Source organism: Pseudomonas sp. JR33AA (assembly GCF_021378985.1).
Classification (GTDB): Bacteria; Pseudomonadota; Gammaproteobacteria; order Pseudomonadales; family Pseudomonadaceae; genus Aquipseudomonas; species Aquipseudomonas alloputida.
The window spans coordinates 1-57,671 of record NZ_JAJSAW010000024.1 but is presented as its reverse complement, the minus strand read 5'-3'; the positions used below and the strand labels follow the sequence as shown (position 1 = coordinate 57,671).

39 protein-coding genes, 5 tRNA genes and 1 pseudogene (1 of these 45 running past the window's edge) are annotated in these 57,671 nt (G+C 60.1%); 31 read left to right on the top strand and 14 right to left on the bottom strand.

Annotated elements, in window-relative coordinates; all coding sequences use genetic code 11:
• Positions 1 to 1,040 carry the 5' portion of a class II 3-deoxy-7-phosphoheptulonate synthase gene (locus LVS58_RS23655; protein WP_003247094.1) on the bottom strand. It extends 307 nt beyond the left edge of the window, so 1,040 of the gene's 1,347 nt are visible here — the first part of the coding sequence; the start codon lies at positions 1,038 to 1,040; its stop codon lies off the left edge, out of view.
• A gap of 116 nt (positions 1,041 to 1,156) precedes the next feature.
• Between LVS58_RS23655 and LVS58_RS23650 the strand changes: the two genes are divergently transcribed.
• Positions 1,157 to 1,912, top strand: coding sequence for a spermidine synthase (locus LVS58_RS23650; protein WP_233693061.1), 756 nt, complete (start codon positions 1,157 to 1,159; stop codon positions 1,910 to 1,912).
• A gap of 317 nt (positions 1,913 to 2,229) precedes the next feature.
• Positions 2,230 to 3,943 (top strand): annotated as a pseudogene (locus tag LVS58_RS23645) (DEAD/DEAH box helicase).
• A gap of 89 nt (positions 3,944 to 4,032) precedes the next feature.
• Here the strand turns inward: LVS58_RS23645 and LVS58_RS23640 are convergent.
• A complete protein-coding gene (locus LVS58_RS23640; protein ID WP_233693060.1) occupies positions 4,033 to 4,800 on the bottom strand; it encodes a DODA-type extradiol aromatic ring-opening family dioxygenase in 768 nt (255 codons plus the stop codon).
• 101 nt (positions 4,801 to 4,901) lie between these two features.
• On the opposite strand from LVS58_RS23640, the gene LVS58_RS23635 reads away from it, so the two are divergent.
• Positions 4,902 to 5,552 (top strand): thiopurine S-methyltransferase, encoded by a 651-nt coding sequence (locus LVS58_RS23635; RefSeq protein WP_233693059.1) that lies wholly within the window; start codon positions 4,902 to 4,904, stop codon positions 5,550 to 5,552.
• A 91-nt stretch (positions 5,553 to 5,643) separates the two neighbouring features.
• On the opposite strand, the gene htpX is transcribed toward LVS58_RS23635, so the two are convergent.
• The gene (gene htpX / locus LVS58_RS23630; RefSeq protein ID WP_233693058.1) at positions 5,644 to 6,531 is read right to left on the bottom strand and encodes a protease HtpX; all 888 of its coding nucleotides are present in this window, start codon (positions 6,529 to 6,531) and stop codon (positions 5,644 to 5,646) included.
• 543 nt (positions 6,532 to 7,074) lie between these two features.
• Positions 7,075 to 8,286 carry a pyridoxal phosphate-dependent aminotransferase gene (locus LVS58_RS23625; protein WP_003247100.1) on the bottom strand — a complete coding sequence of 404 codons (1,212 nt, stop codon included), beginning with the start codon at positions 8,284 to 8,286 and terminating at the stop codon, positions 7,075 to 7,077.
• Between the two features lie 167 nt (positions 8,287 to 8,453).
• On the opposite strand from LVS58_RS23625, the gene msrB reads away from it, so the two are divergent.
• Together msrB and LVS58_RS23615 are read left to right on the top strand one after the other, a co-directional pair.
• Positions 8,454 to 8,849 carry a peptide-methionine (R)-S-oxide reductase MsrB gene (msrB, locus tag LVS58_RS23620; protein ID WP_233693057.1) on the top strand — a complete coding sequence of 132 codons (396 nt, stop codon included), beginning with the start codon at positions 8,454 to 8,456 and terminating at the stop codon, positions 8,847 to 8,849.
• 13 nt (positions 8,850 to 8,862) lie between these two features.
• The gene (locus LVS58_RS23615; RefSeq protein WP_233693056.1) at positions 8,863 to 9,351 is read left to right on the top strand and encodes a glutathione peroxidase; all 489 of its coding nucleotides are present in this window, start codon (positions 8,863 to 8,865) and stop codon (positions 9,349 to 9,351) included.
• On the opposite strand, the gene LVS58_RS23610 is transcribed toward LVS58_RS23615, so the two are convergent.
• A complete protein-coding gene (locus LVS58_RS23610; RefSeq protein WP_233693055.1) occupies positions 9,341 to 11,698 on the bottom strand; it encodes a hybrid sensor histidine kinase/response regulator in 2,358 nt (785 codons plus the stop codon). The two genes, LVS58_RS23615 and LVS58_RS23610, sit on opposite strands and share 11 nt — an antisense overlap.
• A gap of 91 nt (positions 11,699 to 11,789) precedes the next feature.
• On the opposite strand from LVS58_RS23610, the gene LVS58_RS23605 reads away from it, so the two are divergent.
• Entirely contained in the window at positions 11,790 to 12,677 is an 888-nt protein-coding gene (locus LVS58_RS23605; protein ID WP_233693054.1) for an ATP-binding protein, read from the top strand.
• A complete protein-coding gene (locus LVS58_RS23600; RefSeq protein ID WP_233693053.1) occupies positions 12,678 to 13,160 on the top strand; it encodes a GAF domain-containing protein in 483 nt (160 codons plus the stop codon). It abuts the gene before it with no gap.
• 164 nt (positions 13,161 to 13,324) lie between these two features.
• Here the strand turns inward: LVS58_RS23600 and LVS58_RS23595 are convergent, their stop codons facing one another.
• Entirely contained in the window at positions 13,325 to 14,092 is a 768-nt protein-coding gene (locus LVS58_RS23595; protein WP_233693052.1) for a hypothetical protein, read from the bottom strand.
• A gap of 333 nt (positions 14,093 to 14,425) precedes the next feature.
• Between LVS58_RS23595 and LVS58_RS23590 the strand changes: the two genes are divergently transcribed.
• The 5 genes from LVS58_RS23590 (at position 14,426) to LVS58_RS23570 (ending at position 14,989) form a co-directional block, all read left to right on the top strand.
• A tRNA-Glu gene (locus LVS58_RS23590) sits at positions 14,426 to 14,501 on the top strand.
• A 4-nt stretch (positions 14,502 to 14,505) separates the two neighbouring features.
• Positions 14,506 to 14,581, top strand: a tRNA-Gly gene (locus LVS58_RS23585).
• A 92-nt stretch (positions 14,582 to 14,673) separates the two neighbouring features.
• Positions 14,674 to 14,749, top strand: a tRNA-Glu gene (locus LVS58_RS23580).
• Positions 14,750 to 14,752: 3 nt separating this feature from the next.
• Positions 14,753 to 14,828 (top strand) — tRNA-Gly (locus LVS58_RS23575).
• A gap of 85 nt (positions 14,829 to 14,913) precedes the next feature.
• Positions 14,914 to 14,989 (top strand) — tRNA-Gly (locus tag LVS58_RS23570).
• Between the two features lie 138 nt (positions 14,990 to 15,127).
• Here the strand turns inward: LVS58_RS23570 and LVS58_RS23565 are convergent.
• From LVS58_RS23565 to LVS58_RS23555, 3 genes are all read right to left on the bottom strand, one after another.
• Complete coding sequence (locus tag LVS58_RS23565) at positions 15,128 to 16,210, bottom strand: fimbrial protein (protein WP_233693051.1); 1,083 nt, start codon at positions 16,208 to 16,210, stop codon at positions 15,128 to 15,130.
• Positions 16,210 to 18,783, bottom strand: coding sequence for a fimbria/pilus outer membrane usher protein (locus LVS58_RS23560; RefSeq protein WP_233693050.1), 2,574 nt, complete (start codon positions 18,781 to 18,783; stop codon positions 16,210 to 16,212). Before LVS58_RS23560 ends, LVS58_RS23565 begins: the two co-directional genes overlap by 1 nt.
• Positions 18,784 to 19,038: 255 nt before the next feature.
• The gene (locus LVS58_RS23555) at positions 19,039 to 24,093 is read right to left on the bottom strand and encodes an RHS repeat-associated core domain-containing protein (protein WP_233693049.1); all 5,055 of its coding nucleotides are present in this window, start codon (positions 24,091 to 24,093) and stop codon (positions 19,039 to 19,041) included.
• A 412-nt stretch (positions 24,094 to 24,505) separates the two neighbouring features.
• Here LVS58_RS23555 and LVS58_RS23550 point away from each other — a divergent pair, with 412 nt between their 5' ends.
• The 7 genes from LVS58_RS23550 to LVS58_RS23520 all read left to right on the top strand — a co-directional run bounded on the left by LVS58_RS23550 (position 24,506) and on the right by LVS58_RS23520 (position 41,820).
• Positions 24,506 to 26,317 (top strand): hypothetical protein, encoded by a 1,812-nt coding sequence (locus LVS58_RS23550; RefSeq protein ID WP_233693048.1) that lies wholly within the window; start codon positions 24,506 to 24,508, stop codon positions 26,315 to 26,317.
• Positions 26,318 to 26,394: 77 nt separating this feature from the next.
• A complete protein-coding gene (locus LVS58_RS23545; RefSeq protein WP_233693047.1) occupies positions 26,395 to 28,890 on the top strand; it encodes a hypothetical protein in 2,496 nt (831 codons plus the stop codon).
• A 2-nt stretch (positions 28,891 to 28,892) separates the two neighbouring features.
• Positions 28,893 to 31,844, top strand: a complete 2,952-nt coding sequence (locus tag LVS58_RS23540; RefSeq protein WP_233693046.1) for a hypothetical protein — start codon at positions 28,893 to 28,895, stop codon at positions 31,842 to 31,844.
• Positions 31,845 to 31,902: 58 nt separating this feature from the next.
• A complete protein-coding gene (locus LVS58_RS23535) occupies positions 31,903 to 35,748 on the top strand; it encodes an RHS repeat domain-containing protein (RefSeq protein ID WP_233693045.1) in 3,846 nt (1,281 codons plus the stop codon).
• Positions 35,749 to 35,938: 190 nt separating this feature from the next.
• The gene (locus tag LVS58_RS23530; RefSeq protein WP_233693044.1) at positions 35,939 to 37,936 is read left to right on the top strand and encodes a hypothetical protein; all 1,998 of its coding nucleotides are present in this window, start codon (positions 35,939 to 35,941) and stop codon (positions 37,934 to 37,936) included.
• A gap of 147 nt (positions 37,937 to 38,083) precedes the next feature.
• Positions 38,084 to 40,273, top strand: a complete 2,190-nt coding sequence (locus LVS58_RS23525) for an autotransporter outer membrane beta-barrel domain-containing protein (protein WP_233693062.1) — start codon at positions 38,084 to 38,086, stop codon at positions 40,271 to 40,273.
• A 65-nt stretch (positions 40,274 to 40,338) separates the two neighbouring features.
• Positions 40,339 to 41,820 (top strand): hypothetical protein, encoded by a 1,482-nt coding sequence (locus LVS58_RS23520; RefSeq protein WP_233693043.1) that lies wholly within the window; start codon positions 40,339 to 40,341, stop codon positions 41,818 to 41,820.
• A gap of 7 nt (positions 41,821 to 41,827) precedes the next feature.
• On the opposite strand, the gene LVS58_RS23515 is transcribed toward LVS58_RS23520, so the two are convergent.
• From LVS58_RS23515 to LVS58_RS23505, 3 genes are all read right to left on the bottom strand, one after another.
• Entirely contained in the window at positions 41,828 to 42,568 is a 741-nt protein-coding gene (locus LVS58_RS23515; RefSeq protein WP_233693042.1) for a fimbrial biogenesis chaperone, read from the bottom strand.
• 71 nt (positions 42,569 to 42,639) lie between these two features.
• Entirely contained in the window at positions 42,640 to 43,176 is a 537-nt protein-coding gene (locus LVS58_RS23510) for a fimbrial protein (protein ID WP_233693041.1), read from the bottom strand.
• 165 nt (positions 43,177 to 43,341) lie between these two features.
• Positions 43,342 to 43,752 (bottom strand): PA2817 family protein, encoded by a 411-nt coding sequence (locus tag LVS58_RS23505; RefSeq protein WP_233693040.1) that lies wholly within the window; start codon positions 43,750 to 43,752, stop codon positions 43,342 to 43,344.
• A gap of 225 nt (positions 43,753 to 43,977) precedes the next feature.
• Here LVS58_RS23505 and LVS58_RS23500 point away from each other — a divergent pair, with 225 nt between their 5' ends.
• Entirely contained in the window at positions 43,978 to 44,412 is a 435-nt protein-coding gene (locus LVS58_RS23500) for a hypothetical protein (RefSeq protein ID WP_233693039.1), read from the top strand.
• Between the two features lie 118 nt (positions 44,413 to 44,530).
• On the opposite strand, the gene LVS58_RS23495 is transcribed toward LVS58_RS23500, so the two are convergent.
• The gene (locus tag LVS58_RS23495) at positions 44,531 to 46,978 is read right to left on the bottom strand and encodes an acyl-CoA dehydrogenase (RefSeq protein ID WP_233693038.1); all 2,448 of its coding nucleotides are present in this window, start codon (positions 46,976 to 46,978) and stop codon (positions 44,531 to 44,533) included.
• Between the two features lie 491 nt (positions 46,979 to 47,469).
• On the opposite strand from LVS58_RS23495, the gene LVS58_RS23490 reads away from it, so the two are divergent.
• The 3 genes from LVS58_RS23490 (at position 47,470) to LVS58_RS23480 (ending at position 49,935) form a co-directional block, all read left to right on the top strand.
• Positions 47,470 to 48,093: a glutathione S-transferase gene (locus LVS58_RS23490; RefSeq protein ID WP_233693037.1), complete on the top strand. Its 624-nt coding sequence runs from the start codon at positions 47,470 to 47,472 to the stop codon at positions 48,091 to 48,093.
• A gap of 133 nt (positions 48,094 to 48,226) precedes the next feature.
• Complete coding sequence (locus tag LVS58_RS23485; protein ID WP_233693036.1) at positions 48,227 to 49,159, top strand: ABC transporter ATP-binding protein; 933 nt, start codon at positions 48,227 to 48,229, stop codon at positions 49,157 to 49,159.
• Positions 49,156 to 49,935: an ABC transporter permease gene (locus LVS58_RS23480; protein ID WP_003247128.1), complete on the top strand. Its 780-nt coding sequence runs from the start codon at positions 49,156 to 49,158 to the stop codon at positions 49,933 to 49,935. The genes LVS58_RS23485 and LVS58_RS23480 overlap by 4 nt, the downstream gene beginning before the upstream one ends.
• On the opposite strand, the gene LVS58_RS23475 is transcribed toward LVS58_RS23480, so the two are convergent.
• Entirely contained in the window at positions 49,819 to 50,451 is a 633-nt protein-coding gene (locus LVS58_RS23475) for a DUF2062 domain-containing protein (RefSeq protein WP_233693035.1), read from the bottom strand. The two genes, LVS58_RS23480 and LVS58_RS23475, sit on opposite strands and share 117 nt — an antisense overlap.
• A 142-nt stretch (positions 50,452 to 50,593) precedes the next feature.
• Between LVS58_RS23475 and LVS58_RS23470 the strand changes: the two genes are divergently transcribed.
• The 8 genes from LVS58_RS23470 to murB all read left to right on the top strand — a co-directional run bounded on the left by LVS58_RS23470 (position 50,594) and on the right by murB (position 57,503).
• Entirely contained in the window at positions 50,594 to 52,810 is a 2,217-nt protein-coding gene (locus LVS58_RS23470; protein ID WP_233693034.1) for a DNA internalization-related competence protein ComEC/Rec2, read from the top strand.
• A 154-nt stretch (positions 52,811 to 52,964) separates the two neighbouring features.
• Positions 52,965 to 53,600, top strand: a complete 636-nt coding sequence (locus tag LVS58_RS23465; RefSeq protein ID WP_233693033.1) for a MotA/TolQ/ExbB proton channel family protein — start codon at positions 52,965 to 52,967, stop codon at positions 53,598 to 53,600.
• Positions 53,597 to 54,031: an ExbD/TolR family protein gene (locus LVS58_RS23460; protein WP_233693032.1), complete on the top strand. Its 435-nt coding sequence runs from the start codon at positions 53,597 to 53,599 to the stop codon at positions 54,029 to 54,031. Before LVS58_RS23465 ends, LVS58_RS23460 begins: the two co-directional genes overlap by 4 nt.
• Positions 54,031 to 55,032: a tetraacyldisaccharide 4'-kinase gene (lpxK, locus tag LVS58_RS23455; RefSeq protein WP_233693031.1), complete on the top strand. Its 1,002-nt coding sequence runs from the start codon at positions 54,031 to 54,033 to the stop codon at positions 55,030 to 55,032. The genes LVS58_RS23460 and lpxK overlap by 1 nt, the downstream gene beginning before the upstream one ends.
• 44 nt (positions 55,033 to 55,076) lie before the next feature.
• Entirely contained in the window at positions 55,077 to 55,262 is a 186-nt protein-coding gene (locus LVS58_RS23450) for a Trm112 family protein (protein WP_003247142.1), read from the top strand.
• Positions 55,259 to 56,023, top strand: a complete 765-nt coding sequence (gene kdsB / locus LVS58_RS23445) for a 3-deoxy-manno-octulosonate cytidylyltransferase (RefSeq protein ID WP_233693030.1) — start codon at positions 55,259 to 55,261, stop codon at positions 56,021 to 56,023. Before LVS58_RS23450 ends, kdsB begins: the two co-directional genes overlap by 4 nt.
• Positions 56,023 to 56,487 carry a low molecular weight protein-tyrosine-phosphatase gene (locus LVS58_RS23440; protein WP_004575950.1) on the top strand — a complete coding sequence of 155 codons (465 nt, stop codon included), beginning with the start codon at positions 56,023 to 56,025 and terminating at the stop codon, positions 56,485 to 56,487. Before kdsB ends, LVS58_RS23440 begins: the two co-directional genes overlap by 1 nt.
• Positions 56,484 to 57,503, top strand: a complete 1,020-nt coding sequence (murB, locus tag LVS58_RS23435; RefSeq protein ID WP_233693029.1) for a UDP-N-acetylmuramate dehydrogenase — start codon at positions 56,484 to 56,486, stop codon at positions 57,501 to 57,503. The genes LVS58_RS23440 and murB overlap by 4 nt, the downstream gene beginning before the upstream one ends.
• Positions 57,504 to 57,671 lie beyond the last annotated feature (168 nt).

The window sequence follows — 57,671 nt, the reverse complement described above, 5'->3', positions numbered from 1 at the left end:
CTCCACAGCACCTTGCGCCCCTCGCGCTCGACTGTGCGGATCAGCCCCGGCAAGTGGTCGCCAACCTTGCCCGCGCCCATGCGCACGATCAGGTTCAGGCGCCCCGGGTCGTTGGCCGGGTTGAGCGTGTCGATCAGGCGGATCAGCTCTTCGGGGTTCATGCTCGGGCCGACCTTGACCCCGATCGGGTTGTGCACGCCCCGCAGGAACTCGACATGGGCCCCATCGAGCTGGCGGGTACGGTCGCCGATCCACAGCATGTGCGCCGAGCAGTCGTAGTAGTCGCCGGTCAGGCTGTCCTGGCGCACGAAGGCTTCTTCATAGTTCAGCAGCAATGCTTCGTGGGCCGTGAAGAAGCTGGTTTCGCGCAGTTGCGGCGCACTGTCCAGGCCACAGGCACGCATGAACGCCAGGGTTTCATCGATGCGATTGGCCAGCTGGTGGTACTTGTCGGCCAGCGCCGAGTTGGCGATGAAATCCAGGTTCCACTTGTGCACCTGGTGCAGGTCGGCAAACCCGCCCTGGGCGAACGCGCGCAGCAGGTTGAGGCTGGCGGTGGCCTGGTGGTAGGCCTGCAGCAGGCGCTCTGGGTCCGGAATCCGGCTTTTGGCGTCGAAACCGATGCCGTTGACGATGTCGCCGCGGTAGGCGGGGAGGGTGATGTCGCCGATCGTTTCGTCGCCAGATGAGCGCGGTTTGGCGAACTGCCCGGCCATACGCCCCACTTTCACCACCGGGCAGCCGGCGGCAAAGGTCATGACAATGGCCATTTGCAGCAGCACCTTGAAGGTGTCGCGGATTTTTGCAGCCGAAAACTCGGCGAAGCTCTCGGCGCAATCGCCGCCCTGAAGCAGGAAGGCACGGCCTTCGGTGACTTCGGCGAACTGCCGGCGCAGCTCGCGCGCCTCTCCCGCGAACACCAGCGGCGGGTAGCTGGCCAGGGTCTGTTCAACCTTCAGCAGGTGCGCGGCATCGGGGTAGGTCGGTTGCTGCTGGATCGGCAGGGCACGCCAGCTGTCAGGGCTCCACGGTTGGTTCATCTTGGGCTCGGTCTTGTCGGTTGTAGGCTATGGGCCATGGTAACAGTTGGCGCTGCGCTTGTTGCATCAAGGGTGTTGGCGGACAATGCGCGTTTTTGCGCAGGTGGGTGGTGGACATGACGGCGGAACGGCAAGAGCGGCTGCTGGCACGGGTGGAGGATGCTTTTGGCGTCATCAGCGTGTACGAAGTAGACGACTACCGCTTTCTGGAATTCGGCGATGCGATCGAGCAGAGCTGCGTGTTCACCGCCGACCCCAGCTGGCTGGAGTACGACTACACCCGCGCCATGCTGGTGGGGGCGCTGTGCCACGAACTGCCGGAGAGTGCTTTGTTTCTGGGCCTGGGCGCCGGCACGCTGACCCAGGCCTGCATGAAGTTCCTGCCGCTGGAAGACATCGAGGCCATCGAGCTGCGCCCGGATGTGCCGCGCCTGGCCATGGATTACCTGGGCCTGGACGACGACCCGCGGCTGTATGTGCGCATCGGCGATGCCCTGGAGCTGCTGCCCACGGCAGAGAAGGCCGACCTGCTGTTCGTTGACTTGTACACCGACCACGGTCCCGGGGTCGGGCACCTGGCGTGGAACTTTCTGGAGAACTGCCAGCAACACCTGAACCCGGGTGGCTGGCTGGTGATCAACCAGTGGGCCACCGACGATGGCAGGCCGCTGGGCGCGGCGTTGTTGCGCGGGTTGTACCACCGGCATTACTGGGAACTGCCCGTGAAGGAGGGCAACGTGATTCTGCTGGTGCCGGCAGACCTGGAGCAGTCATTGGACATGGACGGTTTGAGCGCCCGGGCCGAGGCGTTGGCGCCGCGTCTGGGGTACAGCCTCGATGGGCTGATCCGCGCAATTCGGCCGGCTACTTGAACGGTTGGCGCGCTCTAGTACCGAGCGCGCCGGGCTTCAGGGGATTATCGATTCAGCCTGTCGTGCTTGATGGCCCGATACTGGCCCCGCCTCCGTGAAAATTTTCCTCACGTACGCGACTATTTCAGGTATAGTACGCGCCGGTCTTTTAGCGGACCTCAAAATCAGGTGGTGCAAATCCTCCGAGTCCAGCTTCGGCTGCGCGTCCGCTAGGCGGACCTTCCCAAGTTTTCTTTTTCAATCGTTTTCGCAAATCCCCGCCGCCAAAGCTGCCTGGGTGACCTGACGGTCTTTCAAGGCATGTGCAGCTTTGGAGCATGGGTCTTTGCGGATGCACCTAGAGGCAGACCCATGACCCAGGAAACCGGCGGCTTCGCCGCTCTCGATCTTAACCCGAACATTGTTGCTGCCGTTGTGGCTACCGGCTACGAAGAGCCGTCCGCCATTCAGCAACAATCGATCCCGATCATCCTCGCCGGTCACGACATGATCGGCCAGGCGCAGACTGGCACCGGCAAAACCGCTGCCTTCGCCCTGCCGATCCTGAACAAGATCGATGTGAGCAAGCGCGAACCGCAAGCCCTGATCCTGGCGCCAACCCGTGAGTTGGCGCTGCAAGTTGCTACCGCTTTCGAAACCTACGCCAAGCAGATGCCGGGCGTGAACGTTGTCGCCGTCTACGGTGGTGCCCCGATGGGCCCACAGCTGCGTGCGATCCGCAATGGCGCACAAATCGTCGTGGCCACCCCGGGCCGTCTGTGCGACCACCTGCGTCGTGACGAAAAAGTCTTGTCGACCGTACAGTACCTGGTACTGGACGAAGCCGACGAGATGCTGAAGCTGGGCTTCATGGACGACCTCGAAGTGATCTTCGACGCAATCCCGGCTACCCGTCAGACCGTACTGTTCTCCGCAACCCTGCCGTCGTCGATCCGTTCGATCGCCGAACGTCACCTGCGTGAACCCAAGCACGTCAAGATCCAGACCAAGACCCAGACCGTAACCGCGATCGACCAGGCCCACCTGATGGTCCATGCCGACCAGAAGATCCCGGCTGTGCTGCGTCTGCTGGAAGTGGAAGAGTTCGATGCGCTGATCGCCTTCGTGCGTACCAAGCAAGCCACCCTGGACCTGGCCGCCGCGCTGGAAGCCAAGGGCTACAAGGCTGCTGCACTGAACGGCGATATCGCCCAGAACCAGCGTGAGCGCGTGATCGACTCGCTCAAGGATGGCCGCCTGGACATCGTCGTCGCCACCGACGTCGCTGCCCGTGGCCTGGACGTACCGCGCATCACTCACGTATTCAACGTTGACATGCCGTACGACCCGGAGTCCTACGTACACCGTATCGGCCGTACTGGCCGTGCCGGTCGCGATGGCCGTGCACTGTTGCTGGTTACCCCGCGCGAGCGCCGCATGCTGCAGGTGATCGAGCGTGTTACCGGGCAGAAGGTTGCCGAAGCGCGCCTGCCGAATGCCCAGGCCGTGCTGGACGCCCGCATCAAGAAGCTGACCTCGAGCCTGGCGCCGCTGGTAGCCGAAGCAGAAGCCACCCACGGCGAGCTGTTCGACCGTCTGACCACTGACCTGGGTTGCAGCGCGCGTGCCCTGGCTTCGGCCCTGCTGCGCAAGGCCACCAATGGCCAGGCGTTGGACCTGGCAGCGGTAGAGCGTGAACAGCCGCTGGTGCCGAGCTTTGCCCCGCGTGGTGAGCGTACCGAGCGCGGTGAGCGTAGCGAGCGTCCGGACCGTGGTGATCGTGAGCGCCGTGCGCCGCTGCCGTTGGCCGAAGGCCGCGTGCGCTGCCGTACCGCCCTGGGTGCCCGTGATGGCATCGCTGCCAAGAACCTGCTGGGGGCGATCCTCAACGAAGGTGGCCTGGCGCGTGACGCTATCGGCCGCATCCAGGTGCGCGACAGCTTCAGCCTGGTCGAGCTGCCGGAAGACGGCCTCGAGAAGCTGTTGTCCAAGCTCAAGGACACCCGCGTGGCTGGCAAGCAGTTGAAACTGCGTCGCTACCGCGAGGATTGATCCTGGCGTAATGAAAAATCCCCGGCTTAGGTTGGGGATTTTTTTTGCCTGTACCGGCCCTTTCGCGGGCAGGCCCGCGAAGAAGCCCTTCAGTCGAACCGATAGATGTCCATCCCCAGCGCGCCCAGGGTAAACCCCTGATGCACCACGCCAAACGTGCTCCCGGCCCCGAGGGCAAAGAACAGCGGCAGCAAATGCTCATCACTGGGATGGTTACGCACCGCAAACGGCGCTTGCTGCCGGTAATCCAGCAACGCCGCCTGGTCATCCTCCTGCAGCCGGTTTACCACCCAATCCCTGAACGCCAGCGCCCACGGCTCGATCACATCCGGCCCTGCATGCCAGTCCAGCTCACCCAGGTTGTGGGTAATGCTGCCTGAACCCATCAGCAGTACATCCTCGGCACGCAACCCTGCCAAGGCCTGGCCCACCTTCACCTGCAGTGCCGGCCCCATCTGGCTGGGCAGTGAAACCTGCACCACGGGGATGCTCGCATCCGGGTACATCAGCAGCAGTGGTACCCAGGCGCCATGGTCGAATGGGCGTTGCATGTCCAGCCGCGCGGGTAACCCCGCAGCCGTCAACCGCTCGCAAACCTGGCCAGCAAGCCCGGGCTCGCCCGGCGCCGGGTACTGCACCGCATACAGGGCCGGTGGGAAGCCGTAGAAGTCATGCCAGGTTTCGGGCTGTGCGCTGCCGGTGACCAGCAGCTCGGGGCTTTCCCAGTGTGCCGACACCACCACGATCGCTTTTGGCCGTGGCAGCGCGTTGGCCAACCCGGATAGCGCCGGCCCGCTGGCGCCGGGTTGCAGGGCAAGCATGGGGGAACCATGGGAAATGAACAGGCTGGGCAGCATGGCGGGATCCTGGAGGTTAAGATGCAACCATCATCGATTAACTACAGATCGAAATCCAAACCAAGTTTTACCGACAAATCATCTAAAAATCGGGAGTGATCATGGAACCAGCGTTCTGGCAGCAGCGGTGGGCCGATAACCAGATTGGCTTTCACCAGGCGCAGGTGAACCCCTATCTGCAGACGTATTGGCCACAGCTGCAGTTGGCGCCGGGCAGCCGGGTGTTGGTGCCGTTGTGCGGCAAGAGCCTGGACCTGGCCTGGCTGGCCGGGCAGGGCCATCGCGTATTGGGCGTGGAGCTGTCGCGGCGGGCGGTGGAGGATTTTTTCCGTGAGCACGGGCTTGAGGCCGAGGTGCGGCAGCAGGGCGCATTCGAGGTCTGGCGCAGTGGCGATGTGCAGCTGTGGTGTGGTGACTTCTTTGCCTTGCGGGTAGAGGATGTGGCTGACTGCGTGGGGCTGTATGACCGGGCGGCGGTGATTGCGCTGCCGGTGCAGATGCGTGCGCGGTATATGCAGCTGTTGTCGGATTTGCTGCCGGCAGACTGCCGTGGGTTGGTGGTGACGCTAGAGTATGACCAGTCGTTGTTGGCCGGGCCGCCGTTTTCGGTAAGCGATGAAGAGCTCAGGCAGGGGTTTGCGAGGTGGCAGGTGGAGCAGCTGGAGGTTGTGGAGGTGATCGAGGAGAGCCCGAAGTTTGTGCAGGCCGGGGCATCGAGTGTGTTGGAGCGGGTGTACCGGCTCAGCCGATAAGCATGTAGGGCAGGCTGGCCCCGACCCATGTGGGACGGGACACTGAAATAAAAAAGGGCGACCGAAGTCGCCCTTTGTTTTCTAAGGTGGATCAGCCGCGGCGGCGCAGGGCCTCGATGCGGTCTTCCAGCGGTGGGTGGCTCATCAGCAAGCCAGCCAGGCCGTGCTTGAGGCCGCCATTGATGCCGAAGGCCTTCATGGTGTCAGGCATGTGCACCGGCAGGCCTTGTTCCACGCGCAGGCGCTGCAGGGCGCCGATCATTGCGGCAGTGCCGGCCAGTTGCGCACCGGCTTCGTCGGCGCGGAATTCGCGGCGGCGCGAGAACCACATCACGATCATGCTGGCCAGGATACCCAGGATCAGCTCGGCAACGATGGTTGCCACATAGTAGGCAATGCCTTGGCCCTCTTCGTTCTTGAAGATAACCTTGTCGACAAAGTTGCCGATGATGCGTGCAAAGAACATGACGAAGGTGTTCACCACGCCCTGCACCAGCGCCAGGGTGACCATGTCGCCGTTGGCAACGTGGCCGATTTCGTGGGCCAGTACCGCACGCACTTCATCAGGCGAGAAGCGCTCCAGCAGGCCCTGGGATACCGCGACCAGCGCGTCGTTGCGGTTCCAGCCGGTGGCGAAGGCGTTGGCCTCGTAAGCCGGGAAGATACCCACCTCGGGCATTTTGATGCCCGCTTCGCGGGACAGCTCCTCGACCGTTTGCAGCAGCCACTGCTCGTGGCGGGTACGCGGCTGGCTGATGATCTGGGTGCCGGTGGTCATCTTCGCCATCCACTTGGAGATGAACAGCGAGACGAGGGAGCCGGCAAAGCCGAACACGGCGCAGAACACCAGCAGGCTGCTGAGGTTCAGGTCGACCCCGTTGGCGGCCATGAACCCGTTGAAACCGAACAGGCTCAGGGTAATGCTTGCAACCAGCACCACCGCGAGGTTGGTGGCTACAAACAACAGAATGCGCATCATGGTTGTTACGTTCTCCAGACGGATGAGTTGTCGCTTACTGCGGGGTATATAAGGGGCATGCCGCGCCGATTCAATCGGGGGACTATTTCAAACTGTGTACGGCGGAGTATGGCAGAGGATGGCGTGGGGGCTGTGGGATAGAGCGTTGCAGGATGTAAGAAACATGCGGCTTGGGGGTTGCGTCAAGGGCGCTGGGTGTTTGCCGCAAGTGGGGTGGCGCCTGTGAGATCGAGCGCCGCCCGCGCGGCGCTTCGCGGGTAAACCCGCTCCTACGTTTGTTTCGGGCCAATAATGCCTGTGGGATTTGCGCGCGAACGCCCTGGCGCATGGCTCGATATCGCGTCATACCAACAAGGCGGTCGCGCGCGCCTGGCACAGGACGGACTGGCCCGAAACAAACGTAGGAGCGGGTTTACCCGCGAAGCGCCGCGCGGGCGGCGCTCGATCTACGCCCCACAATCAACCTTTCGTCGAACCCCTCGTCGCCCCCCCGTCGAACCCCTCGTCGTCGCCCCCCGGCGCCCCCCGGCGCTCCATCGAACCCTACTGCGAATACCCCTTCAGGAAATTGCCAATCCGGCCAATTGCCGCTTCAAGGTCATCCACCCGCGGCAAGGTCACCACGCGGAAGTGGTCCGGCCACGGCCAGTTGAACGCCGTCCCTTGCACGATCAGCAGCTTCTCCGACAGCAGCAGGTCAAGGGCGAACTTCTCGTCGTTGAGGATCGGGCACACCTTCGGGTCGATCCGCGGGAACGCATACAGCGCGCCCATCGGCTTCACGCAGCTGACACCGGGGATGTCGTTGAGCAGTTCGTAGGTGCGGTTGCGCTGCTCCAGCAGGCGGCCCGGTGGCAGCACCAGGTCGTTGATGCTCTGGTAGCCGCCCAATGCGGTCTGGATGGCATGCTGGGCCGGCACGTTGGCGCACAGGCGCATGTTGGCCAGCATGTCGATGCCTTCGATGTAGCTGTGTGCGTGGTGCTTGGGCCCGGAGATGATCAGCCAGCCGGAGCGGAAACCCGCCACCCGGTACGATTTGGACAAGCCGTTGAAGGTCAGGCACAGCAGGTCCGGAGCCAGCGAGGCGGTGCTGATGTGCACGGCTTCGTCGTACAGGATCTTGTCGTAGATCTCGTCGGAGAACACCACCAGGTTGTGCTGGCGCGCCAGCTCCAGCATGCCCAGCAGCAGCTCTTTGGAGTAGACGGCGCCGGTCGGGTTGTTCGGGTTGATGATCACCAGCGCCTTGGTGTTCGGGGTGATCTTGGCCTTGATGTCCTCAAGGTCAGGGAACCAGTCGGCCTGCTCGTCGCACAGGTAGTGCACCGGCTTGCCGCCGGCCAGGCTCACGGCGGCCGTCCACAGTGGGTAGTCGGGGGCCGGGATCAGCACTTCGTCGCCGTTGTTGAGCAGCGCCTGCATCGACATGACGATCAGCTCGGACACACCATTACCCAGGTAGATGTCCTCGATGGTGACGCCTTCGATTTCCTTCTGCTGGCAGTACTGCATCACCGCCTTGCGGGCGCTGAACAGGCCTTTGGAGTCGCTGTAGCCCTGTGCGGTGGGCAGGTTGCGAATCACATCCTGCAGGATTTCATCAGGCGCCTCGAAGCCAAACGGCGCCGGGTTGCCGATGTTCAGCTTGAGGATGCGGTGGCCTTCCTCCTCCAGGCGTTTGGCGTGCTTGAGCACTGGGCCGCGAATGTCGTAGCAGACATTGGCGAGCTTGTTCGATTTGCTGAACTGCATGATGGGATCCCGATTGAGAAAACGCGCTACGCCCCGCCGAAAGGTTTGAAAGGGCAGGAAGCGGGTGCCAGACTGAACGCCTGGCACACGAAGCCAACTAATATACGTGCCACCCGCGCCCCGGAAAAGACGGTGTGGGGTGAAATTCAGCCTGCCGAGGTCCCTACATGAAAAAGATCGAAAAAACCCTGGACGAATGGCGGTCGATGCTCGACCCCGAGCAGTATCAGGTTTGCCGCCTCAAGGGCACCGAACGGCCATTCAGCGGCAAGTACAACAGCGAGCGCCGCGACGGCATCTACCACTGCATATGTTGCGGCCTGGCGCTGTTCGACGCGCAGACCAAGTTCGACGCTGGCTGCGGCTGGCCGAGCTTCTACGCGCCGATCGAGGACAGTGCGATGATCGAGATCCGCGACACGTCCCACGGCATGATCCGCACCGAGATCACCTGTGCCCGTTGCGATGCGCACCTGGGGCATGTGTTCCCAGACGGCCCGCCACCGACCGGCCTGCGCTACTGCATCAACTCGGTGTGCATCGACCTTCGTCCGCGCGACTGACCGGAGCCCGATCATGGCTGCAACGATGCTGAGCATTCCCTGCGTGACCCTGGGCGGCGAGCACAAGACGCTGGGCGATTTCCCGGGCAAGGCGCTGTTGGTGGTCAATACCGCCAGCCAGTGCGGTTTTACCCCGCAGTACAAGGGCCTGGAACGACTGTGGCAGGCCTACCGCGACCGTGGCCTGGTGGTACTGGGCTTTCCGTGCAACCAGTTTGGCAAACAGGAACCTGGCGATGCGCGGGAAATTGCGCAGTTCTGCGAGCGCAATTTCGGCGTGAGTTTTCCGTTGTTTCGCAAGGTCGAGGTCAACGGCCCAGGCGCTCACCCTCTGTTCGTCGAACTCAAGCAACGCGCGCCAGGGATTTTGGGTAGCCAGAAGATCAAGTGGAACTTCACCAAGTTTCTGGTCGACCCGGCCAGTGGCCAGGTCAAGCGCTATGCCCCCTCCACCAAGCCACAGGCCCTGGAGGCGGACATCGAGCGTTTGCTCAGCCGCTGAAGGGCACCCAGTGGTCGACCAGGGCCAGTAGCTCTTCGCGGCGGAATGGCTTGGCCAGGTAGTCGTTCATGCCCGCCGCCCGGCAGCGTTCGCGCTCTTCGGGCATGGCGTTGGCGGTGAGGGCGACAATTGGCAACTCGGGCCAGCGGCCGCTTTGGCGGATACGCCGGCTGGCCTCGTAGCCGTCCATCACCGGCATGTTGCAGTCCATCAGCACCAGGTCGAATGCCTCACGCTCCAGCAGCTCAAGGGCCTCCGCACCCTGGGTGGCCAGTTGCACCTGGCAGCCGAGCTTGGCCAGCATGCCCTTGGCCACCAGTTGATTCACCGGGTTGTCCTCCACCAGCAGAATCCTTGCACGGCCTTGTTCCTGGGTAATGGTCGGGATGGCCAGCGGGTGTTCGGGCTCATGGCCTTGCAAGGTGCGGCGCAGGGTCTGGTACAGGGCCTTGCGTGCCAATGGTCGGGCCAGCTGGTGCAGCGGGGCCAAGGCCAAGGACTGCTCATTGGGCAGGAAGTTGCCGTAGGCAGTCACCAGCAGAATCGGGGTTTTCAATGCCGGGCGCAGTTCGAACAGGTGCTCGATGTCGTCGGTGATCAACAGGTCGATCACTGCGGCATCCAGCGTGGCGCAACTGTCATGGCGCTGGTAAGTCAGGCCCCAGGCGGGCAGCAAGTGCTGCAAAAGTTCATTGAGGCCGCTGCCGGCTGCGCTCAGTGCCGCCACGCGGCCGAGCAAGGGCGCTGGCGGTATGGCTTCGGTGTGCACGGTCAACGGCAACTCGGCGGTAAAACAGCTGCCAAAGCCCGGCTCGGAGCGAATGTGCAGGTGGCCCTGCATGGCTTTGCACAGGTTGTGCGTCAGCGTCAGGCCCAGGCCGGTGCCGCCGTACTGGCGGGTGATGCCGGCACCGGCCTGGGTGAACGGCTGGAAGATGCGCGCCTGGGCGTCCTCGGGGATGCCGATGCCGGTATCCCGTACCTCAAGACGCACGCCACCGGCAGTGGCCTCCAAGCGCACATCGACACGGCCAAAGCGGGTGAACTTCAGCGCGTTGGACAGCAGGTTGCTGACGATCTGCCGCACGCGTGTGGGGTCGCCGAGCACGCTGCTGGGGAAGTCGCTGGCGATCAGGCAGGTCAGCTCGACGCTTTGCGCGGTGTTCTGCGACAGCAGGTTGGCGGTGTCTTCCACCATCGAGCCCATGTCGAAGGCAATGCGCTCCAGTTCCAGCTGGCCGGCATCGAACTTGGACAAGTCGAGAATATCGTTCAGCAGCTCTACCAGCACCTTGCCCGAGTCATGGGCGATAGCCAGTTGCTGGCGTTGCTCGCTGGGCAGCGGGTTGTCCAGCGCCAGGGCGATCATGCCGAGCAGGCCGTTGAGCGGGGTGCGGATTTCGTGGCTCATGTTGGCCAGGAAGGCGGCGCGGGCCTGGGCCATGTCCAACGCGCGGCTGCGGGCTTGTTCCAGCTCCTGGTTGGACAGGCTCAGGCTGTTGTTGCTTGCCTTGAGCTCATTGGTGCGCGCCGACACGATGTCTTCCAGCTCGTTCAGGTACTGGGTCAGACGGTTTTCCGCGGTGCGCCGCTGTTCGATCTCGGTGGCCATGCTGACGAACTGCTGGTTGGCGACCTTCACCAGCACGCCGATCTCGTCATGCTCGTGTCCGTGTGGGCATTCCAGGCGCGTTTGCCGGGGTTTGCGCGGGTCGCTGCCGCTGAGCGCGCCGATCACCGTCACCAGCGGTTTGGTCAGCATCATGTAGAACAGCGCCAGCAGCAAGCCGGTGAGCACCAGGCTGCGGGCGAAGCCATTGAGCAGGGTGATACCGGCACGGCCGAGGAAGCGGCTGCCGAAGGCGAAGGTGTCGATGTCCAGGTACAGGGTGCCCAGGTATTGCTCTGGCATGTGGGTCAGGTACAGCCGCTCCTTGAACTGGCGTTGCTCGCCGAACAGGAAGTCGCTGAGCGGCCGGTAGCGGTCCTGCAGCTTTGGCCGCTCGACATCGGCCAGTACCGTTTCGTTGTTGTCTATCAGCCGTGCGCCGATGACAGCCGGCGACTGCAGCAGGCCGCGGGTCAGCTCCTGCGCCAGTTCCGAGTCGATGTTGTAGGCGATGCGCGAGGCCGGGTTGTGGCTGATTTGCAGCAACGCGTTCACTTCACGGTTGATGGACGCGTCTTCGCTGGCATAATCGATGCCGATCTGGATGAGACTGAGCAATGTTCCCAGGATGAAGCCGACCAGGACTGTCAACCGGGCTTGCTTGTATGACAGGCGATTGGTGAACTTGATATCCATGAGTCCCGAGCCGGTTTCACGTTCCTTGCGCTGCGCAAGCATAGCCGATCAATCCCGGCTACTGGTGGGTCTGTCTGTTCATTTCAGTTGATCGCAAAGCAGCCCCCAAAAACTGAGATTGTTAGGAGTCGTCATGGACGCTCGCTTGATCGCTTTTCTGGACCGCGCCGAATCGGTACTGGCGCGCCTTGAACCCCTGTTGCCGGCACAACGCCCGCACATCGACTGGGGCACCACCCTGGCCGCGCGCTGGCAGCGCGATGGCCGCAGCGGCTACCTGCTGCCGCTGGACGTCAGCCTGGACATCCGCCTGACCGACCTGATCGGCGTCGACAAGCAGCGAGACCAACTGGGCCGCAACACCCACCAGTTCATCAACGGCCTGCCGGCCAACCACGCACTGCTGTGGGGCTCGCGCGGTACCGGCAAGTCGTCGCTGGTACGTGCCCTGCTGGCCGAGCACGCCAGCGCCGGCCTGCGCCTGATCGAAATCGAACGTGACCACCTGGCCGACCTGCCACGGGTGGTCGAGCAACTGCAGAAGCTGCCGCAACGCTTCATCCTGTTCTGCGATGACCTGTCGTTCGAAGCCGGGGAGGGCGACTACCGGGTGCTCAAGAGCGTGCTCGACGGCTCGCTGGAGCAGGCCCCGGACAACGTGCTGCTGTACGCCACCTCCAACCGCCGCCACCTGGTGCCCGAGAAGGAAAGCGACAACGAGAACTGGAAGCGTGTGGACGGCGAGTTGCACCCCAGCGAAGCGGTGGAGGACAAGATTGCCCTGTCTGACCGTTTTGGCCTGTGGCTGTCGTTCTACCCGTTCACCCAGGATCACTTCCTGAACGTTGTCGAGCACTGGATTGGCCAGTTGGCGCAACCTGCTGGCCTTGCCTGGCAGCGCACCGAAGAGCTCGACATTCTCGCCGTGCGCTGGGCCACCGGCCGCGGTAACCGTAATGGCCGTTGTGCCTATCAGTTCGCCCGCTACTGGGTCGGGCTGCAATTGCTGGAGCAAAAGTAAATGATCGACCTCAATGCCAGTGGCGCAGGCCTCGACGGCTATAACCTGCTGGCGGCGCAAGTGCAGGCGCTGTTCGCCGATGAGCGCGACTTCATCGCCAACGCCGCGCAGTTTTCCGCGTTTCTGTACAACCAGGTGGACGACCTGAACTGGGCGGGGTTCTACCTCAACCGCAACGAGGAGCTGGTGCTGGGCCCGTTCCAGGGCCAGGTGGCGTGTGTGCGCATTCCGTTTGGCAAGGGCGTGTGCGGTGCGGCGGCGTCAACGCGGCAGACCCAGCGGGTGGAGGATGTGCATGCGTTCCCGGGGCACATTGCTTGTGACAGCGCGTCCAACAGCGAGCTGGTGATCCCGCTGGTGAAGGAGGGCAGGTTGATTGGCGTGCTGGATCTGGATAGCCCGAAGGTCGGGCGGTTCAGCGAGGCGGACCAGCTGGGGCTGGAGCGGTTGGTGGCGATCTTTCTGGCGTTGACTGACTGCTGATCGATGTTGCCTGTGCCGGCCTCTTCGCGGGTAAACCCGCTCCTACAGGTATCAATGCCTTTGTAGGGGCGGGTTTACCCGCGAATACGGTGGCGGCGGCAACGATGAATGACCAGGGATATTGGCCAGCAGCCCCGGCCCTTTCGCCGGTACAGGCTAACCCATCAGTCGTAGATCACCTTCTTCTTCCAGGTCTCTTCCTCATCGGTCTTGAGCCCATCGGTCAATTCGTTGTGCTCGTCTTCTGCCGGGGCCATGCGGTCCAGCACCTGGGCATTGGCCCGGGCCAACAGCTTCTCAAGATACGTCAGCTGCTCTTCATACACCTTCGGCTCCGGCTGCTTGCGCAAATACTGCACACCGCGCTCGAAGGCCAGGCGCGCCTGGCCAGGCTGGCCTTTCTGCAGGGCCTGCTGGCCGAGGTTGTTGAAGAATTCGATATGCAGCAACACCAGGATGTGGCGGATTTCCTTGACCCAATGCTTGGCTTCGGGAGCAGGCAAGAAGCCCTCATGGGCAGCGCGGGTCACCTGATTGTGCAGCGCCTCCAGCAGGAAGCGTACGTCCTTGGCCTTGATCTCGGTGTGGATCGGGTTAGGTGGGTTGTTGACCGGGATCTTGTCGCCCAGGGCAATCAGCCCTTCCAGTTCGGCGATGCGCGCCTTGAATTCGGCATTGTGCTTGTCCACCGCCAGCAGGCGCTGATTGAGGTTCAGCTCCAGGCGGGTCAGCAGCAGTTTGAGGGCCGGGGTCATGAACTGGCCGGGGAACGTCTCGGTGATCTCGCCGCAGCGGCGCAGGCGGTCGGCCAGCTCGATCTTCATCCGGGCGCGCTCAAGCTTGCCATTCTCGACCACATTGTTGAGGTAGCCGATCACGATCAGCAACGCGATGCCCGCAACGATGAGCAGGGTGATCAGAAGTGGTGTCACCGTTAATGCCTCATGAATAGGTTTGCATGATTGAGTGTAGGAGCGAGCTTGCTCGCGAGAGGCCCTGACAGCCATTCTCTTTTTCTATCGGCAAACTGTGCCATGACTGGATGCTGGCACATTAATGCTGACTTGACGCCAGAAAATCAACGCCAAACCCTTGCAGGCTTGTCGAAACAGCGCTGGGTGTACCCGGAAGTCATTGATTTAAATAAATTTCTACAAAGGGGTTGACGACCCTTCGAACCATCCATAGAATGCGCGCCACTTGCAGCGTAAAGCACACAGCGAAACGCGGCAGGGAGTGAAAGCAGGCAGTAATGCCAGCAGCGTGTCCCCTTCGTCTAGTGGCCTAGGACACCGCCCTTTCACGGCGGTAACAGGGGTTCGAGTCCCCTAGGGGACGCCAAATTGCGGGAATAGCTCAGTTGGTAGAGCACGACCTTGCCAAGGTCGGGGTCGCGAGTTCGAGTCTCGTTTCCCGCTCCAGTTTCTCCGGCACTGCTTAACGGCGGGGCAGGAAAAGAAAACCCAGGCTGAATCGTGAGGTTCATATTCTGGTGCACTGAAAAGTGTTGTGTGTCCCCTTCGTCTAGTGGCCTAGGACACCGCCCTTTCACGGCGGTAACAGGGGTTCGAGTCCCCTAGGGGACGCCATTTGCGGGAATAGCTCAGTTGGTAGAGCACGACCTTGCCAAGGTCGGGGTCGCGAGTTCGAGTCTCGTTTCCCGCTCCAGTTTAAATACTGTGGCGTCTATGCGGTGCAGTGGTGGTGAAGGTCGTCAAGGCGCTTCACGCCGAAAGCGGTAAAGTTTCACAATGCGGGAATAGCTCAGTTGGTAGAGCACGACCTTGCCAAGGTCGGGGTCGCGAGTTCGAGTCTCGTTTCCCGCTCCAAATACAGGTTTACACGGTGAATCAAACTTTGTGAATCTTCGAAAAAAGACGCTTAGGCGTCTTTTTTCGTTTCTGCGTCATTTGTTTTTATCGTTACACCGGCCGCAGGGTATTCGCCCTGCGGCCTTTTTTTGCGCGTTATTTGTAGCTTACGGTAAAGGTCAGCCCCCCCTCGGCCAAGCCCGGGGTTACCACCGGTGCGCTCTGGTAGTAGCGCGCCTGGAAGTCCAGCTGGGTGATGCCAATGCTCACTGGCTTGACCAGTTCCTCAGATTGCAGTGGCATGGGCGTTCCATCGCTACGCAGCAGCTGGATTTCAACCCCGGCGGCATCGGAACCGCCACCCAGGCTAAAGCGTCCCTCGGCTGGAACGGTCGGCACCGAGCCATTGGCACCATCCAGTTCGATGTATACATTCGCTGGCGCGGGGTTGGGGGCGTTGGCATCTTCGCAGTCGCTGAGCGTTATATGGAAGGGAACGGCCGGGGTTGCGGGGCCTACCCCTTTGAAGTCGGCAAGGGTGTAATCGCCCAGTCTCACCGGGTCGGCGCTTACTGCATCGGATTTCAGCGAACACTGCGCCTGGTTCACCGTGGCGCTCACGCGGTACTCCATTACCTTGCCCAGGTTATGCAGGAACCCATGAAACATCTCGCCGTTGACGCGTTGGGGGCCGGGTGCGATTGGCCCGGTCTTGATGAACCAGGCATTGCCGCTGATAGCCGACACCACGACGTTGAAAGGCTGGTTTCGCATGGTCCCTGAGTAGGGGATAGCAGGGGAGGTGCCAGCATCTGGGACGAAGGAGTTGTTGGCCACGCCGTTGAATGGGAAACCAAGCTCCATGTACACGCCAACTCCGGGAATATTGGTTTCCATGACGTGGCCATTGATGTCCTTGCCACCCAGGGGGGGCAAGGTGCCAGAGAAGATTGGCGCGGTGTTGGGCAGCCTTGCCGTGGGCGGGCTGGCGGGGTTCCACACGCAAGAGACCGTGGCGCCTTCGTTGTTGTTCCTGGTCATCGAGCTGGTACCGATCACGGTACCGATTGCGGCATCGCGGGGTACCCAGAATGCCCCCATGTCACGTTCGAAGGTCATGTAGCTGCTGCCTGTCTGGAACGTACAATTGGCGTAAGCGTTGCCAGAAAGCAGGCCCAGGGTCAAACAGCAGGCGGTCCGCCGCAAGCTGCGTTCGATGTTGAAGGTGAACGCGGTCATCAGAGTATGTCCTGGGTATTGTCGCCGGGCAGCAGGGGCTGGCTGCTGGCCACGGGCAGTTGGCAGTGCAGGGTTTGCAGACGGTAGCCACCCTCTTGTGCGAGTGCTTGCGGGTCGATGTTCAGTGTGCAGGTGTTATCGCTGGCCTCGCCCCACACCACGCGTATCGCTTGCGGACCTGTGGTGCGGGTAGACACCAGCGCCTGGCCGGCCTGGCCGACCACACCCAGGCTCTGGTCATCGGCATCGAGTACCTGGGCGCCAAACGGCACGGGTTGGCCATTGGCCTGCCGCAGGGTCAGCACCAGGCGGGCCACATGCTCGGTTTCGTAGCTGGCCTTGACCACTGCGCCGCGGCGCGGCACCACTTGCTGGCTGGCATTGTCAATCACCACTTCCGGCGACAGGTCGTCGGTTTGCAGTACCAGTGAATTCAACCGATAGGGGCGCAGGTACGGCACCAGTGCATACCCTTGGGCATTGGTGCGCGCCGAGGGGGTGTTCTGTACGCCGACGCCGGCCACGTCGGGCACGTGCACCAGGGCCATGGTTTCGCCCAGGTGGCTGCCAAACGCCACGCCGTCGCCATGCAGCATCACGGCGCCGCTGGCGTTCACCGACATGCTGCGGTAGTCGTTGCCTTCGTTGTAGCCCATGCCGACATTGGCCTGGCTGCCTTGGTAGTTGATAGACAGCCCACCGCTATTGCGCCCCTGGCCGTCGTTGGCCAGCGAGGTGCTGTAGGTAAGCTGGTTGTCCAGCAAGCCGCCGCTGAGGCTAGCGCGTTCACTGGTCTGGCCATTGTCGTTGCGCACGTCGAAACTGGCCTGTTGCTGGCGGCCGAAGTCCAGCGGCATGCTCAAGGTCAGGCCGAACATGCGGCTGTCATCGTTTTTCGAGTCCAGCGCCTGCGAGGCAAACAGGTTGACCGCGACCTTGCCCAGGCGGGTGGTGTATTGCAACTGGTACTGGCGGCGCTGGTTGCTGGTTTGCCAGTAGGTGTCCTGAGAAAAGGTCAGGTTGAGTGCGCTTCGGTCACCGACGCTCTGGTACACCGACGCTTCCAGGCGGCTGCGGCGGTTGCCAAGGTAGCTGCTGGCGTTACTACGTTGCCGCACGGCTTCGTCGAAGTCGCGGTAGCCCTCGGTCGAGTAGCGATAACCGGCGAAGCGCAGGCTGGTGCGGCTCTGGAAGCTTTTGCCGTAGCGCAAGGCAAAGCTGTGACCCTGAGCCTCACCCAGTGTGGCGCCCAGGTCGCTGGAGGAACGGGTGACATCGAACGACAGCGCGCCTAGCTGGCCGATGTCGCGGGCCAAGCCCAGCACGCCGGCGTTGTAGTACTCGCTGGAAAGCACACCACCGTACAGGGTGGTGTCCCAGGCGCCGCCGCGGGCCAGGGTGGCCTGCCAGAACAGCGGGTCGTCGAGTTGTTCGGCGCCGTCGTAGCGGCCCACGGTTGCGCTGTAGCGCCACACACCTTCGCGCAACAGGCTGCCCATGCTCGAGTAGGGTTGTGTGAACCGGCGGATCTGGCCATCGGCTTCGGTGATGACCACTTCCAGCTCGCCATGGCCAGAGCCCACGCTGAGGTCGTCGATGGCGTAAGGGCCGGGCGCTACGTAGCTGGAATAGATGGGGTAGCCATTGTGCAGGATTTCTACCTTGGCGCGGCTCTGGGCCACCCCGCGGATCACTGGCGCGTAATGCTGCATTGCATCGGGCAGCATGCCTGTGTCGGACGCCACCTGCGCGCCTGTGAAGCGCACGCTGCGGAACATGTCGCTGTTGGTGAAGGTTTCGCCCAGGGTGAGGTTGGCCTGCAGGCCAGGCAGGTCGCGCTGCGCGAACGTGTCGCTACGGGTCCAGCGGCGTGTCCCGTCGGCCTCCTCGCGCAGTGCCTGCTTGCTGCGCAAGCGCCAGGGCCCCAGGTTAAGGCCGCTGTTCAGGTACAGGTCCTGGCTGCTGCGGCTGTGGCCATCGCGCTGGCTGCTGTGCTGGGCCGAAGCCTGGTAACTGATGAAGGCGGCGTTGATGCCGTTGCTCCAGCGGGCCTCGGGCACGCTGCCCGAACGGTCCTGGCGCAGGGCGATCTGCGGGATCGACAGCGACAGGTGCAACTGTGCGGGGTCGAAATTGGCACTGGCGTGTGGTGCCAGCTGCGCCAGGTCCACGCAGCTGTCGTCGTCTGGCAGAGGTGTTTCCAAGGCCTGCTCGCGCAGGTCGAGGGTGCGTAACAGTTCGGCCGTCAGGCAGGGCTGCAACCCTTTTCCATTCGGGCCCTCGATGAAATCGATGTCCTGCTCGGGCAGGGGGCTGAGGTTGAGCGAGACCTGCACCCGGTAGTGTCCCGGCGGCAAGAGTGCCTGCGCGGCCAGGTTTTGCAGCGCCAGGGCACCGGCTTCGGCGGACTGGCCGGGGGCCTGGCGCATGAAACCGGGCTGGAAGGCGATGTCGGCCTGGTCGGCCACGGCAGGGTGGGCAAGGGCCAACGCCAGGCAGCCGCCAAGCAGTGGCGGCAGCGGGGCGAGGCGCGGGCGCAACGGCAATAGCCTGCGCCGTTCGAGCTGGAGCATGAGCGTGTCCTGGGCGGCGCCGACGGACGATGCACTGTGGGCTCGTGGCTGGCGCCTGAAGCGAATGACGGGGCGTGAAAGCAGCTGTTGCTGCCGGGTCACGTTGAAAAGGCGGGGGCAGGTTAGAGGGCTGTCAGGGCTGGGGATGTAGGAAAAGGCTTTTGATTTGTTGGGATAAAAGGATGTTCTGGCGGCTGTCTTGGTGCTTGATGAGGCGTCTCGCTGCCAGAGGCAGCGAGACGTAAAACCCGTTAGCTAGCGGGGGGGGCCAGTGAAAAAGGTTCCACGAGGAGTCCGACGCAACATGAAATTATCGCTATTGCCCAGTAGTGTCAGATCAAGGGTGAAATTAGGGCGGTACGGTGAGCCGGTTGGGCGGCTAACGACACTCGGTTTTCCGCTGAGGAACGGTTTCATCTCAGCACCCGGCGGAGAGACTGCACTCGTCTGAGTAGAGACGCTAGTGTTGCTACTCGCAGTTTGTGTAGCCGCCGAGCTTGTTGACGGGCGAGGGTTTTCGAAAGTGTTCGCACGTAAACTCGCGCGGGGCCGCCGAACAATAATCTTGGATTGATTAACAATTGTAGTATTGGTTGATTCCGTATAAATGTTTCTGATTATTGTTGTCTTCCCGCTCGTATTTGCCATTGCGGGCGCCGTTTGCGCGCCTTTGGCCGCCGATTTTGCCGTCGCCGCCCCTCTCGCCGTCGCAGATGCATACCCGGCCGCAAACATGCCGATAACGGAGAACACAGTCGCGAAGTTCTGCAGCAGGTTCGAAAGTTCCGGGTTTTCGTACGTATACTTTGTCGCCACCCCGCCAAGGACCGCAGCGGCGAGGTTGGCACCCGCGCCGATGGCGGCCGGAATCGACCACGGCGTTGTGATCACCCCTACGACGAAAATGGCGGCGAGCGCAGCGACGCCCAACCAGGCATACCAAGGTACCTTGGGTGTTTCTTCTATGCGCCGTTCCAGCGGTGCCTGGCGGCCACGGGTCACGGGCTCACCGCGATGGCCGGTGGGGTCGTGCCAGTAAACCGGATTGCCCAGGGCATAGACGTACGGGTTGATGCCGGCCTCTTCAGGCGGCATCGAGTCTGGGCTGTGGAAGCGCATCAGGCCTGGGTTGTAGGCACGGTAGCCGCTGCCCAGCAGGTACCAGCCCAAAGACCTCTCGCGGGCTTCGCCGTTGAAGGCCAGCAGGCTGCGCAGTGGCTGCTCGGCGTCCTCGGGCTGTTGTTCGCCGTACGGGGCGTAGTGGGCATGGCGCGTGCCGTCGACATCGTACTCGGTGTTCACGCTGCCCGCATGGTCGGTAAGCAGCAACGTGGCGTTGCCAGCTTGTTGCTGTGCCCGAGGTTGGCCGCCGGCGCGCAGGTACTCGGTGAGCAGGCCGTCTTCCAATAGGCTGTCCAGGCTATGGCCCAGGTAGCGGCGCTGCATCTTGCGCGCGTCAGAGCCCGAGTAAAGCAGCTGATCATGCCCGTCATAGCCGTACTGCGCCGTCACCTTGCGGTTGGCATCCTGCACCTGGTGCAGGCGGCCAAGGCTGTCGTAGTACAAGGCATTGCCGCATTCATCGTTGAGCATGTTGCCCAGTTCGTCGTAGCTGAAAGTCTGTTCTGGCGGGCAGCCTTCAGGCGGCAGAGTATGCGTGACCTTTTCCAGCCGAAACTGGTCATGGGCGCAGTAGGTGAACTTCGCATCGTCCGGGTCGCCTTCATTGAACGTTGTACGGCAGCGTTGGATATTGTCTACCGCGTCGAACCTGAATATCTGGGTTTTGATCTGCCGGCCGCTGGCGGTTTCGACAGGGCAGTCGTATTTGGTCAGGCGACCGAGATCGTCATACTCGAACGTTTCCTCACGCAGTTTTTGCTCGTCTTGCCAAAGGGTTCGCGAATGCAGCATGTCGTTGTCCTGCCATACTTGGACCAGCTGGCGCACCTGGCCGTTGACGCTCAAGGTGCGGCGGGTCTCCCTGCCCAGGCTGTCATAGTGCTGGGTGCACAGGGTGACAGGTTGCTGTTGCGCGTCGGAGTTGGTGGTGTCGCGGGTTTCGGTGGTCTCCAGCAGGCCGGTGTCTTCGGAGTAGGTCAGCGTCGACTTGAGATTACCCTGTACCACCGATACCAGCCGACCGTGGTCATCGAAGTCATAATCACAGGCTTGGCCATCGCTGTGCTTGCGCTGTGTCGGCAGGCCTTGCCAGGACTGCTGGTAAGTGACGCTGTAAGGCGTACCCTCAGTGTCGGTCAGGTGTTCTTCGCAAAGGTCGCCCTGATCGGTGTACACATAACGGCGTTTACCCAGTGCATTGTTGGCGTGGGTGATTTCTGCACTCTCGCCGTCATATTCGAAGTCTGCCGTCTGTTGCTCTTCCTGGCGGGCAAGGCCGTCCTCGTCTTCCAGTGTGGCAACAAGCTTGCTGGGTTGCTCGGTCAGCTCTGGCTTGTACTCATAGCCGATCACCCGCTTGCGGATACCTTTGCTTGTGGCCTCCAGGCTGAACGCCGTGCGCTTGTCGACCAACTGGGTCATGCCCTGATAGGTGTATTCCTCCACCCGCACACCCACGGTCATGCGCACCAGTCGGCCAAGCCCGTCGAACTTGCGCTCGTAAAGCATCTGCTCAGCTGCGTTACTGTTCTCTTTCAACTGCAGTTCAGTGACCAGTTCGCCCATGCTGTGGGGGGCGAACGTGCGTAGCAAGGTCGTGCCATCCGGCCGCTGATTGCTGGTCATGCGGCCCAAGGCGTCATAGGTGAACTTGCTGGTGCGTTTGATGACCTGGTTGCCGCCATTCGGGTCCAGGATAGATTCGGTCCGGCTCAGGCAGCGGCCGAGCCCATCGTAGGTGAAGTCAGTGCGGCCGGCCTCGCGTGTAAGCCGGTGCTTGCTTCCCTCAGGGGCATCCACTTCTTCCTCCAGCAGGCGGTACTCGTAAACCGGTTTGCTGAAGCGGTTGAGCTTGCTGACGGTTTGCTGCAGCCTGTGCCCGGGCGCGTTCGGGCTTTCGATCCAGCGGGTGACCAGCTGGCCACCAGGCTCGAGCGGTGTAGCATCGATACATTCCTTGATGCCGTCGGGGCGTACTTCTTCGCACCGTTGGCCCCAGCCGTCATACTTGTAGCTTGACTCCAGCTTGAGCACGCGGGGCTCTGGCTTGCCGTCTTTGTCCGGCAGGTAGTCATAGCCGATTTCGCTCACCAGGCGGCCCGCCGAGTCGTAGTTCAGCTCGGCTACCGTGCGCTTCACCACTTCCCCTGTCACGGCATCCCTGGCTTCACGCTCTTCCCGGATTGGGCGGCGGCTGCCATCGAATACGGTGCGGGTGACTACACCTTTGCTGTCGGTGGTTTCCTCGCAACTGCGTTTGCGCCCGCTTTCGTCGAGCATCTTGTAGGCGGTGGTGCGTGTGGTGGCATAGGGGGTGCCAGGGCTCGCGATTTCTGCGATGACGCGGCCCAATACGTCATGCTCATAGTGTGTGAACACATTATTGGCATCGTGCTCCAGTACCACTTGGCCGTTATGCATGGAGTAGGTGGTGGCTGTTTTTTTCTCTAGCGTATGGGTATGGTCAGTGAAGATTTCGGTGCTGCGGCTCCAGGTGAGCTGATCATTGCTGTCCTTGACCTTTTCGTACTTCCAGTTGCTGGTGGTGGTTGCATCGTTGATCTGCACGACTTGTTGGTCGACCCGGCCATGCAGGAACGGGGTGTCGACTTTATTCAGATAGCGACGGATTTTGCTATTTAGCAACTGGCGCGCTTCGCCCTCGCCCTCAAAGATGTCTTCCTGTTCCAGCGACAGCCATTCTGGCATGTTCAGGTCGGGATTATCCTGTGGCAGTGCCGGCAGGCTGGCATAGGTGAATTCGCTGCTTATGATCTGGGCCAGCGGTTCGCCCGGGCTGGACGGGGCGGCAGGGTAGATGACGACGGACTCGAGGTTGCGTTCGAATTCCTCCGGGTCATCCGCCCCAGGGTAATAGGTACGCTCCATGCGAGTGCCGTCGGGTTTAAGTTCCGTCAACAAGTTGCCATGGATGTCGTAGGTGGTTTTCGTTTCCTCGTGGTCGCCCACCGTTGGATCACCTTCTTTCGCCCAGGATTTTTTTACGGTGTGGGGAAGCTGGAAGTGATTAGGTTGATCTTTGAACCCTAAGTTTTCTAGTTCGTGATACGTCGTTTCGATGGTCTCGATACAGCCTTCGTCGGTGGTGGCTTGGGACATCATTAAATGGAAACGGTTGAACGTGCTCACGACCGTTCGGTACTCTTTGTTATCCCGATAATGTTTGGCGGTAGAGCTGTATTCAAAAGTATGGCCGGTAAAGCGGTAAAGCTGGTCCGTGCCGTCTTCATTGCCATAGACCAGGCCAGTGCCGTTGCCTAGGAAATTATTGTTGGAGTACGTGAATTTCGTAAGTATGTGGGTGCTACTGTCACGCACATCAGGCATGACCAAGTGTTCTTTGACAGAGGGTAGATACCGATTGATACCTGGGTATTTATGGCCAGCGCTCCCTTCGTGGTAAGTGATTGTTTCCACGCCTTTGTCGGGGTTTTCGACCTTGGTCAGGAAGGGGAGTTTGTCGTAAAGCGTGTAGTGCAGTTCCCAGTATTCGTCACTTGAGGTAGGCAGGATGACTTTTCGGAGTTCGTTGCTATCTAGGTCCAGTGTGTAGCGGGCCGCGTTGCGGGTTGTCGGGTTGAACGTAAACTCCGTCCGGTTGTTTGTGGGGTATTTTACTTCCAGCAGTATACGGCCAGTGTCATCGGCGATGGATATCAGGCGTGCCTTGGTCGTGGTCGTGGTCGGATCGTAGGCCAGGTTGACACCATGACCGGAAGCACCCATGACGCGCACAGGCACGGCGGTTTCAGGATCATTTTCCTGGGGCTCGAGTATTTCGACCAGGCCGCCTTTATGTGCAATACGAAGGCGTTTTCTTTCGCCTTTGCTGATATTTTTGAAATGAAAACTATCAATTTTTTTTTCTGCGATAACGGGTGTGTTACCAGGTCCGTTGTCTGCAACTGTGAAGGATTCGCCGGTGTGCAGTGAGAGCATGCCGGTGGTGATATTGAAACTGCTGAGTTTCAGGCGCCAGCCAATACCAAACCCGTAGTTATCATTGCTCATTGGGCTGAAATTTAATTGCAGGGGTAAATCGGGACCGCACAGGTCGTTTGCGTTCAAGGCCGGAAGGGCAATGGACAACGTGTACAGGCCAGTACGAGGGTCGACACTACTCTGCATGAAACTTGAAAAATTGAAGGCATTCGATGTGGTTGCCATATGCGGGGTTTCCTGTATGTACGGTATACGTTGAATAGCCGGTATCAAACCATGGATCCTGTACCGGACATGTTCAGGGGCGCGAATTGGCGCTCCCTATCACTGCCGTGAGGGCGTCAGGCGTTATTCGAAACAAGTAGCCTGCCGCGAGGCTAGGACAAAAAAATTATGTGCGCACCTAGCAGAATTACCAGGTACGCCTACCCCCTACGCCAGGGGGGGCGTGCGGGCTACCTGTTATTTTTGCCAGTTGTGCAGCAGGAGGGCCTGCACTAAAACTGTCGAGGCAAGCAACCAAGCCGGGTGACAGGCTGGAGCAGCGCCGTTAACGCTCGTTATTTATCTACTCGACGAGTGCGCCTGCTTATCCAAGCGGCGTGCAGGCGCTCAACACTTTTTTGGAATTTCCGACATGAATGAGCGGCTAGAGCAAGATGAGGCTTTGGAGGCGCCCACAATTGAGGGGCTGACGGCACTCAATGAAATCGATCTGGATGCATTGGGCGATAAGCCATTGACGACCCTTGTCAAATACACGGGTATGAATATTAACGACCACGTGGTTGTGCGTTGGTTGGGGCGCAGCGCCGCCGGGAAAGCATATGACTATACGGCGGAGTATTTCCTTGGGGGCGAACATTTAGATGGCCTTGAAGTCCAAATTACCAACAGCTATATCAAAGATGCCGCGGGTGGTGAGGCCTTTTATTCCTACAGTCGTCAGGCAAACGGCCCCGAGCCTGAAGCTGCATCCTTACGAACCTTTTGCTATATCGGGGTAAGACCCCGCAGACAAGTTGAAACGCTGTCCGTACTGCAAGTGGTGGACTCCCATGGCTTGATTATTCAGCCTGACAAACTACCGACTTCAGGGATGAGGGTGGTAGTGCCCCCCTATCAGGCGATGCAGGCAGATGACAAAGTCACCCTGACAGTCGAATGTTATGAGCCAGACGGTACGCTCGACGATACGTGGGAGCAAGTGGTAACCGTTACTCAGGACCATTTCGGGGAAAGCGCAATCAGTGGCGCGGTACCCAAGCGTTACTTTGACTGGATTGACCCAGGCTATGTACTTGCCACCTACGAGATCGAGTTTGCAGCGGGTGGGCGGTTGGACGCGCCGGTTCAACGGCTGCAGGTCGACTCCAAAGGCACGCTGCCAGGCTATCTTGGCAAACCCACAATCGATGAGTACGACGAAGGCGATCCGCTGGACCCGAGGAGCTTCCCCAATGGTCTGCTGGTCAAGCTGCCGGATTACCCTGGCATTGCAGATTCAGACTACCTCACCCTGCAGTGGTCCATCCCCGGAGGCCAACCCTACATGCCATCGGTGCGGGTCGACCCTAGCATCCGGGCAGCCGATTCGATCCCGTTTTGGATCAGTCCGGAAACCCTGGCTATCAGCCAGGGCAGCAACGTGAGCGTCTCCTACCTGTATGGGCGCGAAGGTGAAGCACTGCGTTCAGAAGTGTTGCAAGTCAATGTGCAACATACACGCTTGCTGAACGTGCCCTTGGTTGAGGGTGCTGTAACGGACGGCAATGCGAGCAACGGCAATATATTGGCTGATCTGTCTATAGAAGGTGTTTACGTCAATGTGCCGCCCGGCATCAGTTTGCCGGGGGAGGAACTGCATGTGCATTGGGCTGGTACTGGGCCGCTTGGCGAATACGTGGCCAAAGCGCCTGCCTCCCAGGAAAAGCCGTTGCGTTTCTTTATTCCTCCCGAATATGTGTCTACCAATATGGGCCGGACCCCCGCGGACACCAGTTGGCGGTTCGACGTGTTCTACAGGCTGTCGACGGATGCAGACACATACATAGATTCGATGCCTTACAAGTTGCGTATCAAACCGCTGGATATCGCAACACTGCCGACAGTCGATCTGACAGATGGGCCGGTTGAACTCGGCAAGTTGCCTGAAGCTGGAGCCAGATTGTCCATGGCCAAATGGCCGTTTATTGCCCCGGGGCAACTGCTGACCATTGTGATGGAAGGGGTGGACCCTCGGGGCAATGGGGTGGAGTTCATTGTTCGGGACGCAAAGGCAATTACGGACGCCGAAGTGCGTAATGGTGTGAATAATGAAATGCTGCCCAAGTCGGAACTCCGAAAGCTGAAAATTGGCGAGCGCTTCACCTTGTATGCTCGAGTGAGTTTCAATGGGGGAGAGTTTTATTTGAAATACCCGTCGCAGTCGACGCCGCTTAATCCGTAATTTTTATTTTGGCTGTTTACTTTTATTGAGTGCAGGGTCCAGAGAGATCGTGCTGCTACCTTCTGTGGAGAACCATCATGGGCAGACTAACGTTAGAGCAATATTACAATTATATGAAAGGGGCGCCTCGGGCCCGCGGGTGGGGCGCATTGCTGGTCTATGACCGCCAAAAAGCAAACCTTCTACTGATGCAGGAGCATATTCAGCGCGCCGATACAAAGGCCTGGATCGAACCGGTATCGGGTGAAAAGGAGACTGAGAACGGTAAGTTTTCCAAATTGTCCAACTTTACTTTCGGTGCACCGGTATTGTCGTTCGAAAACTCCAACATTGGGAGTTCGATGGCCGCCCTGAGCATGCCAGTGGTGGGCGGTAAGCTGACCGAATGGAGCCGGGAGCCAGGTGCGCAGTTGCCAACGCTGGTGGGTATTTCGCACCTTGACCCGCTGACCGCGCCCCGCGTGAAAATGAACATCAAGCTCAACGAGGGCAAAGGCGGAGTGGTTGATGAAGACGGACGCGTGTTTCTGGACTTGGCCGATAGTAGTGCTTATTACTTTGAAGTGAGCCAATGGGAAGAACTTAATATCAAGCTGGGGGAGTTGATTGAAGAAAAATTCAAAGACCCCGATAGAGGCGAGCAAATTTGGGAGTTGAATACCCTGGCGCCTGTTGAGGGGGGATTGAACCCGACCTCCTTCAGGGTCCGTACGCACTCCCTGGGTAAGGCGGGGAGCCCGGTGGCCAGTACGAATCAGGCAGACCTGGAAGAAGGCGCGATCATTGTGGGTGTAGCATTCAATGGCGCTACGAATGGTGACTTTCCTTCGGGCGATGAGGATATGCCCTATCTGCTGCCTCAGCGGCAGTCGGGTATTCCGTATTCTTTGAATGTTGTCTTGAGTGACGAAGTGTGGGTGAAAAATGTTTTCAGTAGTTTATTGGAGGGGCTCGCTGGTACGGCTTACGTCCCCAGTGAGGTTACGTACAAAAAAAATGAGTCGGGCTTCTTTTGCGGGGTGGAAGCGGGTGCGATTCGCTTCGCCAAATTTATGCGCGTTCTATATGAACCAAGGATTAGGGTTTTTTTCAGGATCGAGGCCAATTTAGGCCAGCTCTCGTTTTCTTTTGCTTCTGATAAAATCGATTGCACATGGGCTTTTTCAGGAGATATTCCGTACGCTGTTACGGTTGCGTTGAACGTGGATGGTTATTGGAGGGAAAGTGTCGGCTCATTGCCTCTTGATCTTAGTGCATCCTGCTCCTTTTCGTTCAGTATGGAAGACGGCATATTAAGCCTCACTAAGGGCCCGGTGGTCGCTGACGGTAAGTGGCGACCTGGACTGGACGAGGAGTATGACAATGAAGTAGGTAACGCTTGGACCGATTTCAGAAACTATATAGAGGACCAATTTGAGGGGGTTTTCGAGCGTTTGGCGGGAAAGATCGAAGTTGTTGACTTCCTGCGCCTCAACGGCCTGCTCTTTCGCAATGGGCAACGCTCCCTAGCTGACACTTTCGCCCGCCCTGGCGATGTGACGATGCTGGGCGAACTGGCCCCAACTCTCACTGCCTTCGCGATCGACCCGATTGAGAAAAGCCTCATCGCGGGGGGCACTCAGAAGCTAACCCTCACGCCCAAGCCCGAGCCTGGCGTTGAGGTGAAATGGGAGGTGAAAGCGCTGCCAGACGACCCCGAAAACCCCGATGGGCCTGAGCAGTTGGGCGAAATCGTCGACGACATATACAAAGCGCCCAAAGCGGACACCATTGATGGCACGTTCCGTCAGGTCATCATCACCGCAACGGTGGGCAATACCAGCAGCAGCGCCCTGTTCACTGTCGTGCCCAAGTCCGTAGCGGTAAGGCCGATGCTGCTTAATGCATTCTTTTCCACCCCTGGCCAACCGCAACGCTATGTGCTGGAGGGAGGAAGCGTCGAGGCTGAATTGGTCTGGGCCAAGGGTGCCGGTTTCAAAGGTGACCTGCGTGACCCTACAGCTGCCGAATATGACGAGTTGAAGATCCCCAGGGACAAGAGAGTCAAGATCTATGTCGCACCTGCGCGAGACCCGGAAGGTGGGGAGGTACTTGGCGCGCTAATGCAGCTGGACCAGGTGCAGGTTACCGGTGGCAATCGTACCGAAACCATCGATGTCACTGTTCTTTGGGTACCGACTTCTGCAACGCTGAAGGTAGCGGCACAGGGTAAAGCGCTGAAACTGGTGCTGGCCGTTCGGAGCTGGGGGGGAGGGGAGCAAGACCTGCCTCCTGAACAGACAAAATGGTTCGTGGCCAAGGGCAACGGACGCGTTGATGAGACCGCGGGTATCTACAACCCCGGGGCGGAGGAAGGCGATTACGTGATCCTTGCCGGTGTCGGCAAAGCTACAGGTAGCTGGAATTACGCTGTTGTGCCGATGCCGTACACCCCTGAAGAAGCCCAGGCGTTCCATGAGGTGAGCCAGGCCATGAAGGGCACGAACGCCAGCGCTCCTTACACCGCGGAGCAGATCGAGGCCATGGAAGTGGTGAAAAAAGCGTTCAGCAGCCTGGGTGCGGAGAGGACCTGACCATGACTACCCATACCAAAGAGGCATTGCTCGAAGAGCTGGCAAAAGGCGACAGCATGCGCCGCTGGGGCGCGGTACTGGCGCTAGGCCGTGATGCTGTCAACGATGCGTTGCAGGCCCATTTCGTCGAGCAATTCGATCAGCATGGTGGTTTGCCCATCATCCAGGGTGAGTATTTTATCGACCCCGTCGCCCGCACTGAAAAGGTGGTCTTCGACAACCTCACGCTGGGCCCACCGCAGTTGTCTTTCAGAGGCGCCGCAGGTGTTTCGACCCAAGTGCGGGTGAGTATGGAGTTGCTCACCGGGCAGTGTGTTTCGTCGATGATCATGTCGGCCAACGTCGAGCAATTCAGAAGAAGCCATGTGCTGGAAATGGGCATGGGCTATCAATTCGAAGTCTATGGGCACCTGAAAGTGCAGCCACACGCGTATCTGGACAAGTACCAGGTTGTGCTCGACATTACCGACGCCAGCGAGCCCACCTGCACGCTAGGCGGCAATGGCACCGCTGCGCAGAAAATGGGGGAGTTCATCCTCGAGCAATTGCAGTACGAATGGGTTATCAACAGCCCATTGCCGGTGCTGGAGTTAGACATTTTCGGGCACAGTGGCTTGTCCACCACGCGCATCGACGTGGCTGCGCAGCAAGCACCCGCTGGGGCGGGCGGTGGTACAAGCCCGGACGACGACGGGGCGCTGCTGGTACTCATGCAACTGGTTGGCGGCGCCGAAGCTGACCGACCAGGCAGCCCCTTGCCTTATTTGTTGCCGCGCAAGAATGATACCGCCAACTATGGCAGTGCGCTGTTGATCAGTCGGGAGCGTGCGCCGCTTGCCAAGAACCGCCCAGCCGTTGCACTGGAGCAACTGGTGTTACCCGATGCCAACGCAGTCGTGCTGGAAGAGGAGGAGCATAACCCCCATGACATGATCGTTTTCGGCGACGTCCAAGCCACTGCCTTTTCCCGTCAGCTGCAACCGCGCATTGGCAAAGTGGCTGCAGGCAAACGCGCCCAGTTCACGGTGGCGAATCCGACGGTGGGTTCCTGGACTGCCCAGGATGTGCACAACCCCCGCAATTCTGGTGAGATCGAAGCTGGCACTTACATGGCGCCCACTGCAAGCACGTTCCCGCTTCGGCAACGCCTGATGAACATCAAGGCCCATTTTGCCAATGTGCAGGAGGGGGCAAGCAAGTCGGCGTTGGTGGTCGCTTCTTCTGAGGACCTGGTCATTTCACCGCGGGTAGTCATCTGGGCCAACGGCGACGGTCCCGTCCGGCTCACCGCATCGCAGGGTGGAAGGCTGGAGTGGGAAACTGATGGCGACAAGTTCGGCCGCATCGTGCGAGACCCGGTGGACGACAACGAAACGCCGCACGCCCTTTTCACCCCGAATACGCCCCCGAACGATGAACCCATTCGCCTTCAGCGTATCAAGGTCACCAACTGGGGAGATGAAAGTGGCTACGCCACAGTGGTCATCCTCGCCATGCGCGCACCGCTGCAGGTGCAACCCTTCTACGTGCCGAACATGGGCGCGTCTGGTTCGCAAACGTTTTCCCTCACCGAATCGCGCACCGAGCAGGCTTCGGATAAGACATGGGGTGACCGCCCTGCGGTGCTAAGCACAAAGTGGGAACTGTACGGCAAAGGCAAGCTTGTCGATGGGCAGTACACCGCACCGGAGTCGGACCCGGGTGAAGTCAGTGTGGTGGCGGGTGTTTATGGGGGCCAGGCTGGCATTGCTGTTATTGAGCATAACGTTCATGCGAGCCTGTCAAATACAATCGGCCCTCCGCGCTGGAAGGCGCTGAATCAATTCAAGCTGTTCCTTAATGATACGTCGCGAAAAAAAGCCTGGGCAAATGGCAGGCAACAGGTGGCTGTCGATATCCACATCGAGACCAAATCATTTAATGATGATGACGGCGTCCCTATTTATGATCCGGTAAGCGATGCAGAGCTGGCAACGTTGCAGCTTACCCATAGGGATGGCACACCGATCAAGTGGTTACCTGCTAACACCGAAGCAATCGCTCCTAATGGAGAAAACTGGGCTGCCAGCAAGTTTCGCAACCGCTTTGATTATCTACCCGCTGGCGAAGGATTGGTTTCTGTACAAGAGGCGCAAGAGGCGCAGGCGAGAAAGGACCAGTCGAAGGCGGTGGGGGTAAAGGGACAGGAGGAGGCGTTGCGCATTGTAACGGTTTACCTTCAAACCAAAGAGAGCGAGGTACGATGGATTCGGGCCAAGTTTGAGAGCCATGAAAATAAGACGTTATACTCTTTCGTAGTAAACCCCACGGCTGATGGAGAGGTAGAACTGGGTGGGCTGCCACCCAGGAAACTGGATATCTCAGACCTGGAACCGTTTACGGGAAAACGCGTGGCTGCAAACGGTGGATTTGATGTGATCGATGACCGTGGAACCGTTGTCGACGGTCACAACTACTGGCACTACACCACGCACTATTGGGCATTGCGTGCCAGGGGGCAGCGCCGCTTTGTCGATGTACGCTTCGACCATGTTTCAGTCCTGAGGTACGAAAGTGAACTACTCGATGAAACGTTCGCCAGCTATGTCGGCGTTGCCTATGTGCCGCGCGTACTGCCGGGGCGCACCGCTGATCGACGCATTGAATACCAGGCTCAAATGGAGTTGTTGGCGTTGCAGCAAGCGGGCACACCTTTGAATCGAGAGTTTGCAACGGGTGAGCATTTCTCTGCAGGCACATTACTGGTGTCGCTCGAACGCGTTTCGGACATGAAGTTCTGGTACGACCAGCAGGGTATCAGGTGGCGTGAGCAACTGAGCGAGCCGTTGTATTTTACGCTGATCGATAACTACGGAACGGAAAGTGCGCTCTACATAAACTGGGGCCAGGAGTTGAACGACGGGTCGATAAGCCCGATTGACGCCCGCAACTTCCTGCACTGGGAATTTCAATGAGTGTGGCTGCCCCGCTCCCTTAGGGGGCAGTACCTTTCTTGAATTAAGGAACAATAGAATGACTACGAATTCGCTGGTGCATTCCAATGCATTCAATTTCATGAGCTTCGTTCAAGGTGGCGTCGATCCACGTACGGGGCAATACAATGTGTCGCTAGCGTTGCCTGAATTGGTGGCCAACCACTTGAACGGCCCCAACTTGCCCTTGCGCATTGGTTTCAATCCGATGAACCCAGAGGACTCAGGCTTTGGTGCTGGCTGGCGCTTGAATCTGAGTGAGTTCGACCCGCAAAGCCAGATGCTCAGCCTGCACAGCGGTGAACGTTTCAAGGTGTTCGACAACGGCCCCGGTGAGCTGCCTGTGATACCGGAGCGCAAAATCGACAGCTTTCACTTCGAGAATATTTCTTCTGGCACTACCACCCTTTATCGCGTGGCACACAAGTCGGAAATGATTGAAGTGCTAGGGTTGCAAGATGTCACCGAGCAGGGCCAGCGCCCCGGGAAAGTGGCATTGCCCATACGGGTGCTGACACCGACCGGGCATGGTATTACCTTGACATACGCCCAGGTGGATGTGCCCTCTCCAATGCCGGGTATGCCAGGCAAGCGCGTGCCTTGCCTGGCATCGGTAGAAGATGACAGCAAGAGGAAGCTGCTGGAAATCGATTATTCGAACCTCAGCCAGGTACTGATTACGCTCAATCCAGGCACGGTGGCGCAAGCTGCCTATACGCTGGAGCGCAACAACAGTGAACTGGTCAAGGTTATTTTGCCGACCGCGGACAAGGGGCGCTGGCAGTTCGAATACAAGAGGATCGGCACGGTACGTTGCATTGAACGTATGTGGACGCCAGTCAACGGCTTTGAAGAAGTCTTCTACAAGGATGCTGGGCACACCCTGCCCGGCGTCGAACGCAGGACACTGCCTCATGTAGAACGTCATCTGGTCACCCCTGGGGGCAACCAGCCGCAAGTGCGTACCGACTACGTATTCAGCTCGAACAATTTCCTGGGCAACAACACCGGTATCTCCTGGGAAGATAACGGTGAAGACAACCTCTACAAAGCCACAGGTGCGGACTATCGCTACGACAGTACCGCCACGCATTACCAGGGTGACAAACCGGCGTACACGGTCAAGACAGTATTCAACCGTTTCCATTTGATGGTCGAGCAGGTCACCACGCAGAACGATTGTATTGAAACCCAGACCCTCGCGTACCCGGAAGTTGCCAACCGGGAGTTCAAGGACCAGCCCAACAACTTTCAGCTGGTTGAGACTACTGCCACTTCTTGGCGCAAGGGTTTGGGCGGCACTTCACGGGAGCAGGTGGAAGTTACCCGCTACGACGAGCATGGCAACCTGGTGGAACAAAAAGAAGCCAACGGCAAGCGTACAGTAATGTCGTACTACCCTGCCGCCAACGATCCAGAAAAGTTCGAGCGTATGCTCAAGACGGCGGAGGTTATCCCGGGGCCTGGCGAAGCTGGCGCCGAAACCTTGCGCAATGAGTATCGCTACGAGTTGGTTGCATCGCGAGATCAAGACGGGCATGCACGCGGCGCATTATTGCGCAGCCATGAGCAGCAGCTGCGAGTGCGCGATGGAGCGCTGTTGTCAGAGTTGGATACCCTTTACCACGACGAGCCCCAAAATTTGCTCGAGCATGGTCGTCCTCGTGAGCAAAAGCTGACGCTCAATGGCAAGGTAACCCTCACTGAATACGCATACAGCGAGGTTTCGATAGAAGGCCACCCTGCAGTCCAGACTGAGGAGACCCTGACCGGCTTCGACCACGGCTTGCCCTTGCCGGCGCGGGAGTTGAAGCATACCAAGGGGACGTTCAAGAATGCCAAGGGGGAATTGGCGCGACACGCCAAGAAGGTCAACACCCTGCAGCATTCGGTACTGATTGGCGAACCGTTGCTCAACTACGACGACAATCAGGTGCAGATTGCCTACGAATATGACGAACTGCGTCGCGTAACGCGCGAAACGGTCGACCCCAACGGCAAGTACAAGGCGTCACGCAATTACAGCTATTACCTGTCCTCCGATGGCCAACAGGCGTGGCAGATGCAGGTTGATGTGAAAGGGGTGCAAACGTGGAGCTACGTAGACGGGTTAAACCGTACCGTACGGGTGACGCGCCAGGACCCGGACTTTGGTCCCACCGTAACAGCCAAGGAAAAAGAACGGTTAACTTACACTGCTCGCCATGATGCGCTTGGCAACTTGGTGGAAGAGGTCGAATACGACTGGCTGGCGCTGAAAAATCTGCCGCTGAGGACCCTGTATGAGTATGACGACTGGCGCCAGCGCAGCAGTGAAATGGGCCCGGACCAAGTCCGAGTCTGCACGCAGACGGATCCGGTGGGGCTACCTGACCGCCTTGGGCCTGTACGAAAGGAGTGGCGTGAATCCATCCAGCGCAAGCTGCTAACCGGCACTACCGTTACCCGGCTGAATCTGTTCGAGCAACCCGTGGATGTCGAGCGCCTGAACAGCGAAGGTGCCCGTGTGAGTTTGCACCAATACTTCTATGATGGCCTGGGGCGCACCGCGCGGGAAGTGGATGCACGGGGTTATGAAACGGCCACCACCTACGATGAGTTTGATAGGCAAGTGGACCAGACGCTGCCAGATGGTTCGGTGGTACACCGTGACTACGCGTTGCACAGCAAGGCCGATTTGCCAACCTTGATCAAGGTGCTCGACAGCACCGACGGCGTTGATCACGTGCTGGGCACACAGACCTTCGATGGCTTGGACCGCATGATCGAGTCGGTTACCGGCGGACGCGTGCGCACCATGCTGTATGGCATCGGGCAGCGTCAGCCAGAGGCGGTGATCACACCGGCAGAAAACCGCATCGACTATGAATACGTTCCGCAATTGGGCGAGGAGCCATTAAGCCGCAGGACGCTGGGCCAAGAAGCGGACTATTTATATGACGAACATAACGGCCGCCTGTTGCACTGTACCGAGAACGACGAGACGCTCGAACGTGAGTATTTCAGTACCGGTGAACTGAAAGTTGAAAAGCGCCAACGCAGTGACGAAACAAAACCGTACGAGATGGTTTATGTGCACAGCCTGCAGGGCCGTATACTGAGTTATACCGATGTGCTGGGCAAGACCCAGACTTATGACTACAACCCGTTTGGGCAGTTACAGCAGACCACGCTGGAGAACATCACCAGTATCTTCAGTTATGATGCACTGGGCAGAACCGCCAGCATGCTGACTCAAACCGAGGACCCGGACGGGAGCGTGCGCAGCCTGGAAACCACACTGTTCTATGACGAGTTTGATCGCGAAATTCGTCGTCGCTTCGACTTTGGCGACGCGGTGCAAACATTGGTGCAAACGTATAACGAAGTGGATGGCATTGACAGTAAAACGCTGACAGAGGGTGAGGAAGATGGAAGGCGGCTGCGCCATGAAACGTTCGAATACGATGACCGGGCGAGGTTGTCGAAATACACCTGCGAAGGTGAGAGCGAGTATGTACCTGTCGATCCTTACGGTAACAAGATAAAAACTCAGCTATTCCGGTTCGATGGACGCGACAATATCACCCGGGTCAGGACTGAGTTCGAAGGTGGCACGCTTAATGCTACGTACACGTTCACTAATGAAGAAGACCCGGTGCAATTGAAGGGCATTGAAATGGCGTGGGCAAAGCTGGTAGAGGGTGTAGGGCAAGAAGTACCTTACAAGCAGGAATTTATCGAACTGTTCTATGACCCTGACGGCAACCTGACTCAGGATGAGGAAAAACGTGAATTGGCCTATGACCCACTAGGGCGCCTGGCGCGGGTGCATGTGCCTGCGCGAGGCATTACGGCCAACTACGGATACGACCCGCTGGACCGCTTGGCGTCGCAGGATGCTTGATCCTGCCCAGTGGGTTAATTGATTGTTGATAGTATTCCTGGGCCTGCACATGTGCAGGCCTTTTTTTTGGGTTCGACGTCTATTGTCAACTGATAAAAATGCCAGTTTCGTGGTTGGCCAGTAAGTGATTAACTGTGCTCTGGGTGAGTGCTGCACTTAATAATTGGTAACGGCCATGACAGGTGAAACCATGAACAAACAAGGCAGAACCTATATAGCAGCTGAAAAAACGCGTCAGAAAGTAAGGCGTGATCGGGCAACGAAGCTGGATGTCGATTCGCTTGAAAAACCGGGCATAGATCCGAGGCTGTTGGCAGACCCCGATGGCACGGTGTTCAGCGCGGTGTTGACTGAGGCTTCCAAATCTCTTGCTATCACCATTAAGGCTTGGCCGTTGCTGGGTTCTACCCCACCAGGCTACTTTGATATTCTTGAAATTTACCACGCGAGTGAGAATGGTACGCAAACATTACTGTCAAGTGATGAGTACACCGGGTCGGATGTTGACTCGTTTCCGTTGACGGTTACGATAACTAAAGAGCATATTGAAAGTTGGGTGGATGGTTCGCAGAACTTCAGTTATAAGGTGCTTAGGTTCAACGGTTCGCCAGCGACAGAATCTGAAACACTGAGTTTGATATTTGACCGCGTGCCGCCCTATGGCAATGCTGTGCCTTTGGCCATGCCTGCACTGGGTTATGATGTTACCGACGGGAATAGTGATAATGTTACTGTCACCTTGCCGGAGTATGACACCCATGCAGCAGGTGACAAAGTCCATGTCTATTGGTTAAACCATGTACCTGATGATCCCGGCTCGGTTGCGCCCGTTGTTACAGATACGGTCGATACCTTACCGAAGCCATTGACGGTGCCCAAGGCCGCAATCGAGGCGGTCGGGGATGGCGGTGTCTATGTGCTTTATGTGCTGGTGGACAAAGCCGGTAATATCAGCAGGCTATCAATGCCTTTGCCTGTGGGCGTGGCGATAGGTCCCCTACCTGACGGGCTCCAGGACCCTGTGGTGCCATTGGCGGATGATGACCTGATTGACCAGGAAGACGCTTGGACCGGGGTAGTGGTGCAAGTTCCATCGTTCGGCAACTGGAAGCCTACAGACTGGGTGCAAGTTACCTGGGGTACTCTGGCGTTGGGCTGGCGGGAGGTGGGTAATGCCCCAAAATTTCCACTTGAATTTACTCTGTCGGGCGCACAGTTGTGGGGTCAATATGGTGCAGCTAGTACGGGTGAGAAAGTAACCAATGTCAGTTATGCACTGCGCCGCGGTACGGTTCCCCAGGGCACCAGGGCAATTGATGTAAACGTCAACCTGGAAGTCGTGGGGCCTGTAGACCCCGGTACTGATCCTGAATGGCCGGACCCGGTTAACCCGAGGCTGGCCAAGGCTGAAGTTTACGGTGAATCAAATAACAAAAATAAGCTGTTGCCTGCTGATGAGGGGAAAGATGCTGTTGTCAAGGTGGTGGTCGATGCAACCTTGAAAGAAGATGACGTGATCAGCTTCTATTGGGAAGGTGTGCATATAACAGAGGCTGATCATACAGTCAAGACGCTGGAGATTGGCAACGAAATAGAAGAAAATATTCCTTGGGCCTATATCGAGGCCCGGAATAACGGAAGTATTCCGCTACATTATGTAGTCGAACGCCCAAACGTCCCCAATCGCGCCAAGTCGACCCCAACCATTATCGAAGTTAAAGCAATCGTCTTGCGTCCGGATGCACCTGAGTTCCTGGGGGGGAATACAAACGCTCCTGTTGGGTGGTTAACCTGCAACGCCTTGTATGATGATGAAAACCCCAGCCCGCTGGACCCGGCAATCCGGGTTCTGGTGAAAGACCTGCGTCGTTACGGCTTGAAGGCGGGGGACACAGTAACCTTCCACTGGTATGCCGTACATGGTTTTGCGGGCGAAGAAAAAATCGACGATACGGTATTCGACGACCCGGTCAAGCTGAGTGAAACCGATCTAGATGAGCTTGTATGGCGTGTGCAACCCTACACAGAATATATTCTTCCGATTTTCAACTATAACGCCACGCTGCATGAGGGGCGTGGGCGGGTGACTTACAGTTTTGAGCTGGACAGCACACGCATCACCTCAAAACAAGTGGAGCAAATAGTGTCAATGCACGACGCTGCGGGTAGCTGCCCGCTCCGGCCCTGACCGTAGTTTAAACGAGCCTGGCCAGTTTTGTGGCCGTTGAGATCTTCATGTTTTACTTGAGGACTTTTCCTACAGTATTTCAGGAAAAGCCTCTGTAGCCTTGTCGGCTATTACTTGTTATCCGACATGAGAGAGGTCATGAAGTCTATGAGAAAAGTGCGCAAACCCTTGCTAAGCCCAATGGTTCAAGCAGTTCGCCTGGCGCCGTTATTACTGCTGGCCAGCCCTTTTGCCGTGGCAGTGACTGTCGTCGATGGTACGCGTGATATCGACAGTACTGCCCCGCTTGACAGTTACCGCCTGAACGCCAACGCCCGGCTCAATGCCACGGGGGCGTCGATGCGTGAAGTAAATGTCGGTGCAGGTGCACAGCTGAACATGCAAGCAAGCACGATCGAAGCAGTTGGGGCTGATGGCATCGCGCTGGTCTCGGGCGCATCGGTCAGTGTGGCTGGCAATTCGCGAGTGGTCAGCAACCGTTTTGGCTTGCGCTTGCAGCGCAGTGACACTGCCGGCTCTTCGGCCCTGGTTTCAGACAGCCATGTCGAAGGGGGCACTGCAGGCGCGCTGGTGTCTGCTGCATCGAAATTGTCGCTGCAACGCAGCAATTTGGTGGGCAGTGGAACGGCCACGGCAGCGCAGTTGTTCGGCAATGCCGAACTGAGCGCGCAAGATAGTTCGATCGTGGGGGCCAGCGACGGTTTGCGTGTGCTCGCAGATGCCGACTTCACCGGGCCTGCAAAGGTGACTTTGCTGGGGTCGACAGTCGAAGGCCAGGACGGCTCGGCAATTGTGGTGGGCAACGCCTTGATCGGTCCGGCCAAAGCGGAAGTCATCGTTGCTGATGGTTCCAGCCTGGTGGCAAGCAATGGCGTCTTGCTGGATGTGGTAGGCGGTTCCGAAGCCACCATGACCGTAGACAACAGCCATCTGGTGGGGGATGTACGGGTCGAAGCGGGTTCTACGGCTTCGCTGACGCTGGACAGCCAGGCCAGCCTGACCGGAAGGCTGCAAAACGTGGCCGGGTTGACGTTGAACAACCAGGCCCGCTGGAACATGGTGGAGGACAGCCAGGTGGGCAGCCTGGCGCTCAATGGCGGCGTGGTCAACTTTGGGGAGCCCGGGCAGTATCAGCGGCTCACGCTTGGCACGCTGGCCGGTAACGGCACCTTTGTCATGGATGCCGATTTCAGTACTGGCGCTTCTGACTTCCTGGAAGTGGGTAATGCCACCGGCAGTCATAGCCTGCTTGTGAGCAGCAGTGGCGCGGACCCGCTGACTGAAAACCAGATACACCTGGTGCATGCGGCGGCAGGCGATGCCAGTTTCTCTTTACTCAACGGCGCGGTGGATCTGGGGGCGTTCTCGTATGACCTGGTCCGGCAAGGTGGCGATTGGTACCTTGACGGCTCGCGCAAGATTATCAGCCCAGGCACCGCGTCGGCGTTGGCGCTGTTCAACACCGCCCCCACCGTGTGGTATGGCGAGTTGACCACGTTGCGCAGCCGCATGGGCGAGTTACGTCTGGATGACCGTAAATCCGGCGCTTGGGTTAGGGCCTACGGTAACAAGTACAACGTATCGGACAGTGCCGGCAGCCCTTACAGTCAGGTTCAGCGCGGCTTCTCGATCGGTGCCGACGCGCCGCTGCCGGTGGGTGATGGCCAGTGGTTGGTCGGGGTGATGGCGGGCCATAGTTCGTCAGATCTGGACCTGGTTCGCGGGAGCTCCGCCGAGGTTAAAAGTTACTACCTCGGGCTTTATGCCACCTGGCTGGATGCTCAAAGCGGCTATTACTTCGATGGTGTAGTAAAGGCTAACCGCTTCGATAACAGTGCCAAGGTCGAGCTCAGTGACGGCAAGCGCAGCAAAGGTGATTTCGACAACCTGGGCGTTGGTGCATCTGCAGAGTTCGGACGCAACATCGACCTGGGCCGAGGCTATTTCATTGAGCCCTACACCCAGTGGTCCATGGTTTCGATCCAAGGCAAGGACTATCGCCTGGACAACGGCCTGCAAGCGCGCGGTGACGATACGCGATCAGTGCTGGGCAAGGCGGGGGCAACCTTGGGGCGTACTTTGCAAGTTGGAAATGGGCAGCAAGTACAGCCCTATGTACGGTTTGCCTATGCCCATGAGTTCATTCGCAGCAACGAAGTGAAGGTAAATGACCATCGGTTCGACAACGACTTGTCGGGCTCTCGGGCCGAAATGGGCATGGGTGTGGCCATCAGCTTGAATGAGCGCATGCAGTTGCATGCCGACTTCGATTACTCCAATGGCGAGAAGATCGAGCAGCCTTGGGGGGCGAATGTGGGGCTTCACTACAGCTGGTAGGTAACAAACAAAAGGAAGGCCAGAGCCTTCCTTTTTTGTGGGTGGCACAAAGTGAGGAGGCTGTGATGCGCATTATTCAAAACTGGCTACGCGCGCGTTGGCCTGGCTTGTTTGGGACTAATCAACTTGGGCCACCGACGGCACCGATGGCGCTCCCGGATATCCCAGGTGGTGAGCCAGGCCTGTTGCCGGTTTCGATTCTGGATAAGCCGATCAGGATTGAGGTGCCCATGTGGCCAATCTCCAATCCAACTCCAGACACCCCCGAAGTGCTATGGCTGTACTGGAATGGCACGCAGGTTGATGAAAAGCGCTGGGAAGCGGCCATCCCTGAAGATGAGCTGTTTGTAGGGGCCCCGGTTTCTGTTCTGCAGCATGGCCCTGTAGAGGTTTCTTACGAGGTGCAGGGTTACAATGGCGTTATTACAGCCTCCCGATCATTGACATTGACAATAGACAAAGTGCCGCCGGTACTGGGGGGCGATGAGGGGCTTTTGCTTTTTGATGAAGAGGTCAGACGCGATGGTGTGACAGCGCGCTATCTGGAGCAGCATGAAAACATCTTGCTCGCCGAGTTGCCACCTTACGAAAGGCCCAGTGCTGGCGATGTGATCAGCTATTACTGGGACGACCAGCCATTTGCCAACGATTGGATGGGTGAACTCACGGTCACCGTGGAGGAGCTTGGCCAGACGATTTACCTGCCAATCGATGGTGACGCAATCAAAGATCGCGGCGATGGACAGCGCTATGTTCATTACCAGATTCGCGACCGGGCGGGTAACGTCAGTGCGCGCTCCAGACCGGCTGTGCTGGAGGTCGACGCCAAGCCCATTCCCAGATACCTGCCGTGGCTTAGCGTGCCCCAGGCTAGTGGTGCCGAGGGGGAGCTGTCGTTAATGCTGGATGAAGAATATGAAGACCCCTTGGTGGTGGTCGTGTCGGCAGATGCAGTTATCTACCCGGGCGAAGTGATCACCGTGCAGTGGGGGGCGCCGGGTGATTATGGTTACTACACCACGACCGGGCCGGTGGGAGCGGATGACCGGTTTCCGATTCCAGAGCGTAGTGTGTTGGCATACAGCAAGCGCACGTTGCAAGTAGGGTATGTAGTGAGTGATGGAAAAGAACATTTCCCCGGCACTCCACTTAGCTTGAAAGTGACTGAGTTCAGGGAGGGATTACCCCAGGTAGCGCTGCAGGGGGCCGATTCAAATGGATTCAGCCTGGGCGCGGCGCCGGAGCAGGTGCCCGTCAGCCTGGGTAGGTGGAGGGGCATCGCCGTGGGGCAGCGGGTCAATATCACGGTAACCGGCGTGCTACCGAGCGGGGCAGATGCGCCCCCTTACAATGTCCTGACCGCCCATCCGGTCAATGAGGCGCAAGTGAGGCTGGGCATCGGCGCGAACAAGGATGTGACGCTCCCCAAGGCCTACCTTGCGACGCTCTGGCGTGGCCAGACGTTCACCTTCCATGTCCAGGTCAGCTTCGACGACGGTACGACGTGGATCAAATTTCCCCTCTACAGTCCTAAACTCCTCGCATGAGTGACCTTCATGGGCGCTCCACTGGTCGGGACAGCTCGGGCGTAAGGCCACCGTAATCATTGATGGTTGTGAAGTCGACCTTCAGACCGTCCTGCACAGTCGAGGTTTTGAGGGGATAGGTTTGCCTGCCCATGGGAATGGCCATTTTCCTTGCGTCTATTTTCTCGCTGCCATTGGCGCTGCGCAGGGTCAGCTGGTTGAAGGTGAAGTAGTAAGGGGAGGGGTTGTCCACCACAAGGTGAGGCTTGCCTTCGAGTGTTTGCACTGACCAGGCCAGGTCCTGCAGGTGGTCCTGTGGGCGGCCTTTGAGCTGGGTTGGGCGGTAGAAGACCTTGATGCGGGTACGCAGGGCGATGGTCAGGGTATTGTCCGGTTTGTCGTCCGCCTGCGGAATTTCCTGCAGGTTGAAGTAGAACACCGATTCACGGTCCTGGGGCAGGTTGTTGGGCAGGCGGTTGAGCTGCACCGTCTGTTCGCCGGCCGGATCGATGCGAAACAGCGCAGGTGAGGCGATCAAGGGCACTGCGGTGGTGTTGTCGTCTGCCTCTGTATTGATCCAGGCCTGGGCCGCGTAAGAGCGTTGGCTGGGGTTGGCGACCACGATGCTGGTGCTTTGTCGGTCGCTGGGCTGGATGACTCGGGTTGAGCTGATGGTGAGGGCGGCGTGGGCACTGGCTTGGATGAGCAAGGCAAGGCAGGTGCCGATTGCCAGGGCAAGCCTGGAGGCAATGGAGTTGGGGCGGGGCATGGGCATGTCTCTTTTGCTACTATTTGCAGGGGCTCCAGGTGCGTCCGCAGAAGCGCCTGGAGCGCAACGTATTACCTGATATCTACCGAGAAACGCACTTCCGATGCCGCGTCGCCTTCAGCTACCGGTCCGGTGTTCTCGTACATGGCGTGGAAAAGCAGTTCGTTCGCTTGGTCGGTTTTGAGCGGGTAGGGCGCCGATTCCCGGCCTGGGGCAAGGTTGGTCAGGCTCTGGTCCTGAATGGCCAGTGCCACCCCGGTAGCGCCGTGTGGCTTCAGTGAGTAAAGGTTGGTGCCTTCAGGGCCGTAGACCGCCGAGAAGGTGACATAGGCATCTGTGGCGGGGGGGATAGTGCAATGATCTGGGTCAATGCGCAGGGCAAACGTACGAGGGGCCGTCTGCTTGCCTGCAGTGAGGCCGAAGTAGCTTGGGGGATAGCTACCGAGGTCAATGCGAGGCAGGATGCTGCCGCCGGTGCCCGGCATGACCACTTCGATAGGGCAGGTACCGCCTGGGGTGATGGTGCCGTGGAAGTTGATATTACCGGTGTTTGCAAATGCTGCAGTGCTCGCCAAGCCCATGGCGAGGGCGATAAGTGTGCGCTTCATAGTTTATATCCTGGTGGTGGTGGCATTCGAACATAGAGGTCAATGTTCGCCTTGCAGGATATTCAGGGCGGAGTTATTGGGGCTGTAGGCCCATGCCACAAAAGGCATGTAAATAATGGACAAGGAAGTCGGGGCGGCGCGGCGGACCACGCCGGTCGCTCGAACTCAGTGTTGTGTGTTACCGCTAGCTTGGCCCAGCAACTGCTTCTGCTGGTTCCAGTCAAAGGCTTCGCCATTCTGTTCGGCCTCGTAACGGCGCTCTTCCAGCTGTTGGTACAGGTCCAGCTCTTGGTCAGGCATGAAATGCAGGCAGTCGCCACCGAAGAACCACAGCAGGTCGCGCGGTACCAGGTGGGCAACTTGCGGGTAGCGCTGGATCACCTGGCAGATCAGGTCCTGGCCCAGGTACTGGCTTTGCAGCGGGTCTTGCGACAGCAGTGTCAGCAGCTCGTCGAAGCGCTCGAGAAACAGGGCGTGGCTTTCCTCCGGTACCTGCTCGGCTTCACCCAGGGCCAACAGGATGGTGCGCAGGTGCTGCAGCAGTTGCAAGTGGTACTCCAGGTGGGGATTGACCATGGGGTGATCCTTGAGGGTAATTGAAACGGGGCCGAAGTATACGCCGGTTGTGGACCTATTGTGGAAGGTCCGCCGGGTCTGCCCAGGAAGCATCCCTACCTATCAGTTCTGCCAGGTGTGCCCCTGCCGCTGCTGATGTAGATTCAAGCCTGAACCAACGATGCGGCCTTTCAGCAGGTGGCGGCGGTGTCGAAGGCATACAATCTTCTGAGCGAGGTTAGCACCATGGTAAGCGACAACACCCCAAAGCAGAGCGGTTCAATCATCTTCTGGAAGGGCGATAGCAGTAACGTCGCGCTCAATTTGCCGGCAGAAGGAAGTGGCGAAAGCGCTAAGAAGACAGTTGCCGCCAACCACAGCGTAATTGAGATGAGCGACATCCCCTCTGCCTCGACCATCACCTTGAACTACAGAACTGCCCCGGACGACGAGGTTGTGCGATCATCCATCACACTGCGTACCACCCACCGACCAGCCTCGCTTAACCGTACCGAATACAGCTATCTGTTGAATACGTATGCCGTCGGCGATTTCGTCAGTAGCGGCTTGGGGCTGAAGGTGATTGCGAAAAAGGAAGGACCTTCCCCTCAGGCCGATGTCAAGGCAGACCATCAAATGGATTGTTACGTTACACTTTCCAGCTCGCCGCCCAGTGCCTGAGCTGGTCTCGTCCAGGCATGTGATAATTGGCAATTGCAAGGTGCAGGGGCATGCCGGGGACGAGACATGACGCTGCGTCTTGGCGAAGAGCCGCCCTTGCACCTGAATGGTTTATCGCTCAGCGCACCTTGCCCTCTCCCGGTAGCAGTTGCTCTTTGTCGAACGCGTCCACATCAATCACTGCGCGGCAGGCTTGCTCTGCTTCACGCAGCCGTTGCGCCTCGCCCGGTTGTACTAGGCCACCTTCGACTGCCGCATCGATTACCGATTGTCCAGGGATCGTTTGCACCTTTCCCTCCTTGGCTGCCTGATGCAACACCTTGCGCACCGGCACCACTTCATCAAGCAAATCGCAGGCCCGTTGCAGTGCTGCCACAGGGTCGCCATCGGCTTGTGGCCTGAAGCATCCGGCAAGCAGTTCCTCCAACGCCGGGTCGCCTTTGCTGCGGCCGATCAGCGCCGCCACTTCGGCATCCAGCTCATCGCACGGCCCGGTATGGCGGCGGCCGAAGGGGAATACCAGCACGCGCAGTGCGCAACCGACAAACCGGTTGGGGAAGTTGTCGAGCAGCCGGTCCAGCGCCTTTTCCGCCTGGCCCAGGCTTTCTTCCATGGCCCAGCGCAGCAGGGGCTGCATGTGCCCTGGCGAGCCCAGGTCGTGGTAGCGCTTGAGCGCAGCGCTGGCCAGGTACAGGTAGCTGAGTACATCGCCCAGCCGCGCACTCAGGCGTTCGCGGCGCTTGAGCGCCCCACCCAGCAGCATCATCGACAGGTCCGCCAGCAGAGCAAAGGCGGCGGCCTGGCGGTTGAGGGCACGGAAGTAGCCTTGGCTTAGCGTGTCCCCTGGTACTTTCTCAAAAATCCCCAACCCCAGGTTGAGCACCAGCGTACTGGCCGCATTGCCGGCGGCGAACATAATGTGTTTCAGCAGCAGGTCATCGAATTCCTGCAATGCCTGATCGTGGTCCTCGCGGCCGGCCAAAGCCATTTCCTTGAGCACGAACGGGTGGCAGCGAATGGCGCCCTGGCCGAAGATCATCAGGTTGCGCGAAAGGATGTTGGCGCCCTCGACCGTGATGAAGATCGGCGCCCCTTGCCAGTTGCGGCCCAGGTAGTTGTTCGGGCCCATGATGATGCCCTTGCCGCCGTGCACGTCCATGGCATGCTGGATGCACTCGCGGCCACGCTCGGTCAGGTGGTACTTGAGGATCGCCGACAGCACCGAAGGCTTCTCGCCCAGGTCCACGGCCTTGGCGGTCAGCAGGCGGGCACTGTCCATCAGCCAGGCGTTGCCGCCAATGCGTGCCAGCGATTCCTGGATACCTTCGAAGGCAGCCAGTGGCACATTGAACTGTTCGCGGATATTGGCGTACTGGCCGGTGACCAGGCTGGTGTACTTGGCGGCACCGGTACCCACCGCTGGCAGTGAGATGGAGCGGCCCACCGACAGGCAGTTCATCAGCATCATCCAGCCCTTGCCGAGCATGGCCTGACCGCCGATGAGGAAGTCCAGCGGGACGAACACGTCCTTGCCGCTATTGGGGCCATTCATGAACGCAGCGCCCAGTGGCAGGTGGCGTTTGCCGATTTCCACCCCGGGGGTATCGGTGGGGACCAGTGCCAGGCTGATGCCCAGTTCTTCCTCTTCACCCAGCAGGTGGTCCGGGTCGTAGGCCTTGAAGGCCAGGCCCAGCAGGGTGGCGACCGGGCCGAGGGTGATGTAGCGCTTTTCCCAGTTCAGGCGCAGGCCGATCACTTCTTCGCCTTGCCACTGGCCTTTGCAGATGATGCCGGTGTCGGGCATGGCGCCAGCGTCGGAGCCGGCCAGTGGGCCGGTGAGGGCGAAGCAGGGAATTTCCTCGCCACGGGCCAGGCGCGGCAGGTAGTGATTGCGTTGTTCGTCGGTGCCATAGTGCAGCAACAGTTCGGCTGGGCCCAGGGAGTTGGGCACCATCACCGTGGAGGCCAGGTCGCCACTGCGGGTGGCCAGCTTCATCGCCACCTGGGAGTGGGCGTAGGCGGAGAAACCCTTGCCGCCGTATTCCTTGGGGATGATCAGGGCGAAAAAGCCATGCTGCTTGATATGTGCCCAGGCTTCGGGCGGCAGGTCCAGGTCCTGGCCGATCTGCCAGTCGCTGACCATGGCACACAGTGCTTCGGTCGGGCCATCGATGAAGGCCTGCTCTTCTTCAGTCAGCTTCGGCGCCGGGTAGGCCAGCAAGGTTCGCCAGTCGGGGCGGCCACTGAACAGTTCGCCGTCCCACCATACGGTGCCAGCGTCGATGGCCTCGCGCTCGGTTTGCGACATGGGCGGCAGGGTGCGCTGGAACCAGCGGAATACCGGGGCGGTGAATACTTTACGTCGCCACTGCGGGAGCGCAACCAGGGCGATCTTCAGGGCCAGCACCACCCAGATCAGGGCCAGCAGCCAGCCCGGGGCACTGCTGAAAATACCCATCAGCAGCACATAGGCCGCCATGATGCCGAGAATCTGCAAGGGCGCCAGGCGCCGGTGCGTGAGGTACGCCGCGCCGATCACCAGCACCACCAACCACAACAGCAACATAATCGGTCCTCCTTGGAACCAGGGGCTTGAGCCGTCCCAGACAGCTTAGACGCAATGCTGTGAACGGCATGTTCAGAACAGTGACAGGGTGTGGCGGTGGGAGTTTCAGTTCATTTGTTCGCCTGTACTGGCCTATTCGCGGGTAAACCCGCTCCTACGACGGTACGTGGCGATGCCACCGATTGACGAAGGCGGCGGCGACCGCAAAGGTGGATCGCCGGGGGGCATTGGCCGGCAGGGAATACCGGTGGCGTAAAGACGATGGTGATCTTGTGTAGGAGCGGGTTTACCCGCGAATGCGATGCTGCTGCGACGTTGAATGATCTGGGATATTGGCCCGCAGGTCCGGCCCTTTCGCGGGTAAACCCGCTCCTACGACGGTATGTGGCACATCACAGAGCGATAGGGGCGGCTTGCCCGCGAAGAGGTCCGTACAGGCGGCGAAGGTCTGGAGTAGACTGTGCCACCTCCGCATTCATAAGGACGTTGCCATGCTGAAGATCTGGGGCCGCAAGAATTCGAGCAATGTGCGCAAGGCGCTGTGGATCGCCCACGAGCTGGGTCTGGAGTTCGAGTCCATCGACGCCGGCGGCGCCTTCGGCGTGGTCAACGAGCCGCACTACCGTGCCCGTAATCCCAACGGCCTGGTGCCGATGCTCGAGGACGGCGAGCTGACTTTGTGGGAATCCAACACCATCGTTCGCTACCTGTGTGCGGAGTACGGCACGGAGCAGGGCTGGTATCTGGCAGACCCACGCCAGCGCGCCTTGGCCGACAAGTGGATGGACTGGACCACATCGTCCTTGGCCGCACCCTTCCGCCCGCTGTTCTGGGGCCTGGTGCGCACGCCCGAAGACCAGCGCGACTGGGTGGCGATCAACGCCGCACGCAAGCAGTGCGCGCAATTACTGGCCATTGCCGACGAAACCCTGGCCAAACAGCCGTACCTGTCCGGTGACCAGATCGGTATGGGCGACATCCCACTGGGTAGCTTCATTTATGCCTGGTTCGAAATGCCCATCGAGCGCCCGGCCATGTACCACCTTCAAGCCTGGTACGAGCGGCTGAAGCAACGCCCGGCCTACCAGGCCGCAGTGATGACCGCGCTCACATGAACCTGCTTCGATAGTCATTATCAATAGATGTGACTGTACTTGTGCAGCTGGGCCTAGCACCATGGCTGCACTCACTGCGCCAGTGACTTTACCTGGCGTGTCCTGCACCTTTTTCTTCGGTAAGTGACCCGCTATGAGTTCCGCCCTGTCCATCCGACAGCTGACCAAGACCTACGGCAATGGCTTTCAGGCCCTCAAAGGCATCGACCTCGATGTTGCCGAAGGCGACTTCTTCGCCTTGCTCGGCCCCAACGGCGCCGGCAAATCCACCACCATCGGCATTCTCTCGACCCTGGTGAACAAGACCAGCGGCACAGTGAACGTGTTCGGTCACGACCTGGACCGCGAGCCTTCTGCACTCAAGCGTTGCCTGGGCGTGGTGCCGCAAGAGTTCAACTTCAACCAGTTCGAAAAGACCTTCGACATCGTCGTGACCCAGGCCGGGTACTACGGCATCCCGCCCAAGCTGGCCAAGGAGCGCGCCGAGCAGTACCTGACCCAGCTGGGCCTGTGGGACAAACGTGATGTGCAGTCGCGTTCGTTGTCTGGCGGCATGAAGCGGCGTCTGATGATTGCTCGCGCATTGATCCACGAACCGCGCCTGCTGATCCTGGACGAGCCCACCGCCGGGGTGGACATCGAGCTGCGCCGCTCGATGTGGAGCTTCCTCACCGAGCTGAACCAGAAGGGCATCACCATCATCCTCACCACCCACTACCTGGAAGAGGCTGAGCAGCTGTGCCGTAACATCGGCATCATCGACCATGGCACCATCGTCGAGAACACCAGCATGCGCCAGTTGCTGGGCAAGCTGCATGTCGAAACCTTCGTGCTCGACCTCAAGCAGGACCTGGCCACGGCGCCGCTACTGCAGGGCTACCCGTGCCGGCTGCTGACCCCGCATACCCTGGAAGTGCAGGTGGAGAAGGACATCGGCATCACCGCGTTGTTCGGCCAGCTGGCGCTGCAGAACATCGAGGTGCAGAGCCTGCGCAACAAGACCAACCGTCTCGAGGAGCTGTTCGTGTCCCTGGTGGAAAAAAACCTGTCGAAGGTGGCCGTATGAGTGTGGAGCTGCGCACCAACTGGGTCGCCCTGAACACCATCGTCTACCGCGAAGTGCGGCGCTTCCTGCGCATCTGGCCGCAAACGTTGCTGCCGCCAGCGATCACCATGGTGTTGTACTTCGTCATCTTCGGTAACCTGATTGGCCGGCAGATCGGCGACATGGGTGGCTTCACCTACATGCAGTACATCGTGCCGGGGCTGATCATGATGTCGGTGATCACCAACTCCTACGGCAACGTGGTGTCGAGCTTTTTCGGCAGCAAGTTCCAGCGCTCGATCGAGGAACTGATGGTGTCGCCGGTGTCGCCGCACACCATTCTCGTCGGCTATGTGCTGGGTGGAGTGCTGCGTGGTTTGGCGGTGGGTGTGATCGTGACCATCCTGTCGATGTTCTTCACCGACCTGCAGGTGCACCACCTGGGCGTGACCGTGGTGGTGGTGCTGTTGACGGCCACTATCTTTTCGCTGCTTGGCTTCGTCAACGCAGTGTTTGCGCGCAACTTCGACGATATCTCGATCATCCCGACCTTCGTGCTGACACCGCTGACCTACCTGGGCGGGGTGTTCTACTCGATCAACCTGCTGCCGCCGTTCTGGCAGACCGTGTCGTTGGCCAACCCGGTGCTGCACATGGTCAACTCGTTCCGCTACGGCATTCTAGGGGTGTCGGATATCAGCATTGGCACGGCGATCACCTTCATGCTGGTGGCCACTGCGGTGCTCTACGTTGTTTGCGTTCGCTTGCTGGTCAGCGGGCGTGGCATGCGGGCCTGAAGCCTTGCATCGGCATTGGCGACGACGCCACTGCCGGCCCACCCACCAGCGCCAGTAGAACATGGTGGTGAAGTAGGCAAGGATGCCCAGCACCACGCCGCACACCACCGAACCCAGCAGGAACGGCTGCCACACGGTGGCCAGCTGGTCGGTGATCCACTCGAAGGTCAGTTCGTCGGGCAACGTGCGTGGCGGCACATGCATCAGCCAGGCGCCGGTCATGTAGGTGACGAAGAACACCGGTGGCATGGTCAACGGGTTGGTCAGCCACACCAGGCTGACGGCGATCGGCAGGTTGCCGCGCACCGGGATCGCCAAGGCCGCCGCCAGCAGCATCTGCATCGGGATGGGAATAAGCGCCGCGAACAGGCCCACACCCATGGCTCTGGCCACCGAATGGCGGTTCAGGTGCCAGAGGTTGGGGTCGTGCAGCAACTTGCCGAAAAAGCGTAAGGACTTGTGTTCCCGAATGCTGGTCGGGTCCGGCATGTAGCGTTTGAAAAGTCGGCGCGGCATGTAGGCTCCCGGAGCGTTGACCCTGGCAGTATGCCCTTAATCCTGCTCAGGCTCGTTTAGAGTTTGTGACAATTGTTGAGCGAGCGTTGCCGGCAATTGGGCTATGCCTCAGGAGGTGATTCACCTTCTGGAGCTCTACTTCATGCGCACAGGGATGTTTGCGCTTGCGCTCGGGCTATTGTGCCTGGGTTTTCTTCCCGCATTGCCATCGGTCGGATGGTTGATAACCCTGGCAGCCTGCGCTGTCGGTAGCCTGTTTACCCGCCTTTGGCCGCTGGGCTGTTTTCTGCTGGGCCTGTGTTGGGCATGCGGGTCTGCTCAGCAGGCCCTCGATGACCGCCTGGCTGCTGGCCTGGATGGTCGCACCTTGTGGTTGGAGGGGCGGGTGGTGGGTTTGCCAGCCCGTACTGCGCAGGGCGTGCGTTTCGAACTGGAGGCGGCACGCTCGCGGCGGGCCGAACTGCCTCAGCGTTTGCAACTGAGCTGGTTCGAGGGGCCGCCGCTGCGGGCGGGCGAGCAGTGGCGGCTGGCGGTGACCTTGCAGCGCCCGGCCGGGCTGCTCAACCCACATGGGCCCGACCGGGAGGCGCAACTGCTGGCGCGTCGGGTGGGTGCTACGGGGACGGTCAAGGCGGGGCAGTTGCTGGCGCCGGTAGCCGGTGGTTGGCGCGATGCGCTGCGTCAGCGCTTGCTGATGGTCGAAGCCAATGGCCGGCAGGCGGCGCTGGTGGCACTGGTGCTTGGCGATGGTGCGGGCCTGGCCCGGAAGGACTGGCAGACATTGCAGGCCACCGGCACGGTGCACCTGCTGGTGATTTCCGGCCAGCACATCGGCCTGGTCGCCGGTTTGCTCTATGGCCTGGTCGCCGGGCTGGCGCGTTGGGGGCTATGGCCGGCAAGGTTACCGTGGTTACCCTGGGCCTGTGGCTTGGCCATGGCCGCAGCGCTGGCCTACGGCTGGCTGGCAGGCGGTGGGGTGCCAGTGCAGCGTGCCTGCCTGATGCTGGCCGTGGTGTTGCTCTGGCGTCTGCGCTTTCGCCACCTTGGCGCCTTTTTCCCGTTGCTGCTTGCGCTGGTCGCCGTGCTTGTCTTCGAGCCACTGGCAGCGTTGCTGCCTGGGTTCTGGCTGTCGTTCGCCGCCGTGGCCACGCTCATCTATTGCTTCAACGCCCGTTTAGGTGGTTGGCGGCCCTGGCAGGCCTGGACGCGCGCGCAATGGGTGATCGCCATTGGCTTGTTGCCGGTGTTGCTGGCCACGGGCTTGCCGGTGAGCCTGAGTGCGCCGCTGGCCAACCTTGTGGCGGTGCCGTGGGTCAGCCTGGCGGTCTTGCCGTTGGCGTTGTTGGGCACGCTGATGTTGCCGCTGGCTGGTGTTGGCGAAGCGTTGCTCTGGCTGGCAGGTGGCCTGCTGGATGTGCTGTTCCGCGGGCTGGCGCTGGTGGCGCAGCAGCGGCCGGCATGGGTGCCGCCGGCCCTGCCGTTGTGGGCCTGGCTGCTGGTATGTCTGGGTGCGCTGTTGCTTTTGCTGCCCCGTGGTGTGCCGCTGCGCGGATTGGGCGGGGTGATGCTGCTGGCGCTATGGGTGCCCAGGGAGCCGGTGCCGTTCGGCCATGCCGAGGTCTGGCAGCTGGATGTCGGCCAGGGGCTGGCGGTGCTATTGCGTACGCGGCATCACAGCCTGCTCTACGATGCCGGGCCGGCCAGGGGGGAAAGCGATTTGGGGGAACGCGTGGTGCTGCCAACCTTGCGCAAGCTGGGGGTGGGCGGCCTTGACGTGATGGTGATCAGCCATGCGCACGCCGATCATGCGGGCGGGGCCGTGGCCATTGCGCGTGGTTTGCCGATCAAGCGAATTATCGGTGGGGAGGCGCTGGTTGATGTTCCGTTGCAGCCTTGTGCCAGTGGCGAGCAATGGGACTGGGATGGCGTGCGTTTTTCGCTGTGGCGCTGGGTGGACGGGCAAAGCAGTAATGACCGTTCCTGTGTGCTGCTGGTCGAGGCGCAGGGCGAGCGCTTGCTGCTGGCAGGCGATATGGAAGCTGCGGCTGAACGGGCCTGGCTGGCGGGCACTGAAGTGCCGCGTATCGACTGGCTGCAGGCGCCGCATCATGGCAGCCGCAGCTCCTCCACCGAGGCGTTTGTCCGGGCTACTGCACCGCGCGGGGTATTGATTTCGCGGGGGCGCAACAACAGCTTCGGGCACCCGCATGTGCAGGTGGTCGAGCGGTATGGGCGGCATGGGGTGGTGATGCATGATACGGCGGTGGAGGGGGCGTTGCGGTTGTTGCTGGGGAAGTATGGGGAGGTTGAAGGTGTGCGCCGACAGCGGCGATTCTGGCGTGATGCTGAAGGTGGCTGATCTGGCCCATTCGCGGGTAAACCCGCTCCCACAGGTACTGCGCGGCCCAGAAGGCCTACCCGGTAGCCCGACAGCTAATTCCCTGACCTCCGGCAGATGAGCCCTCGGCGCGCCTATGGTAGAGTGGCGGCCTTTTTCCGAAGGGGCGTTTATTGTGTGGGAATTGGTCAAGTCCGGTGGTTGGATGATGCTGCCGATCATTCTGAGCTCCATCGCTGCCATGGCTATCGTCGTCGAACGCCTGTGGACCTTGCGCGCCAGTCGCGTCACCCCGCCGCATCTGCTGGGCCAGGTGTGGATGTGGATCAAGGACAAGCAACTGACCAGTGACAAGCTCAAGGCCCTGCGTGCCGATTCGCCACTGGGTGAAATCCTCGCGGCGGGCCTGGCCAATTCACGTCACGGTCGGGAGATCATGAAAGAGTGCATCGAGGAGGCCGCCTCGCGCGTCATCCACGAACTGGAACGCTACATCAGCACCCTCGGCACCATTGCCGCCATGGCGCCTCTGCTGGGCCTGCTGGGCACCGTGCTGGGCATGATCGACATTTTCAGCGCCTTCATGGGCTCGCAGATGACCGCCAACGCCGCCGTGCTGGCCGGTGGTATCTCCAAGGCACTGGTCACCACTGCGGCAGGCCTGATGGTCGGTATCCCGGCGGTGTTCTTCCACCGCTTCCTGCTGCGCCGCATCGATGAGCTGGTGATCGGCATGGAGCAGGAGGCGATCAAGCTGGTGGAAGTGATCCAGGGCGACCGTGAAGTGGAAGTGGCCGGAGGCAAGGCGTGAAGTTCCGGCGCAATCGCCAGCGGGAGAACGTCGACATCAACCTGGCGTCGCTGATCGACGTGGTGTTCGTCCTGCTGCTGTTCTTCGTGGTTACCACCACCTTCACCCGCGAAACGCAACTTCGCGTCGAGCTGCCCGAAGCCACCAGCGCCGAGCGGGCGCCGGCCGACGAGAGTAAGCTGGTGGAAATCACCATCAGCGCCGAAGGCGTGTATTCGGTGAACAACCACCTGCTGCCCAAAAGCGACCTGGCCACCCTGAGCGAGGCCATAGAGCGCGAGTCGGGCGGCGACAACACGCTGCCGCTGGCCATCAGTGCCGACGGCAAGACCCCGCACCAGGCTGTGGTCACCGCAATGGATGCTGCCGGCAAACTCGGTTTCAGCCAGTTGCGCATGACCACCGTCGAGGCGGCCCAGGGCAGGCCTTGATGGCTTTCGCCGACCGCTTGCTCGCCGCCTGGTATGCCGGGCACCCGGCGTTGCTGCTGCTGCGTCCGCTGGAGGCCTTGTATCGCCGCGTGGTCACGCGCAAGCGGGCACGTTTTCTAAGGGGTGACAGCGCCAGCTACCGGGCACCCGTACCGGTCATTGTGGTGGGCAACATCACCGTCGGTGGCACCGGCAAGACGCCGATGATCCTCTGGTTGATCGAACACTGTCGCCAGCAAGGGCTCAAGGTGGGCGTCGTCAGCCGCGGTTATGGTGCCAGGCCGCCACGGCTGCCCTGGCGGGTGCAGGCCGATCAGCCGGCCGATCAGGCGGGCGACGAGCCACTGCTGATCGTGCAACGCACCGGCGTGCCACTGATGATCGACCCCGATCGCTCCCGGGCCGTGCAGGCATTGCTGGCCAGCGAACCCCTCGACCTGATCCTGTGCGACGACGGTATGCAGCATTACCGCTTGGCCCGTGACCTGGAACTGGTGCTGATCGACGCTGCCCGCGGTCTGGGCAATGGCCGCTGCCTGCCGGCGGGGCCGTTGCGTGAGCCGGCCGACCGCTTGCGTGAGGCTGACGCGGTGCTGTTCAACGGCGCCAGCGAAGACCGCACCGAGGGTTTTGGTTTCCGCCTGCAGCCGTCCGCCCTGGTCAACCTGCGCAGTGGCGAGCGCCGTGCGCTCGACCATTTCCCCGCTGGCCAGCGCCTGCATGCGGTGGCCGGTATCGGCAACCCGCAACGTTTCTTCAACACCCTGCTGGGGCTAAACTGGCAGCCGGTGCCGCATCCCTTCGCCGACCATGCGCAGTTCAGTGCCCGGAGCCTGGCCTTCAGCCCGCCTCTGCCGCTGGTCATGACCGAAAAGGACGCGGTGAAATGCCGGGCCTTTGCCGCTGACGACTGGTGGTATCTGGCCGTCGAAGCCCAGCCTACGCCGGCTTTCAGCGCCTGGTTCGACAGCCAGCTGCAACGCCTGGTGCGCAACCCCTGAGCCCGTTTTCAATTTCCGGCCACCTGGCCTAAAGGAAGCCTCCAATGGACACCAAACTGCTCGATATCCTGGCCTGCCCGATCACCAAGGGGCCACTCAAGCTGAGCGCCGACAAGACCGAGCTGATCAGCAAAGGCGCTGGCCTGGCCTACCCGATTCGCGACGGTATCCCGGTCATGCTGGAAAGCGAGGCACGCACCCTGACCGACGACGAGCGTCTTGACAAATGAGCCTGGACTTTACGGTAGTGATCCCCGCCCGGCTGCGCTCCACCCGTCTGCCAGGCAAACCGCTGCTGCTGATTGCCGGCAAGCCGATGGTGCAACATGTGTGGGAGCAGGCCCGCAAGAGCAGTGCCAGCCGTGTGGTCATCGCCACCGATGACACCAGCATCCTCGAAGCCTGCCAGGCCTTCGGCGCCGAAGTGCTGATGACCCGTGCCGACCATGAATCGGGCACCGATCGCCTGGCCGAAGTGGCCGCGCACCTAGGCTTGCCGGCTGACGCCATCGTGGTCAACGTACAGGGCGACGAGCCGCTGATCCCACCGGTGATCATCGACCAGGTGGCGGCCAACCTGGCTGCGCATCCGGAAGCCGGTATCGCCACCCTGGCCGAGCCGATCCATGAGCCGGAAACCGTGTTCAACCCTAACGCGGTCAAGGTGGTGAGTGACAAGAACGGCCTGGCCCTGACATTCAGCCGAGCGCCGCTGCCCTGGGCCCGCGATACTTTTGCCAAGGGCCGCGACGTGCTGCCGGAAGGGGTGCCCTATCGCCGCCATATCGGCATGTACGCCTACCGTGTCGGCTTCCTGCACGACTTCGTCAGCTGGGGCCCATGCTGGCTTGAGCAGGCCGAGGCGCTGGAGCAACTACGTGCCCTGTGGCACGGCGTGCGCATTCACATCGAGGACGCCATCGAGGCGCCTGCCGTGGGTGTCGACACCCCTGAGGATCTGGAGCGCGTACGGCGCTTGCTGGAGGCCTGATGCGCGTCTTGTTCGTGTGCCTGGGCAACATCTGCCGATCGCCCACCGCCGAAGGCGTGCTTCGCCATCAATTGCACGCCGCCGGGCTCGCTGACAAGGTGCAGGTGGCTTCTGCCGGCACCGGCGATTGGCATGTCGGCAAGGCGCCAGACAGCCGCACCTGCAAGGCGGCGCTGGCGCGCGGTTACGACCTGTCGCAGCAACGCGCCCAACAGGTCAAGGCATCGCACTTTGCCGAATACGACCTGGTGTTGGCCATGGATGAGCACAACCTGCGCGATCTGCGCGCCCTGCGCCCGTCCACGGCAGTGGGCGAACTCGACCTGTTCTTGCGTCGCTACGGTGCAGCACTGGATGAAGTGCCAGACCCGTACTACGGTGGCGCCGACGGCTTCGAGCAGGTGCTGGATCTGGTGGAAGCGGCTTGCCAGGCGCTGGTTCTGGAAATCAAGGGGCGTCTATGACAGTGCAGTGGCAGGAGCAGGTATCGCTCAAGCCTTTCAATACCTTCGGCATCGACGTGAAGGCGCGCTATTTCAGCCAGGTGCACGATGACCTGCAAGTGCGTCAGGCACTGAGCCAGGCACAGCAGAGAGGCCTGCCGGTACTGGTGATCGGGGGGGGCAGCAACCTGTTGCTGACCCGCGATATCGACGCCCTGGTGCTGCACATGGCCAGCCGCGGTCGGCGTGTACTCAGCGACGATGGCGAGCATATCGTGGTCGAAGCCGAGGCCGGTGAGCCGTGGCACGCGTTTGTGCAGTGGACGCTGGCGCAGGGCTATTGCGGGTTGGAGAACCTCAGCCTGATCCCCGGCACCGTCGGTGCTGCGCCGATGCAGAACGTGGGCGCTTACGGGGTGGAGATCAAGGACGTATTCGCCGGGCTGACAGCCCTGGACCGCGAGACGGGCGCGCTGCGTGACTTCAGCTTGGCAGAGTGTGCTTTCGGCTATCGCGACAGCCTTTTCAAGCGCAACCCCGGCCGCTGGTTGATCTTGCGTGTGCGCTTTGCCTTGACCCGTACCCTGCACGCTCATCTGGACTATGGCCCGGTGCGCCATCGTCTGTCTGAGCTGGGTGTGTCCGAGATGACCGCGCAAGCGATCAGCGATGCAATCTGCAGCATTCGCCGCGAGAAGCTGCCAGACCCGGCAGCGCTTGGCAATGCCGGCAGCTTCTTCAAGAACCCGGTGGTAACGGCTGATCTGGTCGAGCGCATTCGTGCGAAGTATCCCGCGGTTGTGGCATACCCCCAGGCTGATGGCCAGGTGAAGCTGGCGGCGGGTTGGTTGATCGAGCAGGCGGGCTGGAAGGGGCATCGTGAGGGCGATGCTGGCGTGCATCGCTTGCAGTCGCTGGTGCTGGTCAACTATGGCCAGGCGAGCGGGGCGCAGATGCATGCGCTGGCGCAGAAGATTCAGGCGGATATCTTCGAGCGGTTTGGGGTTGAGCTGGAGATGGAGCCTAATCTTTTCTGATTTGCCGTCTGTGAACCCCCGTAGGAGCGGGTTTACCCGCGAAAGGGCCGGGCCTGGCGGCCAATTTCCACCTGCCGTTCACCGTTGCCGCCACCGTATTCGCGGGTAAACCCGCTCCTACACGCTGATCGGTGGTGTACACACATCGGGGGCACAGGCCATTGTAGG

Bases quoted from the DNA above. Each gene is read 5' to 3' on its own strand.
- htpX (WP_233693058.1), bottom strand. From the start codon at position 6,531: ATGATGCGCATTCTGTTGTTTGTAGCCACCAACCTCGCGGTGGTGCTG.
- LVS58_RS23440 (WP_004575950.1), top strand. From the start codon at position 56,023: ATGCGCGTCTTGTTCGTGTGCCTGGGCAACATCTGCCGATCGCCCACC.
- LVS58_RS23515 (WP_233693042.1), bottom strand. From the start codon at position 42,568: ATGCCCCGCCCCAACTCCATTGCCTCCAGGCTTGCCCTGGCAATCGGC.
- LVS58_RS23485 (WP_233693036.1), top strand. From the start codon at position 48,227: ATGAGTTCCGCCCTGTCCATCCGACAGCTGACCAAGACCTACGGCAAT.
- LVS58_RS23500 (WP_233693039.1), top strand. From the start codon at position 43,978: ATGGTAAGCGACAACACCCCAAAGCAGAGCGGTTCAATCATCTTCTGG.
- LVS58_RS23530 (WP_233693044.1), top strand. From the start codon at position 35,939: ATGAACAAACAAGGCAGAACCTATATAGCAGCTGAAAAAACGCGTCAG.
- kdsB (WP_233693030.1), top strand. From the start codon at position 55,259: ATGAGCCTGGACTTTACGGTAGTGATCCCCGCCCGGCTGCGCTCCACC.
- LVS58_RS23550 (WP_233693048.1), top strand. From the start codon at position 24,506: ATGAATGAGCGGCTAGAGCAAGATGAGGCTTTGGAGGCGCCCACAATT.
- murB (WP_233693029.1), top strand. From the start codon at position 56,484: ATGACAGTGCAGTGGCAGGAGCAGGTATCGCTCAAGCCTTTCAATACC.
- LVS58_RS23505 (WP_233693040.1), bottom strand. From the start codon at position 43,752: ATGGTCAATCCCCACCTGGAGTACCACTTGCAACTGCTGCAGCACCTG.
- LVS58_RS23600 (WP_233693053.1), top strand. From the start codon at position 12,678: ATGATCGACCTCAATGCCAGTGGCGCAGGCCTCGACGGCTATAACCTG.
- LVS58_RS23640 (WP_233693060.1), bottom strand. From the start codon at position 4,800: ATGCTGCCCAGCCTGTTCATTTCCCATGGTTCCCCCATGCTTGCCCTG.
- LVS58_RS23555 (WP_233693049.1), bottom strand. From the start codon at position 24,093: ATGGCAACCACATCGAATGCCTTCAATTTTTCAAGTTTCATGCAGAGT.
- LVS58_RS23470 (WP_233693034.1), top strand. From the start codon at position 50,594: ATGCGCACAGGGATGTTTGCGCTTGCGCTCGGGCTATTGTGCCTGGGT.
- LVS58_RS23545 (WP_233693047.1), top strand. From the start codon at position 26,395: ATGGGCAGACTAACGTTAGAGCAATATTACAATTATATGAAAGGGGCG.
- LVS58_RS23610 (WP_233693055.1), bottom strand. From the start codon at position 11,698: ATGCTTGCGCAGCGCAAGGAACGTGAAACCGGCTCGGGACTCATGGAT.
- LVS58_RS23615 (WP_233693056.1), top strand. From the start codon at position 8,863: ATGGCTGCAACGATGCTGAGCATTCCCTGCGTGACCCTGGGCGGCGAG.
- LVS58_RS23490 (WP_233693037.1), top strand. From the start codon at position 47,470: ATGCTGAAGATCTGGGGCCGCAAGAATTCGAGCAATGTGCGCAAGGCG.
- LVS58_RS23475 (WP_233693035.1), bottom strand. From the start codon at position 50,451: ATGCCGCGCCGACTTTTCAAACGCTACATGCCGGACCCGACCAGCATT.
- LVS58_RS23495 (WP_233693038.1), bottom strand. From the start codon at position 46,978: ATGTTGCTGTTGTGGTTGGTGGTGCTGGTGATCGGCGCGGCGTACCTC.
- LVS58_RS23450 (WP_003247142.1), top strand. From the start codon at position 55,077: ATGGACACCAAACTGCTCGATATCCTGGCCTGCCCGATCACCAAGGGG.
- msrB (WP_233693057.1), top strand. From the start codon at position 8,454: ATGAAAAAGATCGAAAAAACCCTGGACGAATGGCGGTCGATGCTCGAC.
- lpxK (WP_233693031.1), top strand. From the start codon at position 54,031: ATGGCTTTCGCCGACCGCTTGCTCGCCGCCTGGTATGCCGGGCACCCG.
- LVS58_RS23510 (WP_233693041.1), bottom strand. From the start codon at position 43,176: ATGAAGCGCACACTTATCGCCCTCGCCATGGGCTTGGCGAGCACTGCA.
- LVS58_RS23565 (WP_233693051.1), bottom strand. From the start codon at position 16,210: ATGACCGCGTTCACCTTCAACATCGAACGCAGCTTGCGGCGGACCGCC.
- LVS58_RS23635 (WP_233693059.1), top strand. From the start codon at position 4,902: ATGGAACCAGCGTTCTGGCAGCAGCGGTGGGCCGATAACCAGATTGGC.
- LVS58_RS23605 (WP_233693054.1), top strand. From the start codon at position 11,790: ATGGACGCTCGCTTGATCGCTTTTCTGGACCGCGCCGAATCGGTACTG.
- LVS58_RS23540 (WP_233693046.1), top strand. From the start codon at position 28,893: ATGACTACCCATACCAAAGAGGCATTGCTCGAAGAGCTGGCAAAAGGC.
- LVS58_RS23480 (WP_003247128.1), top strand. From the start codon at position 49,156: ATGAGTGTGGAGCTGCGCACCAACTGGGTCGCCCTGAACACCATCGTC.
- LVS58_RS23520 (WP_233693043.1), top strand. From the start codon at position 40,339: ATGCGCATTATTCAAAACTGGCTACGCGCGCGTTGGCCTGGCTTGTTT.
- LVS58_RS23525 (WP_233693062.1), top strand. From the start codon at position 38,084: ATGAGAAAAGTGCGCAAACCCTTGCTAAGCCCAATGGTTCAAGCAGTT.
- LVS58_RS23560 (WP_233693050.1), bottom strand. From the start codon at position 18,783: ATGCTCCAGCTCGAACGGCGCAGGCTATTGCCGTTGCGCCCGCGCCTC.
- LVS58_RS23625 (WP_003247100.1), bottom strand. From the start codon at position 8,286: ATGCAGTTCAGCAAATCGAACAAGCTCGCCAATGTCTGCTACGACATT.
- LVS58_RS23650 (WP_233693061.1), top strand. From the start codon at position 1,157: ATGACGGCGGAACGGCAAGAGCGGCTGCTGGCACGGGTGGAGGATGCT.
- LVS58_RS23535 (WP_233693045.1), top strand. From the start codon at position 31,903: ATGACTACGAATTCGCTGGTGCATTCCAATGCATTCAATTTCATGAGC.